Source organism: Exiguobacterium sp. RM11, assembly GCF_059821525.1.
Window position 1 is genome coordinate 260,890 of the sequence record NZ_CM187558.1, and the last position, 56,558, is coordinate 317,447.

At 49.7% G+C, this 56,558-nt stretch carries 57 protein-coding genes, 2 riboswitches and 2 other annotated features (1 of these 61 running past the window's edge); of the genes, 41 read left to right on the forward strand and 16 right to left on the reverse strand.

From position 1 onward, the window contains the following. Positions 1-201: the end of a hypothetical protein gene (locus AC5LIL_RS01535; protein ID WP_499824639.1), read on the forward strand. Its footprint begins 417 nt before the window's first position; 201 of the gene's 618 nt are visible here — the last part of the coding sequence; its start codon lies off the left edge, out of view; it ends in the stop codon at positions 199-201. A 64-nt stretch (positions 202-265) separates the two neighbouring features. Here AC5LIL_RS01535 and mgtE read toward each other — a convergent pair whose 3' ends face one another. Further along, positions 266-1,624 (reverse strand): magnesium transporter, encoded by a 1,359-nt coding sequence (gene mgtE / locus AC5LIL_RS01540; protein WP_499824640.1) that lies wholly within the window; start codon positions 1,622-1,624, stop codon positions 266-268. A gap of 323 nt (positions 1,625-1,947) precedes the next feature. Here mgtE and arcA point away from each other — a divergent pair, with 323 nt between their 5' ends. From arcA to cydC, 8 genes are all read left to right on the forward strand, one after another. After that, positions 1,948-3,177: an arginine deiminase gene (gene arcA, locus AC5LIL_RS01545; protein WP_214875176.1), complete on the forward strand. Its 1,230-nt coding sequence runs from the start codon at positions 1,948-1,950 to the stop codon at positions 3,175-3,177. 21 nt (positions 3,178-3,198) lie between these two features. Then, positions 3,199-4,227 carry an ornithine carbamoyltransferase gene (gene argF / locus AC5LIL_RS01550; RefSeq protein ID WP_274664995.1) on the forward strand — a complete coding sequence of 343 codons (1,029 nt, stop codon included), beginning with the start codon at positions 3,199-3,201 and terminating at the stop codon, positions 4,225-4,227. Positions 4,228-4,281: 54 nt separating this feature from the next. Next, a complete protein-coding gene (arcD, locus tag AC5LIL_RS01555; RefSeq protein WP_499824641.1) occupies positions 4,282-5,757 on the forward strand; it encodes an arginine-ornithine antiporter in 1,476 nt (491 codons plus the stop codon). Positions 5,758-5,771: 14 nt separating this feature from the next. Beyond that, positions 5,772-6,734: a carbamate kinase gene (gene arcC, locus AC5LIL_RS01560; RefSeq protein ID WP_499824642.1), complete on the forward strand. Its 963-nt coding sequence runs from the start codon at positions 5,772-5,774 to the stop codon at positions 6,732-6,734. A 161-nt stretch (positions 6,735-6,895) separates the two neighbouring features. Next, positions 6,896-9,238 (forward strand): glycoside hydrolase family 31 protein, encoded by a 2,343-nt coding sequence (locus tag AC5LIL_RS01565; RefSeq protein WP_499824643.1) that lies wholly within the window; start codon positions 6,896-6,898, stop codon positions 9,236-9,238. A gap of 112 nt (positions 9,239-9,350) precedes the next feature. Then, a complete protein-coding gene (locus AC5LIL_RS01570; protein WP_499824644.1) occupies positions 9,351-10,040 on the forward strand; it encodes a Crp/Fnr family transcriptional regulator in 690 nt (229 codons plus the stop codon). A gap of 122 nt (positions 10,041-10,162) precedes the next feature. Continuing rightward, the gene (gene cydD, locus AC5LIL_RS01575) at positions 10,163-11,887 is read left to right on the forward strand and encodes a thiol reductant ABC exporter subunit CydD (protein WP_499824645.1); all 1,725 of its coding nucleotides are present in this window, start codon (positions 10,163-10,165) and stop codon (positions 11,885-11,887) included. Further along, on the forward strand, positions 11,884-13,599 hold the full coding sequence (gene cydC / locus AC5LIL_RS01580) for a thiol reductant ABC exporter subunit CydC (protein WP_499824646.1): 1,716 nt from the start codon (positions 11,884-11,886) through the stop codon (positions 13,597-13,599). The genes cydD and cydC overlap by 4 nt, the downstream gene beginning before the upstream one ends. Positions 13,600-13,860: 261 nt before the next feature. Here the strand turns inward: cydC and AC5LIL_RS01585 are convergent, their stop codons facing one another. Both AC5LIL_RS01585 and AC5LIL_RS01590 read right to left on the reverse strand, forming a co-directional pair. Then, entirely contained in the window at positions 13,861-14,385 is a 525-nt protein-coding gene (locus AC5LIL_RS01585) for a hypothetical protein (protein WP_074035604.1), read from the reverse strand. Between the two features lie 128 nt (positions 14,386-14,513). Continuing rightward, complete coding sequence (locus AC5LIL_RS01590; protein ID WP_214784990.1) at positions 14,514-15,590, reverse strand: diguanylate cyclase; 1,077 nt, start codon at positions 15,588-15,590, stop codon at positions 14,514-14,516. Between the two features lie 224 nt (positions 15,591-15,814). On the opposite strand from AC5LIL_RS01590, the gene AC5LIL_RS01595 reads away from it, so the two are divergent. The 6 genes from AC5LIL_RS01595 to AC5LIL_RS01620 all read left to right on the forward strand — a co-directional run bounded on the left by AC5LIL_RS01595 (position 15,815) and on the right by AC5LIL_RS01620 (position 19,893). Next, positions 15,815-15,997, forward strand: a complete 183-nt coding sequence (locus tag AC5LIL_RS01595; RefSeq protein WP_031422036.1) for a hypothetical protein — start codon at positions 15,815-15,817, stop codon at positions 15,995-15,997. A gap of 81 nt (positions 15,998-16,078) precedes the next feature. Then, the gene (msrA, locus tag AC5LIL_RS01600) at positions 16,079-17,029 is read left to right on the forward strand and encodes a peptide-methionine (S)-S-oxide reductase MsrA (protein WP_499824647.1); all 951 of its coding nucleotides are present in this window, start codon (positions 16,079-16,081) and stop codon (positions 17,027-17,029) included. Positions 17,030-17,042: 13 nt separating this feature from the next. After that, on the forward strand, positions 17,043-18,329 hold the full coding sequence (locus tag AC5LIL_RS01605) for a DUF2252 domain-containing protein (RefSeq protein WP_214784986.1): 1,287 nt from the start codon (positions 17,043-17,045) through the stop codon (positions 18,327-18,329). Positions 18,330-18,391: 62 nt separating this feature from the next. Then, complete coding sequence (locus AC5LIL_RS01610; RefSeq protein ID WP_214784983.1) at positions 18,392-18,670, forward strand: DUF5327 family protein; 279 nt, start codon at positions 18,392-18,394, stop codon at positions 18,668-18,670. Between the two features lie 108 nt (positions 18,671-18,778). Further along, complete coding sequence (locus tag AC5LIL_RS01615; RefSeq protein WP_214744795.1) at positions 18,779-19,144, forward strand: rhodanese-like domain-containing protein; 366 nt, start codon at positions 18,779-18,781, stop codon at positions 19,142-19,144. A 116-nt stretch (positions 19,145-19,260) separates the two neighbouring features. Then, entirely contained in the window at positions 19,261-19,893 is a 633-nt protein-coding gene (locus AC5LIL_RS01620) for an HAD family hydrolase (RefSeq protein ID WP_214784982.1), read from the forward strand. Between the two features lie 46 nt (positions 19,894-19,939). On the opposite strand, the gene AC5LIL_RS01625 is transcribed toward AC5LIL_RS01620, so the two are convergent. Continuing rightward, positions 19,940-21,352 carry an NAD-dependent succinate-semialdehyde dehydrogenase gene (locus AC5LIL_RS01625; RefSeq protein WP_339962935.1) on the reverse strand — a complete coding sequence of 471 codons (1,413 nt, stop codon included), beginning with the start codon at positions 21,350-21,352 and terminating at the stop codon, positions 19,940-19,942. Between the two features lie 92 nt (positions 21,353-21,444). On the opposite strand from AC5LIL_RS01625, the gene AC5LIL_RS01630 reads away from it, so the two are divergent. After that, positions 21,445-21,957 carry a glycerol-3-phosphate acyltransferase gene (locus AC5LIL_RS01630; RefSeq protein ID WP_499824648.1) on the forward strand — a complete coding sequence of 171 codons (513 nt, stop codon included), beginning with the start codon at positions 21,445-21,447 and terminating at the stop codon, positions 21,955-21,957. Beyond that, on the forward strand, positions 21,954-23,537 hold the full coding sequence (locus tag AC5LIL_RS01635; protein ID WP_214784976.1) for a GNAT family N-acetyltransferase: 1,584 nt from the start codon (positions 21,954-21,956) through the stop codon (positions 23,535-23,537). The genes AC5LIL_RS01630 and AC5LIL_RS01635 overlap by 4 nt, the downstream gene beginning before the upstream one ends. Here AC5LIL_RS01635 and AC5LIL_RS01640 read toward each other — a convergent pair. Further along, positions 23,476-25,113 (reverse strand): ABC1 kinase family protein, encoded by a 1,638-nt coding sequence (locus AC5LIL_RS01640; protein ID WP_214744786.1) that lies wholly within the window; start codon positions 25,111-25,113, stop codon positions 23,476-23,478. The genes AC5LIL_RS01635 and AC5LIL_RS01640 overlap by 62 nt on opposite strands. Before the next feature lie 93 nt (positions 25,114-25,206). Here AC5LIL_RS01640 and AC5LIL_RS01645 point away from each other — a divergent pair, with 93 nt between their 5' ends. The 3 genes from AC5LIL_RS01645 (at position 25,207) to AC5LIL_RS01655 (ending at position 28,138) form a co-directional block, all read left to right on the forward strand. Further along, a complete protein-coding gene (locus tag AC5LIL_RS01645; protein WP_499824649.1) occupies positions 25,207-25,812 on the forward strand; it encodes a trimeric intracellular cation channel family protein in 606 nt (201 codons plus the stop codon). Between the two features lie 12 nt (positions 25,813-25,824). Further along, positions 25,825-26,190: a DUF423 domain-containing protein gene (locus AC5LIL_RS01650; protein WP_214784974.1), complete on the forward strand. Its 366-nt coding sequence runs from the start codon at positions 25,825-25,827 to the stop codon at positions 26,188-26,190. 421 nt (positions 26,191-26,611) lie between these two features. Continuing rightward, entirely contained in the window at positions 26,612-28,138 is a 1,527-nt protein-coding gene (locus AC5LIL_RS01655) for a murein hydrolase activator EnvC family protein (RefSeq protein WP_214784972.1), read from the forward strand. Between the two features lie 85 nt (positions 28,139-28,223). Here the strand turns inward: AC5LIL_RS01655 and AC5LIL_RS01660 are convergent, their stop codons facing one another. Beyond that, complete coding sequence (locus AC5LIL_RS01660; protein WP_251125642.1) at positions 28,224-29,537, reverse strand: amino acid permease; 1,314 nt, start codon at positions 29,535-29,537, stop codon at positions 28,224-28,226. 242 nt (positions 29,538-29,779) lie between these two features. After that, positions 29,780-30,009 (forward strand) — a binding site (T-box leader). A gap of 48 nt (positions 30,010-30,057) precedes the next feature. Continuing rightward, positions 30,058-30,285: a binding site (T-box leader), on the forward strand. A 55-nt stretch (positions 30,286-30,340) separates the two neighbouring features. Here AC5LIL_RS01660 and trpD point away from each other — a divergent pair. From trpD to trpA, 5 genes are read left to right on the forward strand one after another with little or no spacing between them, the layout of a single operon-like run. Further along, positions 30,341-31,330, forward strand: a complete 990-nt coding sequence (trpD, locus tag AC5LIL_RS01665) for an anthranilate phosphoribosyltransferase (protein WP_339962931.1) — start codon at positions 30,341-30,343, stop codon at positions 31,328-31,330. Beyond that, on the forward strand, positions 31,327-32,088 hold the full coding sequence (gene trpC, locus AC5LIL_RS01670) for an indole-3-glycerol phosphate synthase TrpC (protein WP_214784967.1): 762 nt from the start codon (positions 31,327-31,329) through the stop codon (positions 32,086-32,088). The genes trpD and trpC overlap by 4 nt, the downstream gene beginning before the upstream one ends. Continuing rightward, positions 32,064-32,618: a phosphoribosylanthranilate isomerase gene (locus AC5LIL_RS01675; protein WP_499824650.1), complete on the forward strand. Its 555-nt coding sequence runs from the start codon at positions 32,064-32,066 to the stop codon at positions 32,616-32,618. Before trpC ends, AC5LIL_RS01675 begins: the two co-directional genes overlap by 25 nt. Beyond that, positions 32,615-33,802: a tryptophan synthase subunit beta gene (gene trpB / locus AC5LIL_RS01680; RefSeq protein WP_214784963.1), complete on the forward strand. Its 1,188-nt coding sequence runs from the start codon at positions 32,615-32,617 to the stop codon at positions 33,800-33,802. The genes AC5LIL_RS01675 and trpB overlap by 4 nt, the downstream gene beginning before the upstream one ends. Then, positions 33,799-34,566, forward strand: coding sequence for a tryptophan synthase subunit alpha (trpA, locus tag AC5LIL_RS01685; protein ID WP_214784961.1), 768 nt, complete (start codon positions 33,799-33,801; stop codon positions 34,564-34,566). Before trpB ends, trpA begins: the two co-directional genes overlap by 4 nt. Positions 34,567-34,607: 41 nt before the next feature. On the opposite strand, the gene AC5LIL_RS01690 is transcribed toward trpA, so the two are convergent. Continuing rightward, positions 34,608-36,098: a potassium/proton antiporter gene (locus AC5LIL_RS01690; protein WP_214784959.1), complete on the reverse strand. Its 1,491-nt coding sequence runs from the start codon at positions 36,096-36,098 to the stop codon at positions 34,608-34,610. Positions 36,099-36,250: 152 nt separating this feature from the next. Between AC5LIL_RS01690 and AC5LIL_RS01695 the strand changes: the two genes are divergently transcribed. After that, on the forward strand, positions 36,251-37,189 hold the full coding sequence (locus tag AC5LIL_RS01695) for an ATP-grasp domain-containing protein (RefSeq protein WP_499824651.1): 939 nt from the start codon (positions 36,251-36,253) through the stop codon (positions 37,187-37,189). 3 nt (positions 37,190-37,192) lie between these two features. Here AC5LIL_RS01695 and AC5LIL_RS01700 read toward each other — a convergent pair whose 3' ends face one another. Continuing rightward, positions 37,193-37,339 (reverse strand): hypothetical protein, encoded by a 147-nt coding sequence (locus AC5LIL_RS01700; protein ID WP_012727492.1) that lies wholly within the window; start codon positions 37,337-37,339, stop codon positions 37,193-37,195. 75 nt (positions 37,340-37,414) lie between these two features. Beyond that, positions 37,415-38,191 carry a hydrogen peroxide-dependent heme synthase gene (gene hemQ / locus AC5LIL_RS01705; RefSeq protein WP_031422065.1) on the reverse strand — a complete coding sequence of 259 codons (777 nt, stop codon included), beginning with the start codon at positions 38,189-38,191 and terminating at the stop codon, positions 37,415-37,417. A gap of 338 nt (positions 38,192-38,529) precedes the next feature. Between hemQ and pta the strand changes: the two genes are divergently transcribed. The 3 genes from pta (at position 38,530) to AC5LIL_RS01720 (ending at position 40,086) form a co-directional block, all read left to right on the forward strand. Next, positions 38,530-39,519 carry a phosphate acetyltransferase gene (pta, locus tag AC5LIL_RS01710; RefSeq protein ID WP_214744764.1) on the forward strand — a complete coding sequence of 330 codons (990 nt, stop codon included), beginning with the start codon at positions 38,530-38,532 and terminating at the stop codon, positions 39,517-39,519. 103 nt (positions 39,520-39,622) lie between these two features. Then, positions 39,623-39,922, forward strand: coding sequence for a rhodanese-like domain-containing protein (locus tag AC5LIL_RS01715; RefSeq protein WP_499824652.1), 300 nt, complete (start codon positions 39,623-39,625; stop codon positions 39,920-39,922). Continuing rightward, on the forward strand, positions 39,898-40,086 hold the full coding sequence (locus AC5LIL_RS01720; protein ID WP_499824653.1) for a hypothetical protein: 189 nt from the start codon (positions 39,898-39,900) through the stop codon (positions 40,084-40,086). The genes AC5LIL_RS01715 and AC5LIL_RS01720 overlap by 25 nt, the downstream gene beginning before the upstream one ends. 41 nt (positions 40,087-40,127) lie before the next feature. On the opposite strand, the gene folE2 is transcribed toward AC5LIL_RS01720, so the two are convergent. Further along, positions 40,128-41,039: a GTP cyclohydrolase FolE2 gene (gene folE2 / locus AC5LIL_RS01725; RefSeq protein WP_214784951.1), complete on the reverse strand. Its 912-nt coding sequence runs from the start codon at positions 41,037-41,039 to the stop codon at positions 40,128-40,130. Positions 41,040-41,292: 253 nt separating this feature from the next. Here folE2 and AC5LIL_RS01730 point away from each other — a divergent pair, with 253 nt between their 5' ends. From AC5LIL_RS01730 to AC5LIL_RS01740, 3 genes are all read left to right on the forward strand, one after another. Then, complete coding sequence (locus tag AC5LIL_RS01730) at positions 41,293-42,123, forward strand: TerC family protein (protein ID WP_499824654.1); 831 nt, start codon at positions 41,293-41,295, stop codon at positions 42,121-42,123. A 108-nt stretch (positions 42,124-42,231) separates the two neighbouring features. Further along, the gene (locus AC5LIL_RS01735) at positions 42,232-42,798 is read left to right on the forward strand and encodes a PadR family transcriptional regulator (RefSeq protein ID WP_499824655.1); all 567 of its coding nucleotides are present in this window, start codon (positions 42,232-42,234) and stop codon (positions 42,796-42,798) included. Further along, positions 42,770-43,252, forward strand: a complete 483-nt coding sequence (locus tag AC5LIL_RS01740; RefSeq protein ID WP_499824656.1) for a DUF4188 domain-containing protein — start codon at positions 42,770-42,772, stop codon at positions 43,250-43,252. The genes AC5LIL_RS01735 and AC5LIL_RS01740 overlap by 29 nt, the downstream gene beginning before the upstream one ends. 18 nt (positions 43,253-43,270) lie before the next feature. Here AC5LIL_RS01740 and AC5LIL_RS01745 read toward each other — a convergent pair whose 3' ends face one another. From AC5LIL_RS01745 to AC5LIL_RS01760, 4 genes are read right to left on the reverse strand one after another with little or no spacing between them, the layout of a single operon-like run. Beyond that, positions 43,271-43,804 carry a cupin domain-containing protein gene (locus tag AC5LIL_RS01745; RefSeq protein ID WP_499824657.1) on the reverse strand — a complete coding sequence of 178 codons (534 nt, stop codon included), beginning with the start codon at positions 43,802-43,804 and terminating at the stop codon, positions 43,271-43,273. A gap of 13 nt (positions 43,805-43,817) precedes the next feature. After that, entirely contained in the window at positions 43,818-44,435 is a 618-nt protein-coding gene (locus AC5LIL_RS01750) for a methylthioribulose 1-phosphate dehydratase (RefSeq protein ID WP_499824658.1), read from the reverse strand. Beyond that, positions 44,432-45,082 (reverse strand): 2-hydroxy-3-keto-5-methylthiopentenyl-1-phosphate phosphatase, encoded by a 651-nt coding sequence (locus AC5LIL_RS01755; RefSeq protein WP_499824659.1) that lies wholly within the window; start codon positions 45,080-45,082, stop codon positions 44,432-44,434. Before AC5LIL_RS01755 ends, AC5LIL_RS01750 begins: the two co-directional genes overlap by 4 nt. Next, positions 45,079-46,233 (reverse strand): 2,3-diketo-5-methylthiopentyl-1-phosphate enolase, encoded by a 1,155-nt coding sequence (locus AC5LIL_RS01760; protein WP_499824660.1) that lies wholly within the window; start codon positions 46,231-46,233, stop codon positions 45,079-45,081. Before AC5LIL_RS01760 ends, AC5LIL_RS01755 begins: the two co-directional genes overlap by 4 nt. 69 nt (positions 46,234-46,302) lie before the next feature. Further along, a riboswitch (SAM riboswitch) is annotated at positions 46,303-46,404 on the reverse strand. 205 nt (positions 46,405-46,609) lie between these two features. Continuing rightward, positions 46,610-46,712, forward strand: a riboswitch (SAM riboswitch). Positions 46,713-46,794: 82 nt separating this feature from the next. On the opposite strand from AC5LIL_RS01760, the gene mtnK reads away from it, so the two are divergent. From mtnK to AC5LIL_RS01785, 5 genes are read left to right on the forward strand one after another with little or no spacing between them, the layout of a single operon-like run. Then, the gene (gene mtnK, locus AC5LIL_RS01765; RefSeq protein WP_499824661.1) at positions 46,795-47,946 is read left to right on the forward strand and encodes an S-methyl-5-thioribose kinase; all 1,152 of its coding nucleotides are present in this window, start codon (positions 46,795-46,797) and stop codon (positions 47,944-47,946) included. Next, the gene (gene mtnA / locus AC5LIL_RS01770; RefSeq protein WP_339962924.1) at positions 47,943-48,977 is read left to right on the forward strand and encodes an S-methyl-5-thioribose-1-phosphate isomerase; all 1,035 of its coding nucleotides are present in this window, start codon (positions 47,943-47,945) and stop codon (positions 48,975-48,977) included. The genes mtnK and mtnA overlap by 4 nt, the downstream gene beginning before the upstream one ends. Next, a complete protein-coding gene (locus AC5LIL_RS01775; protein ID WP_074035671.1) occupies positions 48,970-50,049 on the forward strand; it encodes a sugar ABC transporter substrate-binding protein in 1,080 nt (359 codons plus the stop codon). Before mtnA ends, AC5LIL_RS01775 begins: the two co-directional genes overlap by 8 nt. Then, positions 50,049-51,422: a sugar ABC transporter ATP-binding protein gene (locus AC5LIL_RS01780; RefSeq protein ID WP_499824662.1), complete on the forward strand. Its 1,374-nt coding sequence runs from the start codon at positions 50,049-50,051 to the stop codon at positions 51,420-51,422. The genes AC5LIL_RS01775 and AC5LIL_RS01780 overlap by 1 nt, the downstream gene beginning before the upstream one ends. Position 51,423: 1 nt before the next feature. Continuing rightward, a complete protein-coding gene (locus AC5LIL_RS01785) occupies positions 51,424-52,425 on the forward strand; it encodes an ABC transporter permease (RefSeq protein WP_499824663.1) in 1,002 nt (333 codons plus the stop codon). Positions 52,426-52,440: 15 nt separating this feature from the next. On the opposite strand, the gene AC5LIL_RS01790 is transcribed toward AC5LIL_RS01785, so the two are convergent. Further along, on the reverse strand, positions 52,441-52,833 hold the full coding sequence (locus AC5LIL_RS01790; protein ID WP_499824664.1) for a GNAT family N-acetyltransferase: 393 nt from the start codon (positions 52,831-52,833) through the stop codon (positions 52,441-52,443). A 155-nt stretch (positions 52,834-52,988) separates the two neighbouring features. On the opposite strand from AC5LIL_RS01790, the gene AC5LIL_RS01795 reads away from it, so the two are divergent. Beyond that, the gene (locus AC5LIL_RS01795) at positions 52,989-53,369 is read left to right on the forward strand and encodes a VOC family protein (RefSeq protein ID WP_499824666.1); all 381 of its coding nucleotides are present in this window, start codon (positions 52,989-52,991) and stop codon (positions 53,367-53,369) included. Positions 53,370-53,397: 28 nt separating this feature from the next. Here the strand turns inward: AC5LIL_RS01795 and AC5LIL_RS01800 are convergent, their stop codons facing one another. Next, positions 53,398-53,706 carry a winged helix-turn-helix transcriptional regulator gene (locus AC5LIL_RS01800; protein WP_031422089.1) on the reverse strand — a complete coding sequence of 103 codons (309 nt, stop codon included), beginning with the start codon at positions 53,704-53,706 and terminating at the stop codon, positions 53,398-53,400. A gap of 118 nt (positions 53,707-53,824) precedes the next feature. Here AC5LIL_RS01800 and AC5LIL_RS01805 point away from each other — a divergent pair, with 118 nt between their 5' ends. The 3 genes from AC5LIL_RS01805 to AC5LIL_RS01815 are packed head-to-tail and all read left to right on the forward strand — an operon-like array spanning position 53,825 to position 56,419. Further along, positions 53,825-54,316 carry a lactoylglutathione lyase family protein gene (locus AC5LIL_RS01805; RefSeq protein ID WP_499824667.1) on the forward strand — a complete coding sequence of 164 codons (492 nt, stop codon included), beginning with the start codon at positions 53,825-53,827 and terminating at the stop codon, positions 54,314-54,316. Positions 54,317-54,318: 2 nt separating this feature from the next. Beyond that, positions 54,319-55,299 carry a zinc-binding dehydrogenase gene (locus AC5LIL_RS01810; protein ID WP_499824668.1) on the forward strand — a complete coding sequence of 327 codons (981 nt, stop codon included), beginning with the start codon at positions 54,319-54,321 and terminating at the stop codon, positions 55,297-55,299. A gap of 55 nt (positions 55,300-55,354) precedes the next feature. Next, positions 55,355-56,419, forward strand: a complete 1,065-nt coding sequence (locus AC5LIL_RS01815; RefSeq protein WP_499824672.1) for a threonine aldolase family protein — start codon at positions 55,355-55,357, stop codon at positions 56,417-56,419. The last annotated feature ends 139 nt before the right edge of the window (positions 56,420-56,558 follow it).

A 56,558-nucleotide genomic window follows, 5' to 3' on the forward strand; every position in this document is an offset into this window, starting at 1 on the left:
AAAGTGAATCGGACAGGGACACTGACTTCGGTAGGAGAATCCAATCTTTATCAAGAAAGCGGGCGAAGTGCTGACTTGAGTAAACTAGAGACATTATTGAACGACAATCCTTATATGGCAGAATATAACGACGTGATGACGGATGAAGACATTGAAGCTTTTAACGACACCCAAGAACGTCTGTTAGAGGAATTTCAATGATATAACGAGTGAAAGCGGCGCTGATGAAATCAGCACCGCTTTTTCGTGTGAACTTTTATAAATATCATAAGAATTGAAGCATGGACGTCGCGACCGTGAAGTAGATGATGAGACCGAGGTTGTCCATCAGTGTCGTGATAAACGGTCCAGAGGCAACAGCGGGGTCTAACTTCAGGCGATTGATGAGAAGCGGGACAATCGTGCCGATCATCGTGGCGACACTGAGTGCTGCAAAGATGGAGACTCCGACAATGAAGCCGATGAGCATGTTGTCATAAAGAATCGTGATGACCCCGAAGATGACAATCATACAAGCAATCCCTAAGATGATGCCGGTCCCGAGCTCACGTCGAATCATCTTCATGACGTTCTTACGATTGATTGTGCCAAGCGCAATCGAACGAACAGCAACGACAAGTGACTGGGTGGCTGCATTCCCGGCAGACCCCATGACAAGTGGCATGAAGACGGCGAGGAGTACAATCGTCTCAAGCGTGTCTTCGAAGCCACCGATTGTCGAGGCTGTGATCATCCCGAGAAACATGAGGCTGACAATCCACGGGGCACGTTTTTTCGCCGCCTCGAACGGACTCATGTTGATATCGGACGACCCCTTCGTCGCGGAGAGTTCTTCAAAGTCTTCCGTCGTTTCGCGCTCGATGACGTCTAACACATCATCGACCGTGATGATGCCGAGTAGCTTTTGCTGATCGTCGATGACAGGAAGGGCCAATAAATCATACTTTTGGACAATCCGAGCCAAGTCTTCCTGGTCGGTCATGACGTTTGCCGAGATGACACGAAAACCCATGATGTCTTCGATTTTCGCCTCGAGCGGCGCGACAATCAAATCACGTAAAGAGACGACACCAACCAGTTGGTGCGCTTGGTCGACCACATATAAGTAATAAATCGTCTCAGCGTCTGGTCCGAGTTCACGCAACTCTTCTAAAGTCAGTCCGACGGTCTTGTTCGCTTGAAGGACGACGAACTCGGTCGTCATGAGCGCCCCGGCCGTCTCTTCCGGGTATTGCATCAAATCTTTGACTTCTTGTTCCTCGATATCGTCCATCTGCTCGAATAGTGTGTCCATGAACGCATCGGGTAGCTCCCGCATCAAATCGGCGGCGTTATCTGAATACATCTCATTTAAAATTCGGACAGCATACGGCTGAGGCGTTTCTTGGATGAATGTACATTGCTCTTCTAACGTCAGTTTTTCAAAAAGGTCCGTAAATATTTCAGGTGAGATTGTTCGATATACGAACGCGCGCTCATGCTGATTGAGTTCGATAAAATGATCAGCCTGTTCACCGGGGTGGAGGGAGAGGAAGAGGTCTTGAAAATCGACCGGGTCTCCCTTTTGAATCAATGTGCGAAGTGCCGCTTCATGTTCGTTGTATTCCATTTCTTCTATTTTCATTTGCTCACATCCTGATCTTTCGCATTTTTCAGCTTACTCTGCAGGTCTCAAAAAAATTTTTTCATCTTTTTTAGGAGGATTATATTCATCATCCATACATCTCATTTCCCCTTGTCAGGACGCCGAATTTTCATGCATTGTTTGTTCATTCACAAAGGTGAAGGTTTATACATAGCCATGTGGAATCACTAACAGGTGAACTGCCGGATTAGACATTCGCAAATTTGGTAAAGTGATAAGGTAAGGGTAGTCACACACCCGAATCACAAGGAGGAAGCGAGATGATCTCAATGACGAATCAACCGATTTCACAAGATACGACGCTGAAACATCCGATTCATGTGTATTCAGAAATTGGAGAATTAAAAACGGTATTACTGAAACGACCGGGAAGGGAATTAGAAAACCTCACCCCGGAATATTTAGAGCGCCTCTTGTTCGATGATATTCCCCATTTGCCGGTCATTCAAAAAGAGCACGACTATTTTGCGAGTGCGCTCCAAAATCGCGGTGTGGAAGTCCTTTACCTCGAAAAATTAATGGCTGAGACATTGTCGCTCCCTGGTGTGCGCGAAAAGTTTGTCGCGGATATCTTATCGGAGTCGAAATCAAATATCAACGGCTCTTATGAAACGTTAAAAGAATATTTACTGGATTTTGATAATGAGATGTTGATTGAAACGGTGATGGCCGGTATCCGAAAATCGGAGATCAAGCCGGAGAAACGCCGACATTTACACGAAATGATTGAAGATACGTACCCCTTCTTTTTAGATCCTATGCCAAACCTCTATTTCACACGAGATCCGGCCGCCGCAATCGGTCATGGTCTCTCCATCAATCGAATGAAAGAACCGGCACGTCGCCGTGAATCACTCTTCACGCAGTATATTATGCGCTATCACCCACGCTTTGCGAAACATGATGTTCCGATTTGGTCAGACCGCGACTATCGATTTGCGATGGAGGGCGGGGATGAGCTTGTCTTATCGAAAGAAGTCGTCGCCATCGGCATCTCTGAACGAACGACTGCGCAAGGAATCGAACGCGTCGCCCTCAATTTGCTCAAACATGGAGACAGCTTCAAAAAAGTAATCGCTATCGAAATTCCAAAATCACGCGCCTTCATGCATCTCGATACCGTCTTTACGATGGTCGACCATGATAAATTCACCATCCATCCGTTCATTCAAGGACCGGAAGGAAAGATGAATATTTTCGAACTTTCATTGAATGCAGAAGGTGAATTGCAGATCACGCAACATACCGATTTGTTGAACGTGTTAAAAGACGTCCTCGGCTTGCAGGAAGCGACGTTGATTCCTTGTGGAGGTGGCGACCCGATCGCAGCGGCGCGTGAACAGTGGAACGATGGATCGAATACGCTCGCCATCGCACCGGGTGTCGTGGTCACGTATGACCGGAACTACGTCTCGAATGAACTGCTCCGTAAAGAAGGCGTTGAAGTGATTGAAATCATGTCGAGTGAACTATCACGCGGACGTGGGGGTCCACGTTGCATGAGTTGTCCGATTATCCGCCAAGACATCTAAATGTGATAAGGAGGAAGCAGTATGTCTACAACGTTCAATTTTGATTTGAAAGGTCGTCACTTTTTATCGTTAAACGAGTTTTCTGGTGAAGAAATCAATTATTTGATCGATTTGTCTGCTGCATTCAAACGTCAAAAGAAACAAGGCATCCCACATCGGATTTGTGAAGGCAAAAACATTGCCTTACTCTTTGAAAAACCATCGACGCGGACGCGTTGTGCGTTCACGGTCGCCGCAATTGACTTAGGGATGCATCCTGAGTATTTAGGTAAAAATGATATCCAGTTCGGGAAGAAAGAATCGGTGCGCGATACGGCCATCGTCCTCGGGCGCATGTTTGACGGCATTCAATTTCGAGGGTTCGCTCACGAGACGGTCGAAGGTCTCGCGAAAGATGCAGGGGTACCGGTTTGGAACGGATTGACCGACCTCTATCATCCGACACAAATCTTGGCCGACTTCTTGACGGTGAAAGAACAAAAAGGAGAATTGGCCGGAATCAAATTCGTGTACGTCGGCGACGGCCGGAACAACATGGGGAACACGCTATTGATCGGTGGCGCAAAAGTAGGGATGGATATGCGGATTTGCGCACCGAAATCACTTTGGCCATCTGACGAAATCGTCAATTATGCGAAATCGGTTGCTGCTGAAACAGGCGCCGTCATCACATTGACGGAGAGCATTGAAGAAGCGATGGATCAGGCGGACGTCGTCTACACGGATGTATGGGTGTCGATGGGCGAAGAGGCAGCTTTCGCAGAACGGATCGAATTGTTGCGACCATATCAAGTGAACATGGATATGCTTCAAAAGAGCGGCAACCCGGACATCATGTTCTTACACTGCCTCCCTGCCTTCCACGACTTAGAGACAGAGGTCGGTCGGGCGATTCATGAACAGTACGGATTGACGGAAATGGAAGTGACTGATGAGGTGTTCCGCAGTCGTCATTCGTTCGTATTTGATGAAGCGGAAAACCGGATGCATACGATTAAGGCGGTAATGGCGGCAACGCTCACGGAGACACGCGAATGGCTTGAACGTTGACGGGGGAGGGGAACTCCCCCTCCCGTTTCAAAATAAGCGAAAGGGATGAGTAGAATGTCTACGAAGTTGGAGCATGACTCAGGTGGTTCGGCTGGAGTACATCCTGACAAGCAAGACAAGCGATTAGGTCTCGGAGCGTTGACGGCACTTGTCGTCGGATCGATGATTGGCGGTGGCGCCTTCAACTTGGCCGCCGATTTAGCGCAAGGGGCGAACGCGGGTGCCATTCTCATCGGGTGGGTCATCACCGGAATCGGGATCATCGCGCTCGGTCTCAGTTTTCAAAACTTGACGATGCGCCGCCCTGATTTGGACGGTGGTGTCTATAGCTATGCCCGTGCCGGTTTCGGTTCGTTCGTCGGATTCAACTCGGCCTGGGGATACTGGTTATCTGCCTGGCTCGGAAACGTGGCGTATGCCACACTGCTGTTCAGTTCGGTCGGCTATTTCTTCCCGATTTTTGAAGGGGGACAAAATATTGCCTCCATCGTCGGAGCCTCCATCATGCTTTGGCTCGTACACACGCTCATTCTTCGTGGGGTGCATGAGGCGTCGATGATCAACATCGTCACCACGATTGCCAAGCTCGTTCCGATTTTTGCATTCATTACGATTACGTTGTTCTTATTCAATCTCGAAAACTTCACCTTCGATTTTTGGGGACAAGGCGGCTTCTCATGGGGAAGTGTTCGCGACCAGGTCGTCTCGACGATGCTTGTCACGCTGTGGGTATTCATCGGTGTCGAGGGGGCAGTCGTTCTCTCGGGTCGTGCTCGGAAGCGTTCTGACGTCGGAAAGGCAACTGTCATCGGGTTACTCGGTACACTCGTCATCTATCTGCTCATCTCTGTCATGTCGCTCGGTCTCATGACACCGGAAAACGTAGCGAACGCCTCGCAACCTGCGATGGCTTACTTGCTCGAGTCGGCAGTCGGACCTTGGGGCGCGATGCTCATCAACGGTGGACTCGTCATTTCTGTACTCGGGGCATGGCTCGGTTGGACGCTTCTCGCGGCGGAGATTCCGTTCGTTGCTGCAAAAGACGGCGTGTTCCCGAAATGGTTCACGAAAGAGAATAAAAATCAGGCACCTGTCAACGCACTTTGGTTAACAAACGGGTTGATCCAGCTCTTCCTCTTCACCTTCTTGATTTCAGATGCCGCCTATAATTTTGCGTTCTCCCTCGCTTCCAGTGCCATTTTAATCCCGTATGTGTTCTCGGCATTTTACCAAGTGAAGGTATCGAAAAATGGAATCGGTTATAGCGCCGGTGAACGGAGAACACGCGACTTGACGATCGGATTGGTCGCTTCCATTTACGGATTGTGGCTCATCTATGCGGCAGGAATCGATTATTTACTGCTCACGACCCTTCTATACGCACCAGGAACACTTCTTTACATGAAAGCGCAACGTGAAAATGGCATCAAGTCACTCAACAAAACGGAATGGTTGGTCGCCGGAGTGTTGACCGCACTCGCCATTTTCGCAGTCGTACGCATACTATCTGGTAATATCTCAGTCATCTGATCGGGGGTATCGATATGGAGAAAAAACGTGTGGTCATCGCCCTAGGCGGAAATGCGATTCAACAAGGTAAAGATGCGACAGCGGAAGCACAAATGCGAGCGGTCGAGGCGACGGCAGAATCTCTCGCAGCACTGATTGCAGAAGGGGTCGACGTCATCATCACACACGGGAACGGTCCGCAAGTCGGAAATTTAATGTTACAACAAGCCGCATCAGACAGTCCGGCTACGCCGGCGATGCCCCTTGATGTATGTGGTGCGATGACGCAAGGAATGATTGGATACTGGTTTGAAAATGCGCTGACGAAAGCACTGCGTGCGCGCGGTCTTGAACGAGATGTGGCTTCTCTCGTCACACGAAGCGTGGTCGATCCGAATGATAGTGCGTTTCATCATCCATCGAAGCCGATCGGTCCGTTTTATACGGAAGAAGAGGCACTCCATCTCGAACGGACGACGGGTTACGTCTTCAAAGAAGATGCAGGTCGTGGATACCGTCGTGTCGTCCCGAGCCCGGTTCCGATGAAAATCGCGGAACACGCCGTCATCCGAACGCTCGTTGAAGCGGGGCATATCGTCGTCGCTTCCGGTGGCGGTGGTATTCCGGTCATGGAGACGACTGAAGGATACGTCGGAATCGAGGCGGTCATCGATAAAGACTTTGCGGCTGCGAAACTCGCGGACCTCGTCAACGCAGACGTATTGCTCATTCTGACTGCGGTCGAACATGTGTATGTCAACTTCGGGAAGCCAGACGAGATGGCGCTCCAGGAGACCTCAAAGGAACAGATGGAGACGTATATCGCCGAAGGACAGTTCGCTCCAGGCAGCATGTTACCAAAAGTAAGAGCGGCACTGCAGTTCGCAGAATCCGGCACGAACCGGGTCGCCATCATCACGTCACTCGATCAGGCGCTAGCTGCCATTTATGGGGATGCCGGAACACGCGTCCGTTTGGCTCCATCCCTCCAACAATAAGAATGTGTCGCAAACGTGAAACGTTTGCGACTTTTTGTTTTCTGTCCCGATTCAAGGGGAAGGAATGTTGTATGCCAAAAATGAGATTGCTATCATATTCAGTGTAAACGTTTGCACTAATTTCAGGAAGGAAGTGACGGAGAGCGGAAACGCTCGAGTGTATGCGCCTATTCGAAGAAAATCATGTATATCAGTCGTGGATGAGACCGAAAGCAAGAGAAGAGGCAATCGTGCAAGGAAGCTGTTATCGTTTTACCGTATTGACGAGTCAGTTAATTCGGATGGAGTATGCAGAAGACGGGATTTTTGAAGACCGTGCCACCCAAGTGGCGTGGAATCGAGAATTTGACGTTCCACAATTCCGAGTGATTGAAGATGAGGCAGAGCTCCAAATCATCACGGAACACGTTCACTTATATTATACGAAAGGACCGTTCGCGCCGAACACGCTCTATGTGGACGTGAAAGGGAACTTCAGTACGTATTACAGCCGCTACATGTTCAACGGTCCCGAGCGGACGCTGAAAGGGACGGCGCGGACGCTCGACCATGTGGACGGGGCGACGGAGTTAGAAGAAGGGATCCTTTCGAAACAAGGGTATGCGATCATTGATGATTCGTCCTCGTTTTTGATGACGGATGATCGCTTCGTCGAGCCGAGACGAAAAGGAATTCATGACATTTACTACTTCGGATATGGCCATGACTATAAACAGGCACTTCGAGATTTTTACACGTTGACGGGCCCGACGCCGATGCTTCCTCGTAAAGCGCTCGGAAACTGGTGGAGTCGCTACTGGCGATACGACGAAAAAGAATATAAGGCGCTGATGCGCCGCTTCAAATCCGAAGACGTCCCGTTCTCGGTCAGCGTCATCGATATGGACTGGCACGTGACAGACATCCCGGAAGAGTATGGGAGTGGCTGGACGGGCTATTCGTGGAATAGAAACTTATTCCCTGAGCCGAAGCGATTCCTCAAATGGTTAAAAGACGAGGGGATGATGGTGACATTGAACTTACACCCCGCTGACGGGGTCCGTGCGTTTGAAGACCAGTATGCGGCGATGGCTGAGGCGATGGGGGTCGATCCGGAATCGGATGACCGAATCCCGTTCGATTTTTCGGACAAGCGATTCATTCAAGCGTATTTCGAACAGATGCATCACCCGCATGAAGCGGATGGCGTTGATTTTTGGTGGATCGACTGGCAACAAGGGTCGACGTCAAAGATGGAAGGACTCGATCCGTTATGGATGTTGAATCATTATCACGCCATCGATATCGCCCGTGACGGCAAACGCCCCCTCATTTTTTCTCGTTACGCAGGACCAGGGAGCCACCGTTACCCGGTCGGCTTCTCAGGGGACACGATCATCTCGTGGGCATCGCTCGCATTCCAGCCGTATTTCACGGCAACAGCGACGAACATTGGTTATGGATGGTGGAGTCATGACATCGGAGGGCATCATCGTGGTAAAAAAGACGATGAGCTCGCGGCGCGTTGGGTCGCATACGGAGTGTTCAGTCCAATCATGCGTCTCCACTCGACGTTCAGCACGTTCAACGGAAAAGAGCCTTGGCGTTTCGGAATCGAAGCCGAACAGTCGATGAAGCGATTCTTACGCCTGCGTCATCAGCTCATCCCTTATTTGTATACGATGAACTATCGGAACCATGCCGAAGCATTGCCACTCGTGTTACCGATGTATATCGAACATCCCGATGATGAAGCGGCTTATCAGGTGCCGAATCAGTTTTATTTTGGAAGTGAACTCATCGTCTCCCCGATTGTCAAACCGATGGACCGACAGCTTCATGTCGCGGGGGCGAACGTGTGGTTGCCGAAAGGGGAATGGTTCGATTTCTTTACAGGACATCGTTATGAAGGCGACAAGTCGATTCGTGTGTTCCGTGGACTCGAAGGACAACCGGTTTTCGCCAAAGCGGGTGCCATCATTCCGATGATGCCGCATGAACCGCATGCGAACGAAACAGGCAACCCGAGCGAGCTAGAAGTACTCGTCTTTCCAGGTGCCTCGAATACGTTCACGATGTACGAAGATGACGGGGAAAGCCGGGATTATGAGACGGGGGCGTCGCTCGAAACGACGTTCACGCTCGACTGGGAAGCACGCACGCTCCACATCGAGACATCAGGTGATCTGACACTCGTCCCGGCGAATCGAACGTTGACGATTCTAATCCGCGGGGTCGTCGGAGAAGGGGACTATGATGCGGAGACGCAGACGTTACACATCCCACTCGGTGAATGGAAACAGGAGCAGACCGTGACGCTGCCGGTCGATGTGACACAGAACGCACATCGACTCGATCGTGTCTATCGCTTCTTAGATCGCGCTGAAATCGCTTATGACTTGAAAGATCGTCTGTATCAGATGGCGACCACGAAGACCCGTCTCGAGGCATGGTTGTTTGACCTCCATGCGTTAGAACTCGATCGTGATTTACAGGACGCCCTATTGGAACTGATGTTGGACTGAAAAAGGGGGGAGACCCCCTTTTGTCATGTCAGAAAACTGTCGGATTTAGAAAGCGCTTTCATTGAAAATCCCATTATACTGAAGATAGAAGAATAGAAATGAGGGGATAAACATGCGACACATGTGGACGATTGACGATTTACGGCAGTTGACGCTGTTTGCGACATGTCCGAGTCGAGCACTTGAACAGTTGATTCCGCACGTCTATTGCCGGACGTATCGGAAAGGACAACTATTGTTCATGGAAGGGGATCCGCGCGAGCGTGTGTATTTCTTGATGAGCGGTTATATCAAACTCGAGCGGATGAACGAGAATGCGACCCATCATTACGCCGATTACGTGAAACCGAAACAATTTTTCCCATACAACGGTTTATTCACAGGGGAAGACTATCGTCATACGGCTGAAGCGGTGACGGATATTGAGGTCATCTACATCCCGACAGATCGCTTTGAGCGGTTCGTGTCCACGCAGTCGAGCATGCTACTCTATATCATTGACCAGATGAATCGTATTCTTGATTTGCATGAAAGGCGTGTCCAAGAAATCATCACGCCGAGCGCGAAAGAACGTGTCATCAATACGCTCCATTTCTTGATTGAAGATTTAGGGGAACCGGACGAACAAGGTGTCCGTGTCCGTTGCCCATTCACCGCAATCGAACTTTCTCGTCTGTCCGGTACGTCCCGGGAGACGGTTTCGACGATTTTAGCGAAGCTTCGAAAAGAAGATGTGCTTCGCATCGACGCCCATCAACTTGTCATCGGTCACCCCGAATATTTTGAACAAGACATCGACTGACGCCACTCGGATGAGGGCGTCTTTTACATGTTCGAACGAGCGGGGCGTTCGCTTCAACACGTGGCATATTGTATAATTAGTGATGAATCTCACAAAGCAATGGAATTGTAAATAGAGAAAGGATGAATGCAGTGAAACGACTGCAAGCCCTTGCTTTCGCCGAAAGGGGTCACATCATCGGACTCGTGTTATCCGCGGTCATGATTGGACTATCGATTTTGGCGCAAGCGTATTTAATCGTCGACATCGTCGACCGAATCTTTTTAAAGGATGAATCATTCGAAGCGATCCTTCCGGCTTTACTATGGCTCGTTGTTGCTTTATTGGCACGAGCGCTTTTTGGATACGTGTCGGGACGCATCGGTGCGAGTTTATCCGAAAAGGCGAAACAGACGTTACGCCTTCAATTGTTGGAGCGTTACGCTACGAGTCCGGTCGAGTCATCTTTGACAGGACAATCAGGTAAAAAGGTCAGTGTGTTCATGGATGCTGTCGACGAGGTGGACGCCTACTTCAGTCAATATTGGCCGCAAGTCATCCAAACGTCGATCATCCCGCTCCTCATTTTGGTCGTCGTCTTCAGCCAACACTGGATTTCAGGAGTCATCATGATGGTCACGGCACCGTTCATTCCGCTGTTCTTCATCATCATCGGGATTGCGACTCAGAAAAAATCAGAAGAACAGATGGAGAAGATGAATCAGTTTTCCGGTAAGTTTTTAGATGTCTTACAAGGATTGACGACGCTCAAGCTTTACAATCGCACGGAGCAAGAAGCGAAGGCGATTGAGAAGAGTAGTCTCGACTTTCGGGATGCGACGATGGTCGTTTTGAAGACGGCGTTCTTATCAGGACTTATGCTCGAGTTCATCTCGATGCTCAGTACCGGAGTCGTCGCGTTAGAAGTCGCCTTACAGATGGTCGTGTGGCAGAACCTCACGTTCTTCTCTGGCTTTTTGATTCTCGTGTTAGCGCCAGAGTATTATTTGGCGATTAAAGATTTAGGAAGTGCCTTCCATACGGGACGTGGAAGTATGGGTGCGGCCGACCGAATCTTTGAGGTATTAGACGCCCCCGATGACCGCATCGAATGGGGAACGAAGTCACTCGGTTCACGAACACCAAACCTTGAACTCGAAGACGTCTCCTTCGAATATGCAGGCGGACGCTTTGCGCTTCAACCGTTGAGCGGTCGGATTCCGTCCGGCACTCACCTGGCCTTGGTCGGTGCGAGTGGTTCCGGGAAGACGACAGTACTGAATGTCATCTCCGGACTGCTACAGGTGAAATCGGGACGTGTCCTCGTGGATGGTGAACCTCTTCAGTCGTTTGACGAGTCTGCCTGGTACGGGAACATTGCCTATATCTCACAAAACCCTTATCTATTCGCCGGCACACTTGCCGATAACATCGCCTTAGGCGAAGAGGCCGATGAGCTTGCGTTACGGGAAGCAGCCGATGCGGCAGGACTGTCTGAGATGATCGATCAATTACCGAACGGGATCTGGACGGAGCTTGGAGAAGGTGGATTTGGTCTATCGGGTGGAGAACGACAACGTCTCGCACTCGCCCGTGCCTTCTTTAAACGACCTGGTATCCTCTTATTCGATGAGCCGACGACCGGTCTCGATTTGAAGACCGAACAGATTGTGAGACGTTCGATTGCTGAGTTGTCGAAAGAGGCAACGTTGATCACGGTGGCTCATCGCCTGCATACAATCAAAGAGGCGGATACCATCTGGTTTATGCAGGACGGGCAACGGATTGCCGAAGGAACACATGACGCGTTGCTCGCCGTCCCGGAGTATGCGGAACTGTTTGCGCTTCAGAAAGGGGTGAGCCGATGAACTCGCTTTGGACGATTACAAAATGGATGATGCGCGAGAAGAGAGATATCCTTCTCTCCATCTTCTTTGGATATGCAGCCGGGATTGCGGCGGTCGCCCTGTTTGCAGCAAGCGGATACCTCGTCTCACGGGCGGGGCTCGTCCCACCTTTGTATGCGCTCATGGTACCCGTCGTTCTCATCAAACTGTTCGGGGTCATTCGGGCAGGAAGTCGTTATCGGGAGCGCCTCGCGTCACACCGGGCGACGTTTACGATATTAAGCGAGCTACGTGTCCGCTTTTATCGACAACTTGAACCACTCGTCCCATCGATTTTTGCGAAATATCGGAGTGGGGATTTGCTTGCACGCGTCGTCGGAGATGTCGAGAGTCTGCAAAACTATTTTCTCCGCGTATTCTATCCACCGATCATACTCGTGCTCGTGTTCTTGAGTACGATCTTCTTTGTGACGTTCTTCTCGTTCGCGGTCAGTCTATGGATCTTACTCGGTGTGCTCGTCACTGGATTTTTGATCCCACTCGGATTTGCTCGAATTCGCGCTCGTCATGACGAGACGATTCGTGCATTGCGCGGGGATGTATCGATTCAGTTGACCGAGATGATGTACGGATATCGAGATTTAAAACTACATCATCAACTCGCTCGTACGAAGCAAGCCGTCTATGCGCGTAGCGAACGCTACATGGAAGCGGAGCGGAAAGATACGACGAACCAATTTTTCAACTCCGCGCTCGTCGTCGCCGCCTCTTTACTCGTTTCATGGGGCGTCTTGGCAATCGGTGCCTATCAAGTCGTAGATGGAGATTTGAACGGGCTCTTCTTGGCGATGCTTATCATGATGTCGCTCACAGCGTTTGAGAACACGACACCGATGGCTGTGTTCCCGGGACACTTTGCAGACAGCAAACAAGCCGCTGATCGATTGTTTGAAGTGATGGAGCCGAGCGAAACGATTGAGGTGCTCGAAGCGAAACGTCAGGATGTGACGTTCACGGCATCGCCATCCATCTCATTTAAGCATGTTCGCTATCGCTATCCGGATACGTATCGGGACGTGATTGACGATGTGTCGTTACACATCCCGAGTGGTTCGAAGACGGTCATCGTCGGACCGAGCGGCTCCGGGAAGTCGACGTTGCTCCAACTGTTGTTGGCATTTGTCCGGACAGAAGACGGGACGATCCGACTCGATCAAGACAACTTGAATGACATGAAACAGACTTCGATCTGGCAACATGCGAGTGTCGTCTTGCAAGACAATCACTTCTTTTACGGGACCGTACGGGAGAATCTAGCACTAGCCGGTGACTTTACCGATGAGGAGATGCTTGTGGCGCTCGAACGTGTCCGTTTATCGTTTTCACTCGATGAGCCGGTCCTTGAAAAAGGGGCGAACTTGTCAGGTGGGGAACGTCAACGGTTAGCGATTGCGCGAGCCCTTCTTAAAAACGGGCTGATCTGGTTGCTTGATGAACCTACTTCTGCGCTTGATGCAGGAACGGAAGCGCATGTCTTTTCTGAACTGTTGCATCAAGCAGGATCAGGGACGCTAATCCTTGTCAGTCACCGCTTGACGGGACTCGAAGCCTTTGACCAAATCATCGTGATGGAAGCTGGACGAATCGTCGAAGCTGGATCTTATGAGGAATTGATGATGAAACGTGGTATGTTTTACGAATTGAAACAAATCGAACAAGAAGTGTTCGCATAACAAAAAGACGAGCAGCCCCGTCGGTGGGCTGCTCGTCTTGTTTTTGGCAAATATGGGTGCAACAAATGGGGGTTGTCGCAGCAATGCTTTCAAAAAGAGTGTCGTGGAGGGGAATCCACGTGACGTGATGTGTTTGGGGAACGTGCACGTCAAGCTTTTAGGAAGCTATATCTAGAGTATAGTTGATAACGATTCTCATTGTCAATGAGAATTGCGAAAAAAATATCCATACGTGCGAACACGTATGGATAAGATCTCGAATTAGTTCGAGGCCACGCCTTTTTGAACCGTGAATCGAATGAGACTGAACAAGTATCTCGTGAAGAAGAGCGCGAACGCATAAAATAGCGCGATGAACGGTGACTGGAGGTCGATCCCAGGAATGTTCATCAAAAACTCTAAGACGAGAATCGATAGCAAGAATACGTAAAGAGCAGCGTCTAAATAAAGTGGCATGAGACGACCCCGCTGATGCCAAAATGTACGGATCAGTGGTGCGACGGTCATTCCGATAATCCGTTCAGCAAAACCGATACTGAGCACGGCAATCAAGAATGATGGGACGGTGTTAAATGCCACTAAATCTGAAAACACGAGTCCTGAAATGAGTAAGAGTGGGCCGATGACGATCATCATCGAGAGCGACGTACGGAAAAAGATCCATAAGTTTTGTTGAATCGAACGAATTCCCCCGAGTGCCGATTGTTGAAGCGTCTTCCCACGTTTATAGTCAATCGCGAACGAGCTGATAAACATAATTCCAAACAAAGATAACAAAACTGACATGAACGATGTTTCCCCTTTTCTGAATAAATCCTGATGTACCAATCTGAACCAAAGTCTAGCCTAGTTTAACGATTCGTTTCGAGAAAGTAAAGCGAGAAAACATGCTCAAGTGTGAAGTGTTCAATCCCTTAAGAAGCAAGGATGAATCGATTTCGTCCAGACTCTTTTGCGTGATATAGCGCTTCGTCTGCGTGCTTCAACACACTATCGATTTCAATATCGTTCGAATGGCAGGCTCCTAGCGAAACGGTGATGTGTAGCGTACCTGCACTCGTTTCAAACGGGAACGTCGAAACCTTTTCTCGGATAGATTCTGCGAGGCGAGACACTTCATCCCGCGTAGCGTGTGGCATGACGATTAAAAATTCTTCTCCACCGAAGCGACCGACCAGATGCCGCTCTTCACTTTCGTTGACGAGAAGCATACCGAGTTCACGTAACACGTCATCGCCGACGTCGTGCCCATACGTATCATTCACTCGTTTAAAGTGATCAATATCGACTAAGATTAACGCATATTCTTCTGCCTCGACCGTCAAGTTAGCCATCGCTTCATTCAACAAACGACGGTTGGCAATTCCGGTGAGCGCATCAGTACGCGCAAGCTGTTGTTGATGTTGGACGTTCTCAAAGTGACGGCGTAATTCGAGCAATAACCGATAGGCGGCACAAGCTCCACCATAAGACATTAACGTGTAGACAATCAGGACGGGATAGAACAGATTGAGCGGCAGTGCGGCATAGATGGCTGCTCCAAAAATGGCGATGCTGATTGTCGTGAATACAAGTAATGTCGGGCGTGTGTTATCCATACGTTTACGTAAAATGCTTGTCGCCCCAACTAATACAATCATTGTCGCGATGGCAAGGTAGAGACCGATCATGGCCCCATCTGTAAAAAGTAGGACAAGGAAGCGACCCGTCAATAAGATGACACCCGCGACGGCACCACTTACCCATCCGCCAAATAGAACGGCGAGTATGATTGGGATGTTACGCAAGTCGATGAGAACCCCTTCAAGAGGTAAGGCGTTCACTAACAACAAGATGGCAATCAGTCCGGTTTGTACACCGAGTAAAACTCTTCCCTTTAACGGAGACTGTGGTGTCAACCGAGGTCGATTACGGAACGGCAAAAAGGAAATCGTGAAGAGCGTGAATAAGATACACAGGTTGATAAAGAATGCATTGACGATTGTGAGCATCGAAGCTCCCCCTTACCCCGTATGGAAATATTTAGTTACAGTATAAATCATCTTGTCGAAAACAGGTAGGATTAACCTGCGAACTAAAATATATGTACCCTTGATTAGAATTCAAGTGCAACCCTTATCATCCCTTTTCGGTCTCACAGACATGTTTCAACTTTTAGAACTTTCGTTATCGAAAATCGAAAGTTTGGTATGATAAGAGAAAAGGAGGACTGTCCGTGCGTTACTGGGATCATTTTAAACGAGCGTTTATTCCGATTGCGCTCATTTTGATTGGATTAGCGATCTTTTATACTTTATCGGCTAGAGATAATATGGTGTTGACGCTTTTAGGGGCTGCGATTGTAGGAGTCATCTTATTTTTAGTGATGCGTCATGTGAACCAAGTCGAAGAAGACTAAACGAGAACACATTTTGTGGTTCTCGTTTTTTGTTGTCTTGCGACTTTTTTGGGTACACTACAAAGTAAGGAGGGATTTTTTATGGCAAAAGCTACATTTGCGGGAGGCTGTTTTTGGTGTATGGTCAAACCGTTTCATAAATATGAGGGGGTCGAACGTGTCATTTCCGGCTACACGGGTGGACATGTCGACAACCCGACGTATCAGCAAGTCTGTTCAGAGACGACGGGGCATTTAGAGGCGGTCGAGATCACGTTCGACCCTGAGGTCATCTCGTATGAGGAGTTGCTTCGCATCTATTGGCGTCAAATCGACCCGACAGACGGCGGTGGACAATTTAATGATCGAGGCGAATCGTATCGTCCGGCAATTTTCTATCATTCAGAAGAACAACGGGACGCAGCTGAGCGCTCGAAACAAGAAGTGGAAGACTCAGGACGGTTTGACCGCTCGATCGAAGTCGACATCCGCCCTGCGAAAACGTTCTGGGAAGCGGAAGATTACCATCAGGACTATTATAAAAAGAATCCGTTCCGCTACGAGATGTATCGGGTCGGGTCTGGTCGTGCGAAATTCATCAAAGAAGCCTGGAGCGATCGGAAGAAGCAACAGGCACTCCGTGAACGCTTGACGCCGATGCAATATAAAGTCACACAAGAAAACGGAACAGAGCCGCCGTTTAAAAACGAATACTGGGACGAAGAACGTGAAGGATTATACGTCGACATCGTTGATGGAACACCACTGTTCACATCTCACGATAAGTTCCAGTCAAACTGTGGATGGCCGAGCTTCTCGCGTCCGATCGAGGAGAAACGAGTCGACTTGAACATGGACACGACGCACCACATGGTCCGGACAGAAGTCCGTTCAAAACAAGGTGACAGTCACCTCGGTCACGTCTTTGATGATGGACCGAAAGAACTCGGTGGTTTACGCTATTGCATCAACTCGGCCGCTCTCCGATTCATTCCTGTAGAAGAGCTTGAAGAAGCTGGGTACGGGGAATATAAACACTTATTCAACAAGTGAAGGGGAGAGTTGTATGTTCACAGCCGTCAAACAACAAATTCGGTGCGAAACGATTGGGACCGTCCTTGATTTTTACGACCAGTCGATTCGACATCTTTCGGAAGAAGCGAGACAAGAGAAGTACGCCAAAATGAGTTCGAGCCCGTTCTCCTTCTTTCGAGGGAGCTCGCACTTGTTCTATTACGACTTTGCGAAAGTCCCCATCGCGTTTGACACGGGTCCCAACCATCCGACGTTCATTCAAGGAGACTTGCACTTTGAGAATTTCGGTGTGTTCGAGGACGGGGCCGGTACGATCATTTATGACGTAAACGACTTTGACGAGGCGTATATCGGTTCCTATCTGTTCGACTTGTTGCGGATGGCAGTCTCTGTCGATTTATTCGCGGCCGAGTCAGGGTTTGACGGCAAAGCGGCCATCGAGGCATTTGCACGCTCGTATGCGGAGGCGATTGAGAAGCATGCGAAAGGAAAAAGTGAACATATTCAATTTACAAAAGAGAATACGTGTAAAGCCGTGAAGAAAGTCATTAAAAAAGCGGAGAAAAAGAAAGACGAATTTATGTCCGAACGGACGGAAGTACGGGACGAGGAACGTTATTTTTCAACGAGTGACGATTTGCTTGCCGTTTCGCCTGAAGTACGAGATAAAATCGAGGCGGGTTGGGGAGATTATTTATCTTCCTTGTCGGATGAGCATCGACATCACGCCGATCATTATGAAATCAAAGACATCGCCATCAAGCTGCAAAGCGGTACGGCCTCCATCGGTCTAGAGCGTTATTATATTTTGATTGAAGGGGCCGATCAAGAGCACGATGAAGATGTCATTTTAGAGATGAAACAGGCACAGTCGGCTGTCCCATCGCTGTTTCTGCCGACGCATCCGCTATTTGAGAATGGATTGTCGCACCAAGGGGCGCGTGTCGTTGCCGCGCAGCGGGCAATGGTTCATAGTCGTGACCCTTATCTCGGCTATTTGACGATTGATGGGAAAGAGTACTATGTCAGGCAGCGTTCGCCGTACAAACGAAAAGTGAAGGCGAAGCATATGAAAGACGAGACGTCACTCATTGAGACGTTGAAGGTGCAAGCACAAATCACAGCGAAAATTCACGCACGGGCCGATGCAACGTCTAACGTGCTCGATTATACGGCGAGTGAACGAATTACGGCGGCCATCGGGGACTCCCCATCGTTATTCATCCGGCAGTTGTCGAGATGGGCCGATTTTTATGCAAATCAAGTTCGCTTTGATTACGATGCCTTTTTGAACTGGGTCGAATCAAGGAAACGTTGAGGACACTTGCGAATCGAAGGGGAAATCCTGCACAATGGAAGCGTAAAGGATGTGTAAGGATCATGATTACAGAACAACAAGTCATCGCCCAGATGCGTCAGGTGATGACACAAATTGAGTCGTCGACGGGCGAAGTGCAAAAGCGTCATTTGGCAAAGTTGATGGGCTTTTGCGAACTGCTGCTAGCGGAGACGTCTGAAGGGAAACCTGTCAGCGCGCCACAAATGACGACACCGGCGAGTGAGGGAAAACCTCCGCTTGATCGTCAGATGGCCGCTTTCCTCGGGATTCCCATGGAAGAAGACGAACAACCCAAATCCGATTCATTGCTCGATTTTTGAACCACATGTGATACACATGTGGTTTTTTTGTGGATTCACATTCATTGACTTAAATACCATAGGGGGTATAATGGGTGTAAGAAATGAAAAGCAAATGGAGGCGTGAATATGTTGGATTTTCTTTTTGTAGCGGTCGTCATTGGAATCGTGTATTTTTGGTGGAGTCGCCGAAACAATGTTAAAACGGTCTCGACGGATGACTTGAAGCGTAGAATCGCAGAAGAGCGAAACATTCAATTGTTGGATGTACGTGAGCCGCATGAATACCGCGGGGGACATATCAAGCAGGCGAAAAATGTACCTTTATCCGGATTCGGTAATGCTCAAGCGAAATATCCGAAAGAAAAGGAGCGTCCTGTCTATGTCATCTGTCAGAGCGGGATGCGTAGCCAACGCGCTGCAGCGATGCTCAAGAGTGCCGGATATACCGACGTCTATTCAGTAAAAGGCGGAATGAACTTCTGGCGTGGATAATAGATGCGACTGAACGAATCGGTTCAGTCGTTTTTTTGTCACCACGTTTTCTCTTTTGCATTTTCGGGGATTCTGCTACGGTAAGGGAAGCAATTGAAAGAGAGGAGATTCATCTAATGGCAGTGATTTTATTTGATATCGATGGCACGTTAGTAGATACGACTGGACCGATGACGCAGGCGATTCATGAGGCGCTCGAGGAACTTCCTCACCTTCCGAAACCGAGTGAAGAGGCGGTCCGTTCAGGATATGGCTTGGCAGGTAACGCGTTTTGGGAGCATGTCATCCCGGAAGCGACGCTCGAAGAAATTCGTCTCATTCGTAGATTGCGTCACACGACGCTCGAGAAGACGATGGAAGGGCAAAACGTCTTATTCGATGGCATTCGTGACATGTTGGAGACGCTTCACGAACAAGGTCATACGTTGACGACGGCGAGCAACTGCGGCGTCCATTACATGAACTTGATTTTAGATACGCAACAGATTCGCTCCTACATGACGGCACCGGAATGCTTGGAGTCTGTCAGTGGCGAAAAGAAAGCGGATATTCTGACAGCGCACCGTGTCCGTCACGGTGAGGCAGACTATATTATGGTCGGCGATCGCAAATCGGATGTCGAGGCAGCACGGGCACATGATTTCCCAGTCGTTTTGACAGGGTTCGGATTTGGAAATGAAGAAGAGTGGGCGCTTGCGGATCACGTCATCAAATCGCCGAACGATTTAGTCGAATGGGTCAACCGATAAGAAAAGGCTTGTCGCACATGCGACAAGCCTTTTTGTATGCCTATACTTACAACCCGAGTGAGATGTATTTGACTTCTAAAAATTCTTCGATGCCGTGGTGACCACCTTCACGCCCGAGTCCACTTTCTTTCCATCCACCGAACGGCGCTTGAGGAGTTGACGGAAGACCATCATTCACACCAACGATTCCATACTCTAACGACTCTGCTAAATAGACCGCTTCGTTGATGTCTTGCGTGAATAGATAAGCGGCTAAGCCGAACGGTGTATTATTTGCTCGTTTGATTACTTCTTCGAGTGAATCGAATGTCGCGATTGGAGCAACCGGACCAAATGTCTCTTCATTCATGCAGAGCATGTCTTCATTCGCGTAACGGATGACTGCCGGACGAATGAATAAACCGTCTAATACTTCACCACCGTATACTTCACCGCCGCGAATTTGAGCGTCCTCGATATGCTTTTCGACTTTACTGAGCGCATCATCATCAATGAGCGGACCGATGTCGACACCTTCTTCTAGACCGTTCCCGACTTTCAGCGCTTCGACCTCTTTGATGAAACGCTCCGAGAATTCATCGACGACGGCACGTTCGACATAGATCCGGTTCGCACAGACGCACGTCTGTCCGCCATTACGGAACTTCGTGGCGACCGCTTGCGGGACGGCTTTATCTAAGTCAGCTTTGGCCGTGACGATGAGCGGGGCGTGCCCTCCGAGCTCAAGGGAAATCTTTTTCATCGTGTCCGCCGCGTCACGCATGAGCATCTTTCCGACTTCTGTCGACCCGGTGAACGTCAATTTTCGCACCCGCTTGTCTTGTTGCCACGCTTTGACGATATCAGATGCTTGCCCTGTCACGAGATTGATGACTCCTTTAGGGAATCCCGCCTTTTCGGCTAATTTGATTAATTCGATTGCGGTCAACGGAGTCGCCGATGCGGGTTTCATGACGACCGTACAGCCTGCGGCGAGTGCCGGTGCGACTTTCCGCGTGATCATGGCAGCCGGGAAGTTCCAAGGTGTGATGGCGGCGATGACGCCGACCGGTTGCTTGATGGCGAAGATTCGCTTCTTGTTCGAAGAGGCGGGAATCGTCTCTCCATACACGCGTCGTCCTTCTGCCGCATACCAGTCGATAAAGCCGTTCGCATAGTTGATTTCACCGATGGCTTCTTTCAGTGGCTTTCCTTGCTCCTCGACCATCGTCCGGGCAAGTTCTTCTGTATGTTCTGCGATCAAACGATGCCACTCATTGAGTAGCGCCCCTCGTTCGTCCGCGGTCTTTTGTTGCCATTCCTGAAGCGCTTCATGCGCCGCATCGACAGCTTGTGTCGCTTCGGCGGTATCACTTTTCGTCACAACGGCCATCACATTTCCGGTGGCCGGGTTGCGTACCTCGATTGTATGTTCCGTCTCTGTCCATTCCCCGTTAATGAAGTTTTTCTCTTCTCGCATCTTGATTTCCCCTTTCCAAAAAGTGCACAGTTAATTAGAGGATACCCGTTTTTCTGAAACGCACACAAATTTCCAAAAAATGAGGGGATACTATGTGGATCATCATCGTCGGCTATCTAGTCGGGAGTTTGCTCGGGGGAAGACTTTATGGGTTACTAAGTGGTCATGATTTAGCGACATCTGGTTCCAACAATACCGGTGCCCGCAATGCGCATCGCATCGGAGGGGTGAAGGCGTTTCTGATCGTATTTGGATTCGACGTGCTGAAGACGATTCTTGTCTTGCAGGTGAGCGGACCGTATTTTTGGCAGACGGCACTTGCACTCACGCTCGGTCATATTTATCCGTTTTGGCGAATCCGCGCAGGCGGGAAGGGATATGCCGTTTTTTCTGGAATCATATGGGCATACGACCCGTGGTGGTTTATCGGTGGTCTCCTGATTCTATTATTTTTGATTAAAGTGACGGGCAATTCACGTGAGACAGGTCTCATCATGCTCGTCCTACTTCCGTTGGCTGCACTTGGAAGTATCGGAAATATCATCTGGGCCACGCTCATTGCCATCGTGATTGTCTATCATCATGTGAAGGAGGGGAAAGCATGATTGTTTATCGAAAAGCCGGTTCATCTGATTTTGACGCCATTCATCGATTAAATTATGAAACGTTCGTCGAAGAGATTCCGCAACATCCGCCGAATCTAGAACGTCGACTCGTCGACAAGTTTCATGAAGAGAATACATATTGGATTGGGGAAGCGGGCGGTGAAGTGGTCGCCATGTGCGCGCTACGTGGCGAACGACCTTTTTCGTTAGAACAAAAAGGGGTGTGTGTTCCTGACGGGGATTGGCTCGAGATTCGTCTGCTTGCTGTGAAGAAAGCGTATCGGCGCAATCGTACGTTCGCCGGATTGATGCGAGCAGTCATTGGAGATGCGACAGAACGTGAAGTCGACGGTATCGTCATCAGCGGAACGACGCGTGAACAAGTGCTCTATCACCGATTCGGATTTGTCCCATTTGCGGATCCAATCGGTCCTGAGGAAGCGCGATATGTGCCGATGGTGTTAACGCGTTCAGCATTTTATGAATCAAAGTCAGCATCGACGCTTCGGCCAAAGAGTTTGCTTGCAGGTCCTGTCGAATGCTCGGAGCGTGTAAGGGCGAGACTCTCGAGACAGCCGCTCCCACACCGTTCAAACGAGACGAGCCGCATGCTCAAATCCATTCAGCAACAATTGACGCAACGAGTCGGACTTCCTTACGTCTATACGCTCTTAGGAAGCGGCACGGTTGCCAATGATGCGGTCGCTTCACGCTTGAGTGGACACGGTGTCATTTTATGCGCCGGTGAATTCGGAGAACGTCTTATGGATCATGCATCCCGCGCTGGTCTCTCGTTTGACGTCATTCAAGCGGACCGGAAAGGGAAGTGGGATGTTTCTGAACTTGAACGCATTAAACCAGACTGGGTGTGGACGGTGCATTGTGAGACATCCTTAGGAATTTTAATCGATCTCACCCCACTTCATGCGTGGCAAGGTGTCGTCGCCGTCGATGCGATTAGTGCTGTTGGGACACTCGTCTATGACTATTCCTTTGCTGATTTTGTGACCTTCTCCTCAGGAAAGGCGCTACGGAACGCCCCAGGTCTCGCGTTCGTTGCCATGAGAGGGCGAGCAGAAGCGTTACGAGACGTGCCTCGCTACTTAGACTTATCCCTCTATCAACCGATTGCTTTCACCCAATCCGAACCGCTCCTTTCGGCGATGGCGATTGCATTGGATGAACTGACGGAAGCGGAAGTCGCGTCGCACGAAGAGAAGATGATCGTCCTGATCAACTCACTCTGTGAGAACGGCTTACAGATCGAGCTGAATCCTGCCCAGTCACCCGGTATCATCACGATCCCGGTCCCATTCGGACAGTCTTCAATCGAGCTCGGTCGACAGTTGTCGTATCAAGGTTATCTCGTGCAATATGAGAGTGAATATTTGAAGCGAGCGAACGTCATCCAAGTATCGACGATGGGCTGGACGACACCTCGCATGATGCGTGACGTCGGTGCTTATATTGCCGAGTGGATGCGACAAAAAACCGCCACTCCTGAGAGTGACGGTTCGCTCAAACTCGAAAATCCTGACGTGCCAAGTGACGAATTTTTCGTCCGAGGCGTCTCCAATTGAAGTAAGCCAGTACGGAGACGACGCCGCCCGACCAGAACAGCCATTCATCTGGTCGAATATAGCCGAGTAGTCCGACGAGCAACCCGAGCAAGATGACGATGGCATTGAACGTCTGGCGGTGCAACAGTTCTTTTGATTCCAAGTTGCGTTGGAACATCGCTTGCTCCGACAGGCGTTTTCGCGTCGGTTCTTTTAAGTAATTGTCGAGAAGCGGCGGGACGTTCAATAACTTCTTCGCGTAGTTGATCCCGGTCTTCACATATCGGTTTTGAAGCGTTGTCCCGTCTTCCTCGAGCCATTCGATGACAATCGGTTTACCGAGTGTGAACAGGTCGATTTTCGGGTCGAGGATTTGCAGGATGCCGAGCAAGGTCGAGGCGGCTCGCCCGAAGAAGGCAAATTCCGCCGGGAGTTGAATCGGTTCGTTTTTGACGAGCAACTGAATATCCTGTAATACTTTCTCGATCAACCTTGTATCGACCGTATCGATATCGGTCTCCAAATAAAACGTCACGGCCTTTTCGAGTGCTTGGCGAATGTTTTGTTTGTTCGCCGTCGGTAACAGGAATCGTAAATCTTCGAGTCCATCGACGATACTGTCATAGTCGAGCGAGATGAACGCCTGTAGAATGTTTCGAATCGTCGCCATGTCATGTGCCGTCGTCTGTCCGACCATACCGAAGTCGAGTAAGATGATGGTGCCGTCTGCCCGGATTTGGACGTTTCCGGGGTGTGGGTCGGCATGGAACTGTCCACCGAACAACAACTGTTCGGCGGCGAGCGTGAACAACCGTTCGGCTAGTGCGGAGCGATCAATGTCATTTTCTTTCAAGAAGGCGAGGTCGGTGATGCGTCGTGCATCGACCCAGTCCATCGTCAAGACACGGTTCGTACAGAGATGCTCGTGATAATCCGGGATATAAACGTCCGGATTATCAGCATATTTTGCTTTAAAATAGAGAGCATTTTTTAATTCGGTTTGAAAATTTAGTTCATCCCCGATGACAAAAATCATTTGGCGATATAAGCTATCTAAGTCGGTCGATTTAGCGAGGGATGTCCGCTTCAACATCGACGTGACAATTCGCATGGCACGGAAGTCCGTACGAATAATTTTTTCGATATTCGGACGTTGAATTTTGATGGCGACCCGTTTCCCGTTTTCGAGCAATGTGGCGCCGTATACTTCCCCGATCGAGGCGGAGGCGACGGCATCGATTCCGACGTCTTTGACGACTTGCGAGTAAGGAACGCCCCATTCAGCCTCTAGAATCGCGCGCGACTTCTCCCAACCCGATGTCGGGACACGGTCGACGAGTTCAGAGAGCTCATTCAGGACGGCCGGTGGCAATAAATCCGCACGAATGGATAGAAATTGTCCGAGCTTGATTAATAAGCCTTCGAGTCTTAACGCATTTCGTTTATACTCACGCGCGAGCTTGAGCATGAGTGCTTCATATTCTTCTGTCGTGGCGACGCCTTGTTGTTGTTTACGTGAAAAGGCGTATAGCCGAATGATGAATCGGGCGAACATGGTGACGATAATCCATATACGGAACAAAGCGATACGTTTCATAGTAATACCGACATCCTTTACGACAGTCGCTCGACTGACCTGATTTTTTGTAACTATACTTTACCATACAATGCGTTGAAGAAAGGGCAAGGGATGTTCATGGAGTGGGAATTGCTCAACGTCGTCGGAACGATAGCGTTCGCGGCGAGCGGAGCCATCATTGCGATGGATGAAAAATACGATATTTTTGGGGTGTGGCTACTCGCGTTTATCACTGCCTTTGGGGGCGGTGCGATTCGAAACATCCTATTAGGAAACCCCGTCAGTTTGATTTGGCAACAGAATGATTTATTTATTTTATGTTTTCTTGTCGCACTCCTCATCTTCCTGCTACCGAGTGTCGTATTGCCACATTGGGAACGCTGGGGGGTCATTGTCGATGCCATCGGTTTGGTCGCCTTCGCCTTCCAAGGAGCACAAGTCGCCATCAAGCTAGATTTGCCATTATCGGCAGCGATTGCGGCGGCTGTCCTGACAGGTGTCGGGGGTGGTGTGGTCCGCGACTTACTGGCCGGGCGTAAACCGCTCGTCTTACAATCGGAAGTGTACGCGATTTGGGCGATTCTCATCGCGGTCATCACGTATTACTTCAAGCTCGAAGGTGGCCTTGCCGTCTATGCACTATTAATTGTCGTAGCGACACTTCGAGTGATATCCTACTATCGGAAGTGGAATTTACCAGCACGTAAAGTCAGATAAGGGGGAACGGAAATGAAAATCTTATTAATGATTGGTGCCGGATTGATGGCACTCGGCGTGGCACTCGGTGCGTTCGGTGCCCATGCCTTAAAAGAGAGACTGTCACCGAATATGTTGGCGAACTGGCAGACCGGGGTGCTTTATCATATGATTCACGCACTCGGGATCATTGGGATTGCGACACTGCTCATGCGTGTGAGCATCAGCCAATTTAACATTGCCGGATGGCTCATGTTTGCCGGAATCATCTTTTTCTCGGGAAGCTTGTACGTCATGGCTTTGACGGGGATCACAAAACTCGGAGCCGTGACTCCGATTGGTGGCGTGTTATTCATCGCCGCTTGGATCTTTGTGATTGTTGGCGCAACAAAGTTATAACAGAAGGCCGATCAAATCGACATCCATGTCTTTGCTCATGTGTACATGAGGCAAGGGCGTGGATTTTTTTGAGGGGTCATTCCATCAATTGGAAACCTTAAAAAGATGTAATCAGATTACTATTTGAAAATAGGGTAAAGCGTTCTCTATTTACATAAAACATTACAGGAAGATGTCAAATCGAACGATTTAAAAAGGTATTGATAAATAATAAGTTAGACGATTTCGTTGCCTGTGCGCCTGTTCGTGCGTAATAAAATTGAAATATAACTTTAACAGGAAAATATCTAACAGTTAGATATAATTAGTCGTGTTGAAACTTAACTAAATGATCGTTTTTGTTACATACTGAAACGGCTTTAAAAATATGTAGTGTAGTAGGTACCCACGTTTGTTATTTAAGAAAGGATGTACCCCATTCATGAATTGGAAACGCACAGTCTCGACGCTGACGCTTGGTGTGATGCTCATCAGCACACATACAGTTGCCGATGCATCGACTTCGATTAAAGAAAAGCAAGAAGAACAACAAAAAGTACAAGAAAAACGCAATAGCGTGAAAAAAGACCAAGCCGACACGTCTTCAAAGATTGAAGTGAACAAAGAAGAGATTTCAAAAGTTCAGGCAGAGGTCAATAAAATGGACGCACAATTGCAAGACATCATCAATGATGTCGCGATGAAGCGCCAAGAAATCAAGCGTACCGAGATGAAAATCGAGGATCTTGAAGCCGACATTAAAGATTACCAAGAAAAAATGAAGGCACAAGAAGCAATGATGAAAGAACGGATGGCCACGATGCAAAAGAACGGTGGCGGATCGATCAACTGGGCTGAATTCATCTTCGGTTCAAAAAATCTCTCTGACCTCGTCACGCGTATGATTACGGCTGGAACAATCCAGCGAAGTGACCAAGAATTGTTCGATGACTATGAAGCGACACAAAAGTCGTTGAAAGAAGCACAGGCTGACTTGAAAGCAGAACGCGCTTCACTTCTCGAACAGCAAAAAGCACTCGAAGTTCGTCAAGCCGAGCTTGAGAAGAAGATGAAGCAACGTGAAAAACGCATCAAAGAGCTTGAAGAGAAGAACATTAAGTTCGAATCGCAAATTTTCGATCTTCAAGAGATTGAAGCGACGTTAGTCGCACAAGAACAGGCGATTGCGGCTGAAATCGAAGCACAACGTCGTGAGGAAGAGGAAGCTCGTCGTCGTGCTGAAGAAGCAGCTCGTCAAGAGGCGGCACGTAAAGCAGAAGAAGCACGCCAAGCAGAAGCTGCACGTCAAGCTGAAGCAGCTCGTAAGGCAGAGGCAGCACGAGAAGCGGAAGCGGCTCGTGAAGCTGCACAACAGAAGCAAGCTGCACAACAAAAGCAGGACAATAAGACGAATACCCCGTCTTCGTCGTCTTCAAACAACACGGCTTCATCAGCACCAGCACCAAAACCTGAACCAAAACCGGCGCCGGCACCGAAGCCAGCACCAGCACCAGCGCCAAAACCGGCACCGACGACGTCGACACCAGCACCATCTAGCTCGATGTTCATTCAACCGGCTTCAGGACGCTACTCACAAGGATGGGGTCCGGCGAGCGGTGCGTATGGCTACACGTTCCATAACGGTGTAGACATCGCGGGTCCAACAGGGACACCGATTCGTGCATCTGCGACAGGTACGGTCATTCGTGCAGGTTGGGGTGGCGCATACGGGAACCACGTCATGATCGCGCACGTCATCAACGGTCAAGTTTGGACGACAGTTTATGCCCATATGAACTCGGTATCTGTCAGCTCAGGACAGCGTGTGACACAAGGGTCGAACATCGGGACACTTGGAAACACAGGGAACTCGTCAGGTCCGCACTTGCACTTTGAGATTCATAAAGGCGGCTACTCATACTCGGCAACGAGCGCAGGTAGCACAGTCAACCCGCGTCAGTTCTTCTGATGCCTCATACAGAAAGCCCCTTTCGATTGCGAAAGGGGCTTTCGTGCGTACAAAAAATCCCTCCGCTGTCGCGAAGGGATGCTTGTTAGTTGGCTTGTTCGATATCGCTTGAATGATTTTGTTTCTTACGCATTTGTTCACGCACGTAGTAGATGATCGTCAAGCCGATTAACCACGGGATGCCGAACTTCAGCAAAATATTGAAGTCCGTGAACCATGTCGTGATCATTAGGCTGAGGAGTAAGACTGCTCCGAGCAATGGGAGGAACGGATACCCCATCATGCGGACAGGAAGTTTTCGCCCAGTCCATTTCTTACGGAAGAACAAGTGGGAGACGAAGACCATGAACCAAGTGAAAATGGCTCCGAACATCGAGATCCCCATTAAGAACGGATACGATGACTCCATGAATACTTGTAGTAAAGCAGCGAGGACGATCCCGCCCGTTGAAACGAGTAGCGCGAACATCGGAATGCCATTTTTGCTGATTGTTTTGAATGCTTTCGGTGCATCACCGGCTTCCGCGAGTGAGTACATCATACGTGTCGACGCGTAAAGCTGTGCGTTCATGGCAGACAAGGCAGCAATCAAAATGACAAAGTTGAGGATGCCTGCCGCGAACGGGACATCAAACTGTTCCATGACGAGCACGAACGGACTTTGATCGATCCCTGCTTGCTGCCATGGGATGAGCATGAGCATGATGGCGAGCGTGACGACATAGAAGAACGTCAAGCGGAACACGGTAGCGCGTAAAGCGCGTGGTACGGCTTGGTCCGGGTCTTTTGCTTCACCTGCAGTGACGGCGACGAGTTCGGTTCCGAGAAAACTGAAGAGGGAAATAAAAATCGTCACCCACATCCCGTAAAATCCGAAAGCGAAGAATCCTTCGTTTCCTGTCGTGATCGATTCGATCGGTGATCCTGGTTCGCCGAACAATGTAGCGGCACCAAGGACGATGAATAGGATGATGGCAGTTACTTTGATAAATGATAACCAGTATTCGGTTGTTCCGAACGTATGAACGTGACGGGCGTTGACGTAAATGAGTAGTCCACCGAAGAGGGCGATCCAAACGAACCCGTTCACATCCGGGAACCAGTAACGCATATAGATGGCGATGGCACTGACTTCAACCCCTACAGCTAGTACGTTCGCGACCCAGTAAGAGTAACGAACGAGAAAGCCTGCGAGTGGATGGACATAGCGCTCGGCAATCGTTCCGAATGATCCAGATGTTGGATGAGCGACCGTCATTTCGGCGAGTGCACCCATGAGTAAGAGGACGATGAACGCCCCGATGGCATAGCTGACGAGCACGCTCGGACCAGCGGTTTGAATGGCAAGCCCGCTTCCGAGGAAAAGCCCGGTTCCGATGGCACTCCCGAGGGAAATCATCGTAAGTTGCCGGGTGGACAGCTCACGTTTTAGTTTGTTTGTTTCCAAAATCGATTCTCCTTTAGTTGAGTGAAATGTTGTTGTGGACGACTATAGCAGATGGAAAAAAACGATGTCAATTCGAAAAATCGGTGAAGGTTCCCTGTTTTCGAGTGCACATATAGAGGCAAAGTTTTTTTAATTTTTTTATTTGACATGGAATGATCCGCCCTGTATAGTACGAGTTAACTTAACTGAAACGAATAAAGGCGTCGACGAAGAGAAGTAACGACGAATCCTGTATGACAGAGAGCTGATGGGTGGTGCGAATCAGTATATAGGACGTCGCGAATGGACTTCTGAGCTCTAAACCGAACTTTGAGTAGGCTTTAGCGGGTTACCCACCGTTATCATGGGGAAGCGGATGATTGTCCGTGAAGTGGGTTCTGTTAGAACCAACGAAGGTGGCACCACGGGGTTACTCGTCCTTCTTGTAGCGTAAGCTATGAGGAGACGGGTGACCCCTTTTTCGTTTCAATAACACAAATCGAGGATTGAGAAGAGTAGCGCGAGAAGACGTTTCGTCCAGAGAGTCAGGGGTGGTGAGATCCTGACCGAGGCGTCCGCGTGAATGGACTCATGAGAGCATGGCTGAATGAAGTAGGTCGTGACGGTTTCCCCCGTTATCGGGATACGATGTGATTGCATCGGAGAGTGGATTCTTTGGAATCAACGAGAGGTGGCACCGCGGTCTCAAACCGTCCTCCATACGACGACTGTCGTGTGGAGTTTTTTTATACACATTTTTAGAGGGGGAACAGACGATGATTCAACAATTGGAGACAAACGCATTATCAACAGCAGATATGAAAGTGGCAGCAAGCGAGATGTTCCAAGCGGATGAGGCGCAAATCGAACGTGTGCTACTCGCGATGAAAGAACGCGGGGAGACGGCAGAAGAGATGGCGGGACTCGCAGCGTACATCCGTGAAGCGGCACAGTTCCCCCCGACTGATTTACCGGTACTCGATGTGTGTGGTACTGGCGGCGATGGGGCGCACACGTTCAACATCAGTTCGACCGTCGCGTTCGTCCTAGCCGGTCTCGGCATTCCAGTCGCCAAACACGGAAACCGAAGCGTATCGAGTCGATCGGGAAGCGCCGACGTCCTCGAGGCATTGAACGTTCCAATCGTGAAGACGGCAGAAGAAGTACATGCTGACTTGAAGCGAACGAATTTGAGTTTCCTCTTCGCCCAACATGTCCATCCGATTATGAAGCACGTCATGCCGGTCCGGAAACGACTCGCGACGGCGACCATCTTCAATCAAATCGGACCGTTGACGAATCCGCTTCGTCCGAAACGACAATTGATCGGTGTTTATCATCCGTCGCTACTTGAGAAAATGGCGACCGCGATGCGGCATCTTGGCGTAGAGCGTGGCATGGTCGTACACGGTGCGGGAGGGCTCGATGAAGCGAGCCTTGCTGGTGTGAACGATGTGTACTTCTTTGATGGGGAACAGACGGCGCGTTACGCGGTCGACCCACGAGATGTCGGCTTAATGCGGGCGCCACTCGAAGCATTACGCGGAGGGACACCGGAAGAGAACGCCGCGACACTGCTCGCCGTGTTGAACGGAGAAACAGGTCCGGCACGAGACGTCGTCTTACTGAACGCGGCGCTGGCCCTTTGTACGTACGGCACGACTTCAACGCTCCGGGAGGGAGTGAAAGAGGCGAAACGAAGCATTGACGAAGGACACGCATTGCGCGTGTTACAACACTTACAACGTACGGAGGTAGAGGCATGAGTTATTTAACGAAAATCATCGGAACGAAAATCGAAGAGGTTAGTCGCATGCAGCCCATTGATGTTGCTGTGACAAAACCGGTCGCTCTTTTAACTATGATGAATGATGGATTCCATATCATCTCGGAAATTAAACGGTCGTCTCCTTCAAAAGGAATGATTCGAGAAACGGTCGACGTCGCCGAACGAGCTCGTCAATATGAACAAGCCGGTGCGACAATGATTTCCGTTCTGACAGACAAAACGTATTTCAACGGTTCCTTTGACGATTTACGACAAGTCGCCGACGTCGTCACAATCCCGGTGCTCTGTAAAGATTTCATCATCGATGAACGACAACTCGACTATGCGAAGCATTACGGGGCGAGTGTCGCACTTCTCATCGTGGCAGCCCTTCATCCGACACGCCTCCACGAGTTGACGCGATATGCCCGCTCCATTGGTCTCGACGTCTTAGTCGAAGTACATGATGAGGCAGAGTTACGCATTGCACTCGAACTCGATGACGTGTTGATTGGCATCAATAACAGAGACTTAAAAACGTTCGAGGTATCCCTCGAGACATCGATCGATTTGATGAAACGCTACCCCGACGTCACGTTCGTCAGCGAAAGTGGAGTCAGCACAGTCGAGGCAGCTGCACGCTTACAAGAAGCCGGGGCAAGCGCCATTCTCGTCGGGGAAGCACTCATGCGTGAAGAAGACCCGACCCGGTTACTTGAGGAGTTGAAAACATGTTCGTTAAAATCTGTGGAATAAAGACAGAAGAAGCTGTCCGAGCAGCGGTCGAGGCGGGGGCGGATGCCATCGGGTTCGTATTCGCGCCAAGTTCTCGTCAAATCGACGTGACGACAGCAAAGACGCTAGCTACACAGATCCCGGAATCGGTTCGAATCGTTGGTGTGTTTTTAAGTCCTTCAATGGAAGACATCGAGCAAGCGATGGACGTGGGGCTGACGGATTTACAAATTCACCATCGGACACAATCAATGGAAGAACTCCGCATCTTCGGGTTACCGATTATCGATGCGTCGACCGAGGAGACGGCGGATGTCCGATTGATGGATCATCCGAATCCGGGAAGTGGGCAAGTATTAGACTGGGACGCAATCGATCGGCCGGAACGTCCGTTTTGGCTAGCGGGCGGCCTATCCCCGAATAATGTGAGACAAGCGATTCAAACGATTCAACCAGACGGCGTCGACGTCTCGAGCGGTGTCGAGACGGACGGTGTGAAAGATATCGAAAAAATTCGTGCGTTCATTCAACGCGCCAAGGAGGAACTATGATGTATGCACAACCAGTGAACGGGAAATTTGGACAATATGGTGGGAAGTACATTCCGGAGACGCTCATGCAAGCGGTCGAAGAATTAGAGGTCGCTTACGAAGAGGCGAAGCAAGACCCTGAGTTTCAAGAACGCTTCTCTTCTTTATTAAGTGAATACGTAGGACGTGAGACGCCACTTTATTATGCATCGAACTTGAGTCGTCGCCTCGGGACGAACGTTTATTTGAAACGGGAAGACTTGAACCATACCGGTGCCCACAAAATCAATAACACAATCGGGCAGGCGCTCCTCGCGAAACGGATGGGGAAACAGAAAGTCGTCGCGGAGACAGGTGCCGGTCAGCACGGCGTCGCGACTGCGACGGTATGTGCATTACTCGATTTAGAGTGCACCATCTTCATGGGTGAGGTCGATGTCGAGCGCCAAGCGTTGAACGTCTTTCGGATGGAACTGCTCGGAGCGAAAGTCGTCCCTGTCAAATCAGGCAGCCGTACGTTAAAAGATGCCGTCAATGAAGCGCTTCGTTACTGGGTCAAACATGTCGACGATACGCATTACGTGATGGGCTCTGTACTCGGACCGCACCCGTTCCCGCAGATGGTTCGTGACTTCCAAAGCGTGATCGGGACAGAGACGCGTCGTCAAATCCTCGAACAGACCGGACGTCTCCCAGACGCCGTCGTCGCTTGTGTCGGAGGAGGAAGTAACGCCATGGGCATGTTCTATCCGTTCTTGAACGATGAGTCGGTCGCCCTCTACGGTGTCGAGGCGGCAGGCAGTGGCATTGATACAGATAAACATGCGGCAACCCTTACGAAAGGGAAAGTCGGTGTCTTACATGGTTCGCTCATGTATGTGTTGCAAGATGCGGCCGGTCAAATCGAGGAGGCACATTCAATCTCAGCCGGGCTCGACTATCCGGGGGTAGGACCAGAGCACAGCTTCTTGAAAGACATCGAGCGGGTGCGGTACGCAGCCGTCACGGATGACGCGGCACTCGATGCGTGTCTCGCACTCAGTCGACAAGAAGGCATCATTCCTGCCTTAGAATCCTCACATGCTCTCGCTTATGCGGAGACGCTCGCGAAGACGATGGGTGAGGACGAAACATTAGTGATTTGTTTATCAGGGCGCGGAGACAAAGACGTCCACACAATCCGAGAGAAGGTGGCGACACGATGAAACTAGAAACAGCGATTCGAGAGCGAGAAGGGGCAGCATTCGTCCCATATATCATGGCTGGTGATGGCGGGATGGACCGACTCATCCCGACCATCGTAGAACTAGAACGGATGGGTGCGACGGCGATTGAACTCGGAATTCCTTTCTCCGATCCGGTGGCAGATGGTCCAATCATTGAGGCGGCAGGAATGCGTGCTCTTGAAGCAGGTGTGACGCTCGAAATGGTATTAAACCATTTAATAGAAGGAAATGATCAATTTAACGTTCCAATCGTCTTGATGACATACTTGAATCCAGTGTTTCGGTTCGGGGTTCAACCGTTCTTTGACCGGGCGAATGAATGTGGCGTAAGCGGGGTTATCATTCCGGATCTCCCGTTTGAAGAGAGTCTCCAATTATTCGCAGATATCGACCGGCATGACGTCGCCGTCATCCCGCTCGTTACATTGACAAGTAGCGAAGAGCGTACGGCATCCATCCTAGAGAAAGCGGAAGGATTCGTCTATGCGGTCACGCTCAAAGGGACGACTGGGAAAGCCGATGTGTTTCCGGACGAGTTACTCGCTTATTTGACTCGATTGACAGAGCAGTCACGCGTTCCTGTCTTGGCAGGATTCGGCGTACATCGTCCGGAGCAAGTACAGACGTTAGGACAAGCATGTGATGGTGTCGTCGTCGGGAGCTTCATCGTCGAGGCACTTCATGAAGGACGAACAGATGACGTCGAGACGTTGATCCAATCGGCAAAGCACATACATGCATAAGAAAACCGGCGCTTCGATTGAGGCGCCGGTTATTCGTTTACTCATAGTTCCACTCGGTCGAGACCGTCTTCACCAAATGATTGGTCTAGTTGATCATGACGATACATCGAGGCGAGCACATATAGTAGGTCGCCTTCCTCGATGGATGTCTGTCCATTTGGTGGAATCAAATATTCGTTTCGGACGATGGCGTTGACGACGGTGTTCGGTGGGAGCGTGATATCCGCTAACGTTTTGCCGATCATCGAGGAGCTCTCCGTGACAACATAAGGAACGAGCTTATGTTGAGACTGTTTACTCGAGACGAGGGCGATCGTATACGGCGAACGGATTTTGTCCGGTCCGAGCAACCCCAATTTTTCAGCGAGCGGCGTCAACGTCGTTCCTTGAATCAAGGCACTCGTCACGACGACGAAAAAGACGGCGTTGAATAACAGTTGACTATTTTCAGTGCCGGCAATGAGCGGGAAGGTTGCAAGGACGATTGGTACGGCTCCTTTTAAACCAGCCCATGAAATAAAGAATTTTTCTTTTCTTGTAAAAGCCATCCCGAGCGTCGATAAATAGACGGCAATCGGACGAGCCACGAACATGAGGACGAATGAAATGAGTAGTCCTTTCCAAATCAAGTCCGGTTCGATGAGTTGACGAGGGAAGACGAGCAACCCAAGAATGACGAACATGATGATTTGCATGATCCATGCAAGTGCTTCCGAGAATTGGACAATCGTCACTTCATGCGCCGTATCCGCATTTCCGACAATCATGGCGGCGATATACACGGCAAGCAGTCCACTTCCCAATAAGTAAGCCGTGACACCATATGTGAGGAATGCCATCGAAATCATGAGGACGGCATGAAGTCCACTCGACTCTAGTCTCAGGTGGTTCAACATGAGGCGGGACAGTTGACCGAGGACAAAGCCGATGAGGGCCCCGATAACGATTTGAAGAATGAACATCCAAATGCCATCCCATATGGTCGTGCCTGGCTTCATCATGAAGTCGAGAGCGAGAATCGTCAAAAACATCGCCATCGGGTCGTTCGTGCCGGACTCGGCTTCGAGTGTCGCACCGACTTTCGGTGAGATGTTCTTACCTTTAAATGCAGCGAAGACGGCAGCCGCATCGGTCGAACCGATAATCGCACCGAATAAGAAAGATTCAATCCAGTCGAAACCAAATACGAAACGAACGGCTACAGCGACGACGGTCGTGGTAATTAAGACACCGAATGTCGCAAGTGAGGCAGCTGGCGCGAGGACACTCCGAATCGATGACCATTTCGTCTGAAGACCCCCTTCAAACAAAATGACAATCAAGGCGGCTACCCCGATCAGCTGTGCCAGGTTGGAGTCGTCGAAGAAGATGAGACCGGTAATATCACTTCCCATGATCATGCCGATCCCCATAAACAAGATCAAGGCAGGCAAGCCGAAGCGAGTCGAGATTCGCGTTGCCATGACACCGGCTACAAGGAGGAGACCGAAGAGTAAAATGAGTACATCAGTACTGATGACAGGTACGGGCAAACACAACACTTCCTTTCTAAAACAATACTCTTAGGTTCATTATACCATGAAATCGTCTGATATTTCAGAATTGACGATTAGACCAACCTTACACATTGGAATTATAAGTTATGGATATGGTAAAGTGAGAACAAGAATAAGGAGGGATGATGATGTCTAAAATTCACGTCATTCATGAGAACGAAGAATGGACGAACCATCTGGTTCATCGCTTAGAAGAACTACAGTTGCCTTATGAACTATGGCACTTGGACCAAGGGACGATTGATCTCGAAGCAACACCCCCGGAAGGTGTCTTTTATAATCGCATGAGCGCTTCTTCGCACACACGCGGGCATCGGTATGCACCCGAATTGACGGAAGGTGTCCTCGCTTGGCTAGAAGCGCATGACCGTACCGTGTTCAACGGAACGCGTGCCATTCGCCTAGAAGTAAGTAAAGTCAATCAGTACACGGCGCTTCGTCGTGAAGGGATTCGTGTGCCGAAGACGATTGCGGCGGTCGGTAAAGACCAAATCATCGAGGCGGCCGAAAAGCTAGACATGACACCGTTCATCACGAAACATAACCGTGCCGGAAAAGGACTTGGTGTCCAATTGTTCCATACAATCGAAGGATTGAAGGAATATGTGTATGGTGCCTCGTTTGAGGACTCGATTGACGGCATCACGCTCATCCAACAATATATCGAAGCCCCAGAGCCGTATATTACCCGTTGTGAATTCATCGGTGGGAAGTTCCTTTATGCGGTGCGTGTCGATACATCGGAAGGATTCCAGCTCTGCCCGGCAGATGCCTGCTCGATTGAAGACCAGTTCTGCCCAGTCGGGGGGACGCCACCGGCGAAGTTTGAAATCGTCGAAGGGTTCGATGACCCGATCATTTCACAGCTTGAACAGTTCCTGAAAGCGAATGAGATTGATATCGCCGGAATTGAGATTATCCGAGACCGAGACGGTAACGTCTACGCCTACGACGTCAATACGAATACGAATTATAATTCCGACGCTGAAGCGAAAGCAGGGCGCTATGGGATGCTTGAATTGGCTACTTTCTTAGGCGACGCACTTCACGTCACCACGACAAAATAAGGGTCAGGCGCTCGCCTGACCCTTTTGCTGTGTATGTTTGAGTTGCTCTTCAAATCGATGTTGGACTAATTCTGCTGTCGGTGCCATTCGTTCGATGAACGAATCTAAACGTTCCGCAGTGTCACGATCGGTTTCTTTAAACACGCGCATCGTTGTTCACCTCGTTAATCAGGATTACTTGCTTACATCATCCTTAATTCCCGAGGTGCTATACGCGTAAACCTTTTACACGCTAAAGAATGTGCTCAAATTTTCTTTCGGTAAGATGTTTCCGACGTAGAAGTCGCCGAACTCACCGTATTTCGCACTCACTTCATCGAAGCGCATCTCGTAGACGATCTTCTTGAACTGAAGTGAATCTTCAGCGAAGAGCGTGACGCCCCATTCCCATGCGTCGAATCCAGTCGACCCACCGATGAACTGCTGAATCTTACCGGCGTAGCTACGACCGATCATGCTGTGGCGATACATGAGGTCTTTGCGCTCATCCATCGACAACATGTACCAGTTGTCGCCGTCGCGACGAGCCTTGCTCATCGGGTAGAAACAGATGTGTGCGGCTTTTGGAAGTGTCGGGTAGAGACGTGAGCGGATATGAGGGTTTTGATACGGGTCCCCGTCTCCAGATCCACGATACATACCGAGCTCGATGACCGATACGTATGAATACGACGGAATCATATAGTCGTATAGCGCTGTTTTGCGGAATGCGCGCTCGACGTCTTCAAGTTCGTTGAATGTCGGGCGAAGGACCATCAAGACGAGGTCTGCCTTCTGACCGAGAATCGAGTAGAAGGCGTGGCTTCCTTCACCTTTTGCTTCCACTTCTTCAAGATCCGCGAGGAACGCAGTGAACTCGTCAATCATCTGTTGACGCTTCTCGGCGTCGACGAGCTTCAAACGAGCCCAATCGATTGTGCGGAAATCATGAAGGGTATACCATCCGTCTAACGTGGCGGCGGCATGTTGTGTATCTGTCGTAGGTACTGGACGTTCTGACATAAAAAAATCTCCTTTCGGGACTTGGCTTCGCCGTCTATTTTACCATACACGCTTCACTGACTGGCAACTTTGAGGCACTGTGAGGGTTATCACGATTCATGAAGGGTAAAGAACAGAGGGCAGAAACATGAAAACGGCTACAAAAATGGCTGTATCAGTCGATTTAGCGAAACTGTTCTATTCATATAATGATTGATTCTAAGCGATTTATGGCGAAATGGGCAGAATAGTTTATTTTAAAAAGGGTACTGTGTATAATTGAAATCGCGTAAAGACACAAGTCAACGGCAAAACCACTAGCAGTCATGCTGTAAATTGAGAAAAGGGGTTCATTCGTTATGAAATTATTTGAAACGTTGAAGCAAAAAGTCAGTCCGATTCGTCCAACGATCGTCTTCCCGGAAGGCGTCGATGAGCGTGTTCTTGGAGCAGCTGTTCGATTAAAGGCGGACGGTATGGTAGAACCAATCGTCGTCGGTGCGAAAGCAGACGTTGAAGCGGTTGCGGCAAAACACGGTTTTGACATCTCAGGTTTGACACAATATGACCCAGCGACATACGAAGACATCGATGTTCTCGTCGAATCATTCGTCGAGCGTCGTAAAGGAAAAGCGACAGCTGAACAAGCGCGCGAACTCCTCACATCGGATGTGAACTACTTCGGAACGATGCTCGTTCATACAGGCAAAGCAGAAGGTCTTGTCTCAGGCGCGATGCACGCGACGGCCGATACGGTACGTCCGGCACTTCAAATCATCAAAATGCAACCAGGCATCAAAAAGACGTCAGGTGTGTTCATCATGGTACGTGACGACGAGCAATACGTCTTCTCGGACTGTGCGATCAACATCGCACCGGACGCGGCAGACTTAGCAGAGAACGCATTCTTGTCGGCAGCGACAGCGAAGACATTCGGCATCGACCCACAAGTCGCGCTTCTTAGCTTCTCGACGAAAGGTTCTGCGAAGTCACCTGAAACGGAGAAAGTCGTGGAAGCGACTCGCCTTGCAAAAGAAAAATCACCGAACCTTCCAATCGACGGAGAACTTCAATTCGATGCGGCATTCGTCCCTAGCGTAGCGGCGAAGAAAGCACCGGGTTCTGACGTAGCAGGTAAGGCGAACGTATTCGTCTTCCCAAGTCTTGAAGCAGGAAACATTGGCTACAAGATGGTTCAACGTTTCGGTGGATTCGAAGCGATCGGCCCGATCCTTCAAGGTCTCAACAAACCAGTGAACGACTTATCACGTGGCTGTAACGAAGAGGACGTCTACAAATTGACACTCATCACAGCAGCACAAGCAATCGACGAGCGCAACGAAGCGTAAGTCCGGAGCATCCTTCTTATAGAAGGGTGCTTTTTTTGTGTTTTTTTGAATGGTAGCTGAGGTAAACTAAAAGAGGAATCCATTATCGAAAGGGGAGCTATGTATGCAAAGCATTCATGCGACGGAATTACGAGAAAAGTTAGAGAACGGGGAGTCTCTCCATATCATCGATGTGCGCGAACAAGATGAATATGATGTAGGGCATATCCCGAACGTCCCGCTCTATCCACTATCTGAATTCCCACATGTGACAGAAAAGTTGGCACAAGACAATGTGTATCACGTCATCTGTCGCTCAGGTGGACGAAGTCAAACAGCATGTGATTACTTAGAGTCGCAAGGCTACAAAGTCATCAACGTCGACGGTGGGATGCTCGCTTGGGATGGCGACATCGAAGCGTGATGCTAGATAATCCTTGGGTCGTCGTGCCGCTTCTTATCGCGCTCTACCTCACGGTCTATGCGGTGATGAAGCGATTTGACTGGGAGAAGTGGCGACTCGTCTGGGTAGTCTGGGTGATGCTCATCATCATCTTATTGACGATTGAACTCGTGACAAGTCTATAAAAAAATGCGGAACCATCTTGCAAAAGAGGTTCCGCATTTTTTTATGCGTCTTGACGCTTATCGAATGTGATCGATGCGATGGCATCGTGTTGGTGAATCGATTCTTCGTTACGGCATTCGACGAAGAAGTTCACGACTTCTTTCATCTCGTACAAGTCAGCCGCGATCAAGCGGACCATATCTTCTACGAAACGTGGGTTTTCGTACGCGATTTCAGTCGCACGTTTTTCATCCGGACGTTTGAGGACCGGATGGAGTGGTGCTGAGGCGTTTGACTCCGCTGCATCGAGAAGTGCCGCACGCCAGTCGAATCCGTCCATCGACGTTTCATCAAGACCTGCTTCGATCGTGATGTATCCACGTTGGTTATGGGCGCTGTACTCACTGATTTCTTTTGAACATGGGCAAAGCGTTGTGACGTTGATGACGAGACCGACCGTCACGTTTGCGACGCCCGTTTCAAGGTTGTACGTCACACGGTGCATGACGTCTGCGTTCATCAAACCGCTAAGACCTGTCGCAGGTGCTTTACGCGTGAAGAACCATGGGTAACGGATTGTCAATTGGCCTTCCGTTTGTTCCATACGCTCGGCAAGCTCCTGTGCGAACTCGATCAACGAACCGTTCGATACCGTCCATCCTTGTTGATGGTACGCGTCGAGCTGTTCAGTCAAACGGGACATGTTGATTCCTTTACGATCTTGAACGAGCGATGTCGTCAATTCGAATGTAGCGACCGTTGATTGGACCCCTTCTGGCGTCTCGACGTTCACAGGGTGCTTCACATTTGAGATGCCGACACTGTCGAGGGCGAATAAGAAGTTTTTCGGTGTATTTTGTAAATCGACCATCTGTTCTTTCTCGGTCGGCTTTGTTCCTTTAATCGGTGGGACCGACCCGAACAATTTATGTCGTTCTGCTTTAGTAGGTAAAGCGACATGGCTTGTAGACATAATCGGATTCTCCTTTTTTAGAGCGGTTCAAAGGACCACTCGTTCTTGTTAGGATTTTATCACGAAATGATGGCTGAACGGGTATGATTTTGCTCTCATAACATGTTTTCAATATGCAATTGCAAAAAAATCCTTCAGATATTGAACAAAGAGGATTGATTTACTTTGTGAACGGGAATAAAATGGTCCTGTGAACTTAAAAATAGATCACTGTTAAATATGAAGGAACTGAAAGAAAAAAGGAGATGTTTTTATGGATTGGCAGTTAGTTCTGCAGTATGCCTGGATCGTCGTCGTACTCGTCGGTTTGGAAGGCTTGTTATCTGCAGACAACGCGCTCGTCTTGGCCGTCATGGTCAAACACTTGCCGCGTACAGAGCAGAAGAAGGCATTGTTCTATGGACTCTTAGGGGCGTTCGTCTTCCGATTTATCGCATTGTTCTTGATCTCGTTCTTGATCAATGTATGGCAAGTACAGGCACTCGGTGCACTTTACTTAATCGGGATGAGTGCACGACACCTGTATATGACCTATAAGGCGAGAAAGATGGAGCCGCAGCAGGAGTTGGCGGCCGAAGCGAAAGAAGAGACGGCTGTCACAGAAAAACCGGTATCGAAGAAAGAGTTTTGGCTCACTGTTGCGAAAGTCGAGTTTGCGGACATCGCTTTTGCGGTCGATTCGATCTTAGCAGCGGTCGCGCTTGCGGTCAGCTTGCCACCACTCGGTCTTGGTGAAATCGGTGGGATTGACTCAGGCCAGTTCTTCGTCGTCTTGACTGGTGGACTCATCGGGGTCGTCTTGATGCGATTTGCGGCACGTATTTTCGTCAAGTTGCTTCATCAGCGTCCTACACTTGAAACGGCTGCCTTCATCATCGTCGGTTGGGTCGGGGTCAAGTTGACGGTTCTCGTACTCGAGCACCCAGGTTTCAAAGAGTTGATTGCTGGTACACCGTTCGAATTCATGGGGCTCCCAGACGGATTCGTCCACTCGACAGCTTGGACCATCTTCTTCTGGTCAGTCATGGTCGGGATTGCGACATGGGGCTGGTTCTCATCGAAATCAACAGCAAAACAAGCATAATCTCCAAAAGCGTATCTTCTCACGGGAAGTACGCTTTTTTTTGTTTTCATTTCTGTGATACGAGGGAATATATCAAATAGATACTATCTTTTAGATAGGAGGGGTCGAATGCCTCGTGAAAATATGACACGATACGCTGTTTTAGGCTTATTGACGACGGAGTGTCGAACAGGATATGACATGAAACAGATGATTGATCGTAGCCTCAACCATTTTTGGAAAATTAGTTTCGGTCAAGTGTATCCGATGCTCCGGACGTTAGAAACAGAAGGGTTGATTCATCAGGTGGAAGACAATGAACGGAAAGCATACGAGCTGACGTCAAGCGGTCACGACGAGTTAAGGCAATGGATTGCAGAAGAGCCGGATGCGTTACCGGTTCAACGGAATGAGCTCTTGCTAAAATTGTTCTTCGCTCGACATGAGACGATGGAGCAAACAATCAGCAAAATTACACACCATGAACGATTGCTACGGGAACGACTGGAGACGTATAAAGCCATCGAGACGATGATTCAAGCGAGCGACTCGCAATCACCTGACGCTGTTTATTGGTTGTTGACACTCGATTATGGAAAACGCCAAACGAAGGCGTTGATTGAATGGTGTGAAGCAGCTGTGATCACCCTCAAAGGAGGAGAAAACGATGGCGCGCAAAATGGCCGTCCCGAATGAAGAAGTAGTGGTGTTTGTCATTGGCTTACGAGTGAATCGTTTGCGATCGATTCGAAAATGGTGGTCGGTCTTCAATGCCATGCCGGCCATGCTGAAAGAATTGTATACACAGAAGGAACTTGGCTTTCTGTCACATGATCTGACGATTGGTTGGCGCTCGGTCACGTTGATTCAATATTGGCGGTCAACAGATGAATTACTCGACTATGCGCACGGGAACACGCATCTTGAGGCGTGGAAAGCATTCAATCAAAAGGCAAGGGCGACGGATGTCGTTGGTATTTTCCACGAAACATACGCAGTGAGTAATTATGAGACGATGTATGTCAATCTACCGGATCGTGGTCTCGGTAAAGCGCTTGGTACTGTGGATGTAGGCAAAGGAAGAAATTCGGCAAAAGAGCGATTGGGTGAACGGTCTTTACACGAGCAAAAGCAACGGACAGATGCATGACGCACCTGCCCGTTTTTATTATGCATTCACATTTTCTTTGTCGTAGATCGGCACCCAGCCCTCGGTCGTCACGAAAATACGAACGGCGACGACTTGGCGGTCTTCTTGCAACGTGAAGTAATGACGCGTGTTGACCGGCACCGAGATGAGGTCACCCGGATTGAGCTCGATATTAAAGTACCCGCGCTCTGCATCGTCAATCGCAAAGATGCCGTGACCACTGACGATGAAGCGAACCTCGTCGTCCGTATGGTGATGTTCTTTTTGGAAGTTGACGAGCAGTTCGTCTAAGTTTGGCGTCGTATCAGACAAGGAAATAACGTCAGCCGTTTGATAACCACGTCGCGTCGATACGTCTTGAATCTCGTCTTGGAACGTCGATAAAATGACGCCTTTGTCTTCATCTGTCAGTTGATAGTTTTCTTGAAGGGAAGCTGGTAATTTCGCGATATCCCATGCTTCGTAAAGGATGCCTCGTGAGTCTAAAAAGTCACGTACCTCTTGTTGATCACTGACACGTTCTTCGGTTTGTTGAAAATAAATCGTTGCCATGTTGAATTCCTCCTTATGAATGGACGCCTAAGGCGCGTAATTTTAATGAGTAGCTAAATAAAAATTCATATGCTTCTAAATAACGTTTTGCTGCAGCGGGTGTTTCGCCCCAAACGGTGATCCCATGGTTCCGGATGAGGACGGCACCGGCTTCGCTTGTGACATGTGGGGCAAATGCATGGGCGAGTGTCGGGATATCCGCATGGTTCTCGATGATCGGGATCCGGACACTGGCCGTTTCCTCCCAATAGCCGAGTGCTTTGATGATTTCTTGACCCGTGAACGTGACATGTCCGTTCGCCGCGTAAAGCTCTGAGATGACGTTATTGTCGACCGTGTGCACGTGAAGGGAACAGGTTGCGTTCGTCTTGTTAAAGATTTCGACGTGTAGCAACGTCTCCGCGGACGGTTTGCCTGTTTGCTCTCCAATCAATTGACCGGTCGCATCGACGAGGACGAAGTCTTCATTGGTGCGCTTTCGTTTATCACGACCGCTTGCCGTTACGAGGAACGTCAACGGGTCGTCCGATACGCGGATCGCCAGATTGCCACTCGTCCCGGGGAACCAGTCCCGGGCGGCAAGCTCGTCTTTAATGTCGGCGAGTTCTACCCATTGTTCTTGTACGGTCATACGTTCACTCCTTTCATGTGAGCTGAAATGTCATAGAATGTCTCGAACGGAACATAGTGGATTCCTTCTGTCTCGCAAAGTGAAATCAGTTGACCCCGCGCATACACGACGTCGGCACGTTTGGCGATTTCAAAATCGGTGACGGAGTCCCCGATGACGATCAACGTATCGGTAGGTGAGACGATCTGTCGGGCAATCGTCGGCTTGCAACATCCGCAATCATTCGAGCAATGGGCATCGCATGAATGAGGCCATATGACACGTGCCGTCTCCCCTGAAAAATCAACGTGATTGCAGTAGATGTGTTCCGGTGCCACATGACCTTCTAGAATCGGATGGACGAAAAAGTCCATACCGCCACTGACGACATCAAATCGAAAGCCAAGTGACTGTGTCTCTTGTAAAAACTTGATGAACCCTGGCCGAAGCGTGATGGTTGACTGCAGAAAGTCATGATACAAAGCTTGCTGATGACTCGGGAGCAGGCTGAACATTTGACCGACGCCTTCTCGAATGGAGAGCGTTTGGTTCAAAACACCTTCTTTGAGTTCGACCCATTCAGGTGGGGCGAAGCGTCGCATCAACGCGATGATGTTATCTTCTTCCGTGATGGTGCCGTCGAAATCACAGATGACGTGCGTACTCATCGCGTACCCCACGCATCCAACGCGGTCGATAACGCATCGGTCTCGCTCGTCTTACCGATTGCCTGGTCAATTGCTTGGCGGAATGCCCTCGCTCCGGCAGCCGCACCGTCGGGATGCCCATGAATCCCACCGCCGGCATTGATGACGACATCCGTTCCGAAGTCACGAATCAAATCCGGGACGAGTCCTGGGTGAATTCCGGCAGAAGGGACCGTCAGAATCGGTTTCGTCCAATGAGGTTCTGTCGCGTAAGTTTGAATCTGTTCTGCTTCGTCTTTCGGTGTCGACAGTGAACCATATGGTGACGGGAAAAGCGTCAAGTCCGCCCCGGCGAGTCGAATCAGTTTCCCGAAAAGGAGGGAATGACGAATCGATCCGGTCAACGCTCCTGCAAAAGCGGGATGTGCCAAAATCGGGACGTGAATCTCGGGATCTTTAGCGAGTTCCCGTAACGCGTCGAGCCCGTACGTATACACGTTGAACAAAAGTGCGGTCGCGCCTGCCTCAATCAAACGTTTCGCCTGGTCGCGTAAGGTGAAAACGGGTCCGCTCAACGTGACGGCGTATAGAACGGAACGACCCGTTAGTTCTTGGTGTTCTTGAATGATCGATGCTCCAATCCGAGCCCGTTCGAGCGATGGGGTGAGCGGATTGTCATATAAAATCTCATCGTCTTTCACAAGATCGATGCCACCTGTAAACTGGTCACGAAGTTGTGTCGCCAAAAAATCAAGGTCACGCCCGATGACGCCTTTGAAGATGCTCATGGCGAGCGGTCGGTCGTATACTCGAAGGATGTCGCGGACACCTTCGACTCCGAATGCGGCACCCGGAAAGTCCGATGCGAGCTCGTCTGGGAGCGTTAGGTCGACAAGTTGGACGCTTGGGTCGAGCGACAGCTTTCCGAATGTCGTCGTCAGAATGGACGAAAAGTCCGGCGTCACATTATGTAGCGGGTAACGAATCGAGAAGCGACTCGTCGTTTCCTGTTGGGAGGTATCGATGACCTCACCGCGGAATGCCTGTAGTTGATGCTGCTCGAGATGGTTCAATTCGGTCCATGTGCCGACGGTCAGCTCATGTGCGATTTTTTCAGCCACGTGCTCGACGTGATCGGTATGTTTGATTTCATAAGTAGCGATGATTCCCATAAGTTCCTCCTTTCAGGTCAAACAAAAATGACCTCATGCCAAGGCAAGAGGTCATTCGAAAACAATGAACTCTTATCTCTCAGCGATAGCTGCAAGAATTAGCACCGTGCCATTTCTGGTCGGTTGCTGCGACATCATCGGGCTTGTCCCTCCGTCTGCTCTTGATAAGAATAGTTGTGAAGTTGTGAAATTTAATTGAATTTTTACATAGAATCGCTCACTCGTCAATTCCTTTTTTTGAGAAAAAAAGTTTGAAAATAATGTTTCTATATATGCGTGTCAAAAATAGGGAGTCGACCGAAAATAGAGGATTGACAACTAGCGTGCCTAGTCCGTAATATTCGTCTCAACACGTCAAACACAATTACATCATTTACTCTTATCGCGAGTTGGCAGAGGGAATTGGCCCTAAGACGCCGCAGCAACCGACCATTTGGCACGGTGCTACATCCACCAGACATATGTCTGAAAGATGAGAGGAACAACCAATTTGGGTGTGCCTCTTTCTCGCGGAGAAAGGGGCTTTTTTCATGCATAGATTCAAGAAAGGGGAAAATCATCATGGCTTATGAGGCGTTTACAGAACAAAGTGTCGTCGAACACGTTCGACAGTTGGGGTTACTAGAAGAGGGGATTGCAGAATGTGAGGAAATCGGAGATGGAAATTTAAATCTCGTCTTTCGCATTCGTCAAGGAGAAACGTCATTAATCGTGAAACAGGCGTTGCCGTACGCAAAAGTCGTTGGAGAGAGCTGGCCGCTCACGCTTGACCGTTCGTGGATTGAACAACTGGCACTCCGTGAGTTTTCAAAAGTCGTACCACAATTCGTACCAGATGTACTCGGTAGCGACCGTGAACTCGCCTATACGATTTTAGAAGATTTGTCAGCGTTTGAAATCGTCCGGACGGGTTTCCTAAAAGGAGAGAGCTATCCGAATTTGGCGCGTCACGTCGGTACATTCCTCGGGGAAACGTTGTTTGCGACATCTGACTATGCGAAAGGACCGCTCGCCAAGAAACAAATCGAAAAAGAGTATTACAATCCAGAGCTATGCGATATCACAGAAAAACTGATCTTCACTGATCCGTATCGTGATGCAGAATCGAATCAAATCGAAACGCCTCTTCGTCCGGACGTGGAGCAGCTTTGGTCAGACCTCGCCTTGAAAATTGAAGTGACGAAATTGAAGGTCGGGTTCGTGACTAAACACGAAGCGTTGCTACATGGGGATTTACATACTGGAAGCATTTTTGCGACGCGTCAGGAAACAAAAATCATCGATCCTGAGTTTGCATTTTATGGTCCATTCGGTTTTGACATCGGTCAAATCATCGCCCATTTGGTGTTCTCGACGTATGCACATCCGTTGAAGCGGTTCGAACGCTTCACAGAAGTGCTCACTGTCTGGGAAACGTTCGAAAAAACGTTCCGTACACGCTTCACACAGGCGGTCGAGCCATTCAACACAGTAGGATTCGTGGACGAACTGTTGCCATCGATTTTGAGTGATGCGATTGGCTACGCGGGCTGCGAATTGATTCGTCGGACGGTCGGTCTAGCGGGCGTCGCTGACTTGGAAACATTGCCAGACGACCTTCGTATCGAACGGAAACGTCATGCCCTAGAACTCGGCACGCGTCTCATCAAACAGCGTCATCAGATTCAATCCATCGATCAGCTGATCCCGGTTCTATCGGAGGTGCGGGTATGAGTGTGCAAAGTATACATTTCGATGCCGACACGGAAGTGTTGACGATTTTAGATCAGACGCTGTTGCCGCAAGAAGAGCGCTATATCGAAGTGTTGACGCTCGAACAGGCCGAACAGGCGATCAAGTCGCTTCAAGTCCGGGGTGCGCCGGCCATCGCTTATTTTGGGGCGTTCGTTCTTGCGAAAGAAGCGTCACGCCTGCAAGACAATCCCTATTTTCATCTCCAATTGAATCAGGTTGGTCAACGGTTGATTGCGACAAGACCAACAGCGGTCAACTTACAACATGTCATCGAATCACTCCTTCGACTGAATGTGGGGGAGGACTTTGAACAGATTGCAAAAGCCATCAAAGCGCGTGCGATTGAAATCTATGAACAAGACGTGGCCACGTATCGCACGATTGGTGAACATGCGTTGACCGTGTTACCTGCTGGTGGGAACGTGTTGACGATTTGTAACGCCGGTGCCATTGCGACGTCACGATACGGTACCGCGCTTGCTCCGTTTTACGTCGGAAAAGAACGAGGCATCCCGTTTCGTGTATTCGCGTCGGAAACTCGTCCACTGCTTCAAGGGGCACGGTTGACGGTGTGGGAGCTCGACCGGGCAGACATCGACGTCACATTGATCACGGATAACATGGCGGCGTGGACAATTCAGACGAAACAAATCGATGCCATCATCGTCGGGGCGGACCGCATCACCCGTACCGGTCATACGGCCAACAAGATCGGGACACTCCAACTCGCGATTTTGGCGAAGCATTACGGCATCCCGTTTTATGTGGCAGCCCCGCATTCGACGTTTGATTTGGAAGCAGACGACACGATTCAAATCGAAGAACGGGACGCGCATGAAGTGACCCATATCGGGGGACATCCGACGGCACTCGTCGGCATCACCGTCTTCAATCCGGCGTTTGATGTGACCCCACCAGAACTCATCACCGGTCTGATCACAGAGACAGGTGTGCTCGAACCGACCGAGTCGGTCATTGTACAACACGTAGGAGGAAACGCATATGTCTAAAAAAATCATCATCTTCCTGTTGACCGTCATCTTAGCACTTGTCGGATGCACGAACGAACAGGCGCAACCGAAAACGACCGCGACAACAAATAAAACGGAGACAAAAACAGTCAGCGTATCGAATGAGACCCTTCCAAAAAACCTAGAAGTCGCCCTCGTCATGCAGATGTCGATTGGGACGTTCTCTTCGCAATATATCGAAGGGGTGACCGAGCAAGTCGAAGCGTTCGGTGGCAACGTGAAAGTGTATAACGCCGATAATGATTTATCGAAGATGGCGAGTTATGTCGATACGGCGACGACGCAAGGGGTCGATGTGATCTTAATTGACCACGGACGTGCCGATGCCTTGAAAGAGCCTGTTCAACGGGCGCTCGACAAGGGCATCAAAGTCGTCGCATTCGATAACGATTTAACGAATGAAGGGGTGACAGTCATCGACCAAGATGATTATTCCCTCGCTTGGCGTTCACTCAAAGCTCTCGCTGAAGACTTGGACGGGGAAGGGAACATCGTCACAATCTGGGTCGGCGGATTCACGCCGATGGAACGTCGTCATACGATTTATGACGCGTTCTTAAAACGCTATCCGGGCATCCAGGAAGTTGCAAAGTTCGGTTCGGCGACGAATAATACAGCGCTCGATACGCAAAGTCAGATGGAGGCGATTTTGAAGAAGTATCCGGAAGGCGAAATCGATGCGGTGTTTGCGATGTGGGATGAGTTCGCAAAAGGGGCGAGCCGTGCCATCAAGCAGGCGGGACGTGACGAGATTGCTGTTTACGGAATTGACTTGAGTGACGAAGACCTACAACTCATGCAAGAAGATGGGAGTCCGTGGGGCGTGACGGCCGCGACGGATCCTGCTGAAATCGGTCGCATCCAAGTCCGTTACGCTTATCAAAAAGTGGTTGGGGAAGAAACCCCTTCGATTCACTCGGTCGATCCTTATTTAGTGGACCGTGACGTCTTGCCGGATGAGCCTGTCACGATGAATGACCTCGGACAGTACGTTAAGGGCTGGGGTGAGTCGAATGCGGCATGGTCGGACTGGATGAAGGAGACGGACTGATGATTCGCTTGGAACGAATCACGAAACATTATGGTGACGTGACGGTACTCGATCAGCTATCGTTCAGCCTAAAACCGGGAGACATTCATGGACTCCTCGGTCTGAACGGGGCGGGTAAGAGTACGCTGATCAAACTGCTGAACGGAACGGTCGAACCGACGTCCGGTGAACTGTCCATTGATGGGACGACCACACGTCTTACACCGGCGGAAGCGATTCGTCAAGGCATCATCACCGTATCGCAAGAAGTGGATGATGCGCTCTATTTGGACTTGCCTGTATACGAAAATGTTCTCCCCTGGCAGACGGTGAAACGGATTCGCCCACAACTGTTGAAACAGCGGGCAAAAGACGTGCTATCCCGGGTCGGGTTAGACATCGATCTAACGCGTCCGGCCGGTCACTATCCGCTTAGCGTGAAACAACGTCTGCTCATCGCCCGGGCGCTTGAGAGTGATGCCAAGTATTTATTACTCGATGAACCGACCGCTGCCTTGTCGGAAACGGATGCCGATGCCTTGCTTGAATTATTACAAACGCTGGCGGCAGAAGGGGTGGGGATTGTGCTGGTCACACACCGGTCAGACGAACTGACGCGCGTCACGTCAACATCTACGTTTCTTCGAGACGGACGCGTCGTATATGAGGGACCGTTTCAACCCCTTTCCACGGAAGCCGTTCAAACCTTTTTGAGTGGGACGACATTTGAAGGGACACAAGAAAAGGCAACCCCTGAGGAGGAGAGTCGCTTATCCGCGCAGTTGACTCTCCCTGCGTTCGGAACGAATCTCTCCGTTGAAGCGTACCGTGGGGAAGTGCTCGGGATTGGAGGATTGACGGGAAGCGGGAAGACGGAACTGGTAGAAGCCTTGTTCGGTCTTTCTGGGCTTCGTCAATCGATCACGGTTGATGGAACAATACACGTGATCAAAGAACCAACAGACGCCGTACGTTTAGGGTTTGCACTCGTTCCGGAGGAGAGACGTCGTCACGGATTATTTCTAGACGAGACGATTGAGCGGAATGTGATTTCTGTCGCAGGAAAGACCGATGGGGTCTCTGACGTATTGGCATCGCTTCGCGTTCGCTATGCGAACGTGAAACAAGCGGTCGGTGAGCTGAGTGGTGGAAATCAGCAGAAGGTCGTCTTTAGCAAATGGTTACTCGACGACCGCGACATCTATTTGCTCGACGAACCGACAAAAGGAATTGATATTGCAGCGAAGCAAGATGTGTATGAACGCGTCGTCGCACTCGCGAAACAAGGGAAGACCGTGTTGTTCACGTCAAGTGAGCGACATGAACTTGAACGGGTCGCCAATCGGATTCTTTGGCTCGACCGTGGACAATTTGTAGAGAAAGGAGGCTCATGACATGGCACAATTAGTGGTCAAAGAACGAAAACGAATCAGCGGTCAGATCGGTCAATACGGGACGTTACTCGCAATCTTTGGTTTGATTGCGGTCTTTACTGTGACGAACGATCAATTTCTGACGTATGCAAACTTTAGTGACATCATCAAATCGGTTTCAATCGTGTCGTTACTTGCCCTTGGTGTCACGTTTTCGCTCATCGTCGGCGGTTTCGACTTATCGGTCGGGTCGACGGCGAGTCTTGCGACAATCGGGGCAGCGGCAAGCCTTGTCCTTCATCGGCAAGAGCTTTTCGTCGCCCTACTGATTCCGCTCGCACTAGGGATTCTCGTCGGATTATTGAATGCGCTCGTCACAATCAAATTTCGGTTACCGGATTTACTAGCGACACTCGCCATCATGTACGTCATTAACGGGATTCAGTTGACGTATACGAAAGGATTTTCGATTTATGACAACATGCCGATTGAAGGGGGGACGGCGCCAGGACGTTTCATCCCGTCGTTCTTATTTATCGGACAAGGGACAATCGGTCCGATTCCGTTCGTTGCCCTACTTATGCTGTTGTTCTTCATTGGGGCTCACTTGTTTTTAACGTATACACGGACAGGGCGAGAGTTTTATTACGTCGGGTCGAACGCAGAAGCGGCCCGCCGCTCCGGGATTGCCGTGAATCGGATCAAGTTGTACGCTTACGTGCTCAGCGGGTTGTTTGCGGCCATCGGTGGCATCATTCTCGCATCTCGGATCGGCACGGGGCAAGTTTCGGCTGGGGCGCCCCTCTTGATGGACGCTGTCGCGGCTGCTTATATCGGTTACGCCGTCTTTGGGACAGGACGTCCGAACGTCATCGGGACGTTGATTGGAGCTATTTTGATCGGAATCCTCTTGAACGGACTGACGATGTGGGACGTACCGTATTATGCGCAAGATATCGTCAAAGGGACGATTCTCATTGGAGCGCTCGGTCTCTCGTATATTCAAAAGAAACAGCGGACATGACAAAACCCCCGGACATCAGTTGTTCGGGGGTTCGCTTTGTTCACGCGTCATTGTGAGAAACGGATACACACCGCCGTTCGTCTCCTGCATGAACGTGTCTTGTGGGATGAAACCGAGCGACTCGTATAACCGGATGGCCCGTTTGTTGAATGTGGCGACGGCAAGATACACTGTGCGAGTCCCATATGTCGCCTCAATCCAATTAAGGATTGAAGTGAGGAATCGATGTCCGTTGCCGCTTCCTGTCAAATCAGGACGTATGCCGAGACCGATGGAAACAGTTTCCGCTGATTCGAATTGCATCGTGACAAAGCCAATCAGCTCATTCGCTTCAAGGATTGCGAACGTCGTGTCTCCCCGTTCATCCGCATCTAAAAATAAGGCGAGATCTTCCTCATCGGCATCCATATTTTAAAACGCATAGTCGCCCTCATAGCGCCACTTGAAGGCAATCACTTCGGCTTGCTCTTGGGAAACGTATGGCTCATAAAAATTCCTCGTCTCTGATCGAAGTGGTCGTGCTACACTCAAATCGTATCATGAAAACAAGGGGAGGGAACGTGATGGCAGTCAAATTGGACATGGTCGGGATCGTCGTGACGGATATGAAGCGGTCGCTCGACTTTTATCGGGCACTCGGGTTTGAGATTCCAGAAGCGATGAACGGGGAAGCGCATGTAGAGATTGACGAAGGAGGCGTACGTCTCGCGTTCGATACGGTAGAAGTGGCCGAATCAGTATACGGGGAATGGAAACAGGCAGACGGGCATCGGATCGAGCTTGCTTTCTTATGTGAAAGCCGTGAGGCGCTCGACCGATTATATGACATGGTACTTGAACAAGGCTATGCGTCACACAAAGCCCCATGGGATGCGTTTTGGGGACAACGTTACGCCATCCTATACGATGCGGATGGGAATTTGATCAGTTTGTTCGCTTCATAAACATAATCCCGGGCCATGTGGCTCGGGATTATTTGTTGTCGTGGCACTCTCCCCATGAACAAAGGGCATTCATGGCAGGTTGAAGGCCGAGGGCATCTTCGGTCAATGAATACTCGACGTGGAGGTGCTTCTCGGTCGAATAGTCGACACGGCGAACCATACCGAGTTGCTCGAGTTCACGCAATTGATCGGTCAACACTTTTCGGCTGACGTCAGGAATCGCCCGTTGAATATCAGAAAAACGAAGCGGTCCATCTTGAAGCGTGCAATACACTTGAGGGCGCCATTTGCCGCCGATAATCTCGAGTGCGCGGTTGACGGGGAACGATGTAGTCATGTTCAAGGAGCCTCACTTTCGGGTAGTTACTTCAATGTGCGTACTTTTTTTCTTGCTTCAATGACAGTATCTTATCGTTATCCGGTGAATTGAGCAAACAAAAAGGAGTAGATGAAACATGACGTATCCAAGAACATTTTCACATATCGGTCTTTCTGTGCCGAGCGTAACCGAGGCCGTTAAATTTTATGAGGACGTGATGGGGTGGTATACCATCATGACACCATCGGACGTCGTCGAGGATGATTCGCCAATCGGCGTGATGTGTACCGACGTCTTCGGACCAGGCTGGGGTAAATTCCGCATCGCCCACATGTCAACAGGAGATGGAATTGGAATCGAGTTATTCGAATTCCCAAATAACGAGACACCAGAAAACAACTTCGAGTTTTGGAAGACGGGAATCTTCCACTACTGTGTACAAGACCCTGACATTGAAGGACTTGTCGAGAAGATTGTCGCCCATGGCGGGAAACAACGGATGCCGATTCGTGAATACTACCCAGGCGAGAAACCATATCGTATGGTGTACTGCGAAGACCCATTCGGTAATCTCGTTGAAATTTATTCACATTCATACGAACTCACATATTCGGAAGGAGCTTACTAAACATGAAAGCATGGCTACTCGACCAACCCGGTCTAGATCATCTGCATATTGGAGAAATCGACCGACCGACACCTGGAACGGGAGAACTGTTGATTCGTGTCGAAGCGGTCGCCTTGAACCCGGTCGACTATAAAGTCGGTTCAAACGGAAACCCGAACTGGGCATATCCACACATTCTCGGTGTCGATCTCGTCGGAGAAGTCGTCGAGGTCGGTTCAAGTATCGCCAACATCATTACGGGTTCACGTGTAGCCGTGCATACGGATCTTTCGAAATATGGAGGGTTCGCCGAGTACACGGTCGTTGATGCTCGGGCGTGTGCGGTCGTTCCACAAGGTGTAAGTGATGAGGCGGCGGCTTCGATTCTGTGTGCCGGAATGACAGCTTATGAAGCGGTCATGCAGAAGCTGAACACGCGGGATAAGGAGACAATTCTCGTACACGCCGGAGCGGGCGGTGTCGGTGGCTTTGCGATTCAATTCGCAAAACGCCTCGGGTTAAAAGTGTTCACGACGGCATCTCCGGAGAATTTTGAGTGGGTAGAATCACTCGGGGCGGACGTGGTCATCGACTATAACGTCGAGGACGTGACGGCACGAATCATGGAAGAGACGAATGGACGTGGTGTCGACTTGATTTTGAACACGGTCGGTCGCGACGTCGCGACGGCTGACCTCGATCGTCTCGCGTTCAGCGGACACCTCGCCTATATCGCCGGTCCACCAGATATGACGAACATGAAAGGTTTCACGTTATCCCCTTCGATTCATGAAGTGGCACTCGGGGCGGCACATGCGAGCGAGGACGAACATGCGATTCGCAACTTGGCGTATATGGCCGAAGAGTTGATGAACTTGCTTGATGCAGGTGAACTGAACGATCTCGTCACAGAAGTGTTATCATTCGACCAGTTGAAAGAAGGTCTCGAAAAACTACAAACGCGGAAAGTGCGCGGTAAACTCATCGTCCGGATTCGCGACTGAGTAGAGGACTCCCTGTTATACTGACAGGGAGTTTATTTGTCGAGGAGGGGAATATATGGAGCGATTAATAGACACGTATCGACAGACAGATGTTCAGTTGAGCGGTCACGGCAAACGGGAAGTCGGGGTGTTGAAACGTGCGTTTGAGCATGTGCGTGACGATGAGCCGAGTGACCAGTATGGACAGGGGAAAACGATTCGCCAGTTTGAAGAGAAGATGGCACAAGTTCTCGGGAAAGAGTCGGCGGTATTCTTTCCAAGTGGCACGATGGCGCAACAGATTGCCCTGCGCATTTGGTGTGATGAAACAGGGAAGAACAAGGTCGCGTATCATCCGCTCTGTCACCTTGAAATCCACGAACAGGACGGTTTGAAGGAGTTGCATCACATCGAACCGGTTTTAGTCGGGGACGAAAATCGGTTGATGACACTCGAAGAGATTCAGGCGTTGCCAGACATCGCGTGTCTACTGCTCGAACTGCCACAACGGGAAATCGGCGGGGAATTGCCGACCTTCGAGGAGCTTGTGGCAATTCATGAGCACTGTCGTGAGAAAGGGATCTATCTACATCTGGACGGGGCACGACTGTTCGAGTCGCTACCGTATTACGAAAAAGAAGCATCTGAAATCTGTGCACTTTTTGATAGCGTGTACGTCTCGTTTTATAAAGGAATCGGTGGGATTGCCGGTGCCATCCTTGCTGGACCGAAATCGTTTTGTGACACGTCGAAAGTATGGAAGCGCCGCTACGGCGGTGATTTAATCAGCTTGTATCCATACATCCTTTCCTCGGATTATTATTATGAGTTGCGAAAAGACAAAATGACCCGGTATCGGGACGATGCAGTGCGGTTGGCAGCACGCTTTAATGAAATCGATGGAGTGTGGACGACACCACGCATCCCCGTCACGAATATGTTCCACTTACATTTTCAAGGGGGAAAAGAGGAACTCGCTGAACGGATTGCAGGAATCCAAGAAGAGACCGGGATTGGCATAACCGGTTATCTCGTTGAAAAAGAAGGATACTGTTCAACAGAAATCAGTATCGGGGATGTTTATGGCGAGATGACTCTCGATCAACTCGATGATCTTTTCAAAAAATTCCATGCTGAATGAGCGTAAAGCTTTGAAGAGTGTTGATCTTCAAGGCTTTTTTATATTGAGAAAAATAGCGCTCTTAAAAGTGATGAAAGTCACTTTGAACAGAACGGCACGTAAACAAAATTTTCGATGAACCAGTGTGTTATACAACATA

Excerpts from the sequence above, each read along its gene's own strand:
- AC5LIL_RS01760 (WP_499824660.1), bottom strand. The coding sequence starts at position 46,233 with ATGGGAATCATCGCTACTTATGAAATCAAACATACCGATCACGTCGAG.
- AC5LIL_RS01585 (WP_074035604.1), bottom strand. The coding sequence starts at position 14,385 with ATGTCAGTTTTGTTATCTTTGTTTGGAATTATGTTTATCAGCTCGTTC.
- AC5LIL_RS01740 (WP_499824656.1), top strand. The coding sequence starts at position 42,770 with ATGGCGCGCAAAATGGCCGTCCCGAATGAAGAAGTAGTGGTGTTTGTC.
- AC5LIL_RS01565 (WP_499824643.1), top strand. The coding sequence starts at position 6,896 with ATGCGCCTATTCGAAGAAAATCATGTATATCAGTCGTGGATGAGACCG.
- AC5LIL_RS01750 (WP_499824658.1), bottom strand. The coding sequence starts at position 44,435 with ATGACCGTACAAGAACAATGGGTAGAACTCGCCGACATTAAAGACGAG.
- pta (WP_214744764.1), top strand. The coding sequence starts at position 38,530 with ATGAAATTATTTGAAACGTTGAAGCAAAAAGTCAGTCCGATTCGTCCA.
- AC5LIL_RS01805 (WP_499824667.1), top strand. The coding sequence starts at position 53,825 with ATGACGTATCCAAGAACATTTTCACATATCGGTCTTTCTGTGCCGAGC.
- AC5LIL_RS01810 (WP_499824668.1), top strand. The coding sequence starts at position 54,319 with ATGAAAGCATGGCTACTCGACCAACCCGGTCTAGATCATCTGCATATT.
- AC5LIL_RS01675 (WP_499824650.1), top strand. The coding sequence starts at position 32,064 with ATGTTCGTTAAAATCTGTGGAATAAAGACAGAAGAAGCTGTCCGAGCA.
- AC5LIL_RS01735 (WP_499824655.1), top strand. The coding sequence starts at position 42,232 with ATGCCTCGTGAAAATATGACACGATACGCTGTTTTAGGCTTATTGACG.
- AC5LIL_RS01745 (WP_499824657.1), bottom strand. The coding sequence starts at position 43,804 with ATGGCAACGATTTATTTTCAACAAACCGAAGAACGTGTCAGTGATCAA.
- arcC (WP_499824642.1), top strand. The coding sequence starts at position 5,772 with ATGGAGAAAAAACGTGTGGTCATCGCCCTAGGCGGAAATGCGATTCAA.
- AC5LIL_RS01645 (WP_499824649.1), top strand. The coding sequence starts at position 25,207 with ATGTTCATGGAGTGGGAATTGCTCAACGTCGTCGGAACGATAGCGTTC.
- AC5LIL_RS01615 (WP_214744795.1), top strand. The coding sequence starts at position 18,779 with ATGTTGGATTTTCTTTTTGTAGCGGTCGTCATTGGAATCGTGTATTTT.
- AC5LIL_RS01650 (WP_214784974.1), top strand. The coding sequence starts at position 25,825 with ATGAAAATCTTATTAATGATTGGTGCCGGATTGATGGCACTCGGCGTG.
- AC5LIL_RS01780 (WP_499824662.1), top strand. The coding sequence starts at position 50,049 with ATGATTCGCTTGGAACGAATCACGAAACATTATGGTGACGTGACGGTA.
- AC5LIL_RS01630 (WP_499824648.1), top strand. The coding sequence starts at position 21,445 with ATGTGGATCATCATCGTCGGCTATCTAGTCGGGAGTTTGCTCGGGGGA.
- AC5LIL_RS01640 (WP_214744786.1), bottom strand. The coding sequence starts at position 25,113 with ATGAAACGTATCGCTTTGTTCCGTATATGGATTATCGTCACCATGTTC.
- trpB (WP_214784963.1), top strand. The coding sequence starts at position 32,615 with ATGATGTATGCACAACCAGTGAACGGGAAATTTGGACAATATGGTGGG.
- cydD (WP_499824645.1), top strand. The coding sequence starts at position 10,163 with ATGAATGCAGTGAAACGACTGCAAGCCCTTGCTTTCGCCGAAAGGGGT.
- AC5LIL_RS01700 (WP_012727492.1), bottom strand. The coding sequence starts at position 37,339 with ATGCGCGTGTTTAAAGAAACCGATCGTGACACTGCGGAACGTTTAGAT.
- AC5LIL_RS01610 (WP_214784983.1), top strand. The coding sequence starts at position 18,392 with ATGATTACAGAACAACAAGTCATCGCCCAGATGCGTCAGGTGATGACA.
- AC5LIL_RS01655 (WP_214784972.1), top strand. The coding sequence starts at position 26,612 with ATGAATTGGAAACGCACAGTCTCGACGCTGACGCTTGGTGTGATGCTC.
- AC5LIL_RS01775 (WP_074035671.1), top strand. The coding sequence starts at position 48,970 with ATGTCTAAAAAAATCATCATCTTCCTGTTGACCGTCATCTTAGCACTT.
- mtnA (WP_339962924.1), top strand. The coding sequence starts at position 47,943 with ATGAGTGTGCAAAGTATACATTTCGATGCCGACACGGAAGTGTTGACG.
- AC5LIL_RS01590 (WP_214784990.1), bottom strand. The coding sequence starts at position 15,590 with ATGCTCACAATCGTCAATGCATTCTTTATCAACCTGTGTATCTTATTC.
- arcD (WP_499824641.1), top strand. The coding sequence starts at position 4,282 with ATGTCTACGAAGTTGGAGCATGACTCAGGTGGTTCGGCTGGAGTACAT.
- mgtE (WP_499824640.1), bottom strand. The coding sequence starts at position 1,624 with ATGAAAATAGAAGAAATGGAATACAACGAACATGAAGCGGCACTTCGC.
- AC5LIL_RS01790 (WP_499824664.1), bottom strand. The coding sequence starts at position 52,833 with ATGGATGCCGATGAGGAAGATCTCGCCTTATTTTTAGATGCGGATGAA.
- hemQ (WP_031422065.1), bottom strand. The coding sequence starts at position 38,191 with ATGTCAGAACGTCCAGTACCTACGACAGATACACAACATGCCGCCGCC.
- trpA (WP_214784961.1), top strand. The coding sequence starts at position 33,799 with ATGAAACTAGAAACAGCGATTCGAGAGCGAGAAGGGGCAGCATTCGTC.
- AC5LIL_RS01620 (WP_214784982.1), top strand. The coding sequence starts at position 19,261 with ATGGCAGTGATTTTATTTGATATCGATGGCACGTTAGTAGATACGACT.
- cydC (WP_499824646.1), top strand. The coding sequence starts at position 11,884 with ATGAACTCGCTTTGGACGATTACAAAATGGATGATGCGCGAGAAGAGA.
- AC5LIL_RS01570 (WP_499824644.1), top strand. The coding sequence starts at position 9,351 with ATGCGACACATGTGGACGATTGACGATTTACGGCAGTTGACGCTGTTT.
- AC5LIL_RS01625 (WP_339962935.1), bottom strand. The coding sequence starts at position 21,352 with ATGCGAGAAGAGAAAAACTTCATTAACGGGGAATGGACAGAGACGGAA.
- AC5LIL_RS01660 (WP_251125642.1), bottom strand. The coding sequence starts at position 29,537 with ATGATTTCCCTCGGGAGTGCCATCGGAACCGGGCTTTTCCTCGGAAGC.
- argF (WP_274664995.1), top strand. The coding sequence starts at position 3,199 with ATGTCTACAACGTTCAATTTTGATTTGAAAGGTCGTCACTTTTTATCG.
- mtnK (WP_499824661.1), top strand. The coding sequence starts at position 46,795 with ATGGCTTATGAGGCGTTTACAGAACAAAGTGTCGTCGAACACGTTCGA.
- AC5LIL_RS01755 (WP_499824659.1), bottom strand. The coding sequence starts at position 45,082 with ATGAGTACGCACGTCATCTGTGATTTCGACGGCACCATCACGGAAGAA.
- msrA (WP_499824647.1), top strand. The coding sequence starts at position 16,079 with ATGGCAAAAGCTACATTTGCGGGAGGCTGTTTTTGGTGTATGGTCAAA.
- trpD (WP_339962931.1), top strand. The coding sequence starts at position 30,341 with ATGATTCAACAATTGGAGACAAACGCATTATCAACAGCAGATATGAAA.
- AC5LIL_RS01635 (WP_214784976.1), top strand. The coding sequence starts at position 21,954 with ATGATTGTTTATCGAAAAGCCGGTTCATCTGATTTTGACGCCATTCAT.
- AC5LIL_RS01800 (WP_031422089.1), bottom strand. The coding sequence starts at position 53,706 with ATGACTACATCGTTCCCCGTCAACCGCGCACTCGAGATTATCGGCGGC.
- AC5LIL_RS01605 (WP_214784986.1), top strand. The coding sequence starts at position 17,043 with ATGTTCACAGCCGTCAAACAACAAATTCGGTGCGAAACGATTGGGACC.
- AC5LIL_RS01695 (WP_499824651.1), top strand. The coding sequence starts at position 36,251 with ATGTCTAAAATTCACGTCATTCATGAGAACGAAGAATGGACGAACCAT.
- folE2 (WP_214784951.1), bottom strand. The coding sequence starts at position 41,039 with ATGTCTACAAGCCATGTCGCTTTACCTACTAAAGCAGAACGACATAAA.
- trpC (WP_214784967.1), top strand. The coding sequence starts at position 31,327 with ATGAGTTATTTAACGAAAATCATCGGAACGAAAATCGAAGAGGTTAGT.
- AC5LIL_RS01795 (WP_499824666.1), top strand. The coding sequence starts at position 52,989 with ATGGCAGTCAAATTGGACATGGTCGGGATCGTCGTGACGGATATGAAG.
- AC5LIL_RS01730 (WP_499824654.1), top strand. The coding sequence starts at position 41,293 with ATGGATTGGCAGTTAGTTCTGCAGTATGCCTGGATCGTCGTCGTACTC.
- AC5LIL_RS01815 (WP_499824672.1), top strand. The coding sequence starts at position 55,355 with ATGGAGCGATTAATAGACACGTATCGACAGACAGATGTTCAGTTGAGC.
- AC5LIL_RS01715 (WP_499824652.1), top strand. The coding sequence starts at position 39,623 with ATGCAAAGCATTCATGCGACGGAATTACGAGAAAAGTTAGAGAACGGG.
- AC5LIL_RS01785 (WP_499824663.1), top strand. The coding sequence starts at position 51,424 with ATGGCACAATTAGTGGTCAAAGAACGAAAACGAATCAGCGGTCAGATC.